The sequence below is a fragment of the Micromonospora sp. NPDC005174 genome, assembly GCF_040608495.1.
GTDB lineage: Bacteria > Actinomycetota > Actinomycetes > Mycobacteriales > Micromonosporaceae > Micromonospora.
Map to the genome: position 1 here is coordinate 56,127 of NZ_JBEXIJ010000009.1, position 57,483 is coordinate 113,609.

Below are 57,483 nucleotides of genomic sequence, written 5' to 3' on the forward strand. Positions count from 1 at the left end.
CCGAAGAGGAACTCGGCGAGCGCCTTGGACAGCTCGGTCTTACCCACACCGGACGGGCCGGCGAAGATGAACGAGCCCGAGGGGCGCTTCGGGTCCTTCAGGCCGGCCCGGGTACGCCGGATCGCCTTCGAGACCGCCTTGACCGCGTCCTCCTGGCCGATGACGCGCTTGTGCAGCTCGTCCTCCATGCGCAGCAGGCGCGAGGTCTCCTCCTCGGTCAGCTTGTAGACCGGGATGCCGGTCCAGTTGCCGAGCACCTCGGCGATCTGCTCGTCGTCGACCTCGCTGACGACGTCCAGGTCACCGGCCTTCCACTCCTTCTCCCGCTGCGCCTTCTGACCGAGGAGCTGCTTCTCCTTGTCGCGCAGCTGGGCGGCGCGCTCGAAGTCCTGCGCGTCGATCGCGGACTCCTTGTCGCGACGCACCTGGGCGATGCGCTCGTCGAAGTCACGCAGGTCTGGCGGCGCGGTCATCCGACGGATCCGCATCCGGGCACCGGCCTCGTCGATCAGGTCGATCGCCTTGTCCGGCAGGAAGCGGTCGGAGATGTACCTGTCGGCCAGGGTCGCGGCGGCCACGAGAGCGGCGTCCGTGATCGAGACCCGGTGGTGCGCCTCGTAACGGTCACGCAGGCCCTTGAGGATCTCGATGGTGTGCGCCAGCGACGGCTCACCCACCTGGATCGGCTGGAAGCGGCGCTCGAGAGCGGCGTCCTTCTCCAGGTGCTTGCGGTACTCGTCGAGCGTGGTGGCACCGATGGTCTGCAGCTCGCCACGGGCCAGCATCGGCTTGAGGATGCTCGCGGCGTCGATCGCGCCCTCGGCGGCACCCGCACCCACCAGGGTGTGGATCTCGTCGATGAACAGGATGATGTCGCCGCGGGTGCGGATCTCCTTGAGCACCTTCTTGAGGCGCTCCTCGAAGTCACCGCGGTAGCGGGATCCGGCGACCAGCGCACCCAGATCGAGCGTGTAGAGCTGCTTGTCCTTCAGAGTCTCGGGCACCTCGCCCTTGATGATCTTCTGGGAAAGCCCCTCCACCACGGCGGTCTTACCGACGCCGGGCTCACCGATCAGGACCGGGTTGTTCTTGGTACGGCGGGACAGCACCTGCATGACCCGCTCGATTTCCTTCTCGCGCCCGATGACCGGGTCGAGCTTGCCCTCGCGGGCGGCCTGGGTCAGGTTGCGGCCGAACTGGTCCAGCACGAGGCTGGTCGACGGCGCGGCCTCACCCGGAGCGGCGCCTGCGGCGGCGGGCTCCTTGCCCTGGTAACCGGAGAGGAGCTGGATCACCTGCTGGCGGACCCGGTTGAGGTCGGCGCCGAGCTTGACCAGCACCTGGGCGGCGACGCCCTCACCCTCGCGGATCAGCCCGAGCAGGATGTGCTCCGTGCCGATGTAGTTGTGGCCGAGCTGCAGCGCCTCGCGCAGCGACAGCTCCAGCACCTTCTTGGCCCGCGGCGTGAACGGGATGTGCCCGCTCGGCGCCTGCTGACCCTGGCCGATGATTTCCTCGACCTGCTGGCGCACGCCCTCCAGGGAGATGCCGAGGCTCTCCAGAGCCTTGGCGGCGACGCCCTCACCCTCGTGGATGAGGCCCAGCAGGATGTGCTCCGTACCGATGTAGTTGTGGTTGAGCATCCGGGCCTCTTCTTGGGCCAGGACGACAACCCGTCGCGCTCGGTCGGTGAACCGCTCGAACATGCCCTCGTGCTCCTCACGTGCCGTGCGCCTTGATGGTCTAGATCTCGGCGGGGCCGGTGCACGAACGTCCAAGACGGGCGTCCGTGCCTCCTTACTCTATCGTCGCTGACCGACTCAGCTGAGGTCGTGTCTCTCTGGTCGGGGTCGGTTCCACGTCGTTTTGCACAACCGTCCGCGCTCAGGAGGTGTTCCGGTAGCCCTGTCGCTACGCGCAGAGCGAAATCCGACGGTCCACGCGGAGGCCTCCAGCCGGTCGTCCACAGGCTGTGGATAGGTACTCCACCGCCTGTGGACAACGCCGGTCGGGCCGCCCGCCATTCCCGCCCGCGCCCGCGCCCGTGGCTCCGATCCGACCCGACGGGTCGGGAATACGGCGACGCCGGCCCGGAGAGTGCTCCGGCCCGGCGTCGGTGTCGCCTGGCGGTGGCGGCTGCCACCGGTCAGCTGAACGGATCAGCGCTTGGCGTGGAACTCGTCGACGATCTCCTGCGGAATACGACCCCGGTCCGAGATGTCCTTGCCGGCCTTCTTGGCCCAGTCCCGGATCGCCTTGTTCTGCTCCCGGTCGGCGGTGGCGCCGCCGCGACCACGAGCAGCCCGTCCACCGATCACCACGCCACCGCGACCGACCTTGGTGCCGGCTCCGACGTACGGCGCGAATACGTCGCGCAATTTCGCGGCGTTGGCGCCGGACAGGTCGATCTCGTACTGAACGCCGTCGAGCGCGAACTTGACGGTCTCGTCCGCGTCCCCGCCGTCCAGGTCATCGACCAGCTTGTGAATGATCTGCTTGGCCACGTCCCACATTCCTTTCGAGCAGGGCGCTCCTGCTAATGAGAGCACAATAGCCCGCGTGCTGCTCGCCCCGTCAATAGGATGCCGTTACGACTCGCTGGGAGTCGGCGGTCGACTACTCCGGGCGGACCAACGGGAAGAGGATCGTTTCCCGAATTCCGAGGCCGGTGAGGGCCATCAAGAGGCGGTCGATTCCCATTCCCATACCCCCGGCCGGAGGCATTCCGTACTCCATGGCCCGGAGAAAGTCCTCGTCGAGACGCATCGCCTCGTCATCACCACGGGCGGCGAGCTGCGCCTGGGCGACCAGCCGTTCCCGCTGCACCACCGGGTCGACCAGCTCGGAGTACCCGGTGCCCAGCTCGAAACCGAGGACGTAGAGGTCCCACTTCTCGGCAAGCCCCGGCTCGCTGCGGTGCGCCCGGGTGAGCGGGCTGGTCTCCTCCGGGTAGTCCCGTACGAAGGTGGGCGCCTGCAGGCCGGGGACGACCAGTTCCTCGAACAGCTCCTCGGCCAGCTTGCCCGGGCCCCACTTCGGGTCCACGGCCAATCCCACCTTGTCCGCGTACTCGACCAGCCGGGAACGTTCGGTACGGACCGTGACCTCCTCGCCGAGCGCCTCGGAAAGGACCCCGAACAGGGGCACCGATCGCCACTCCCCGCCCAGGTCGAACTCCCGCCCGTCGGCGTGGGTCACCACCGTCGAGCCGCTCACCGCGATCGCCGCCTGTTGCACGAGATTGCGGGTCAACTCGCCGATCGTGTCGTAGTCCCCGTACGCCTGGTAGGTCTCCAGCATCGCGAACTCGGGCGAGTGCGAAGAGTCGACACCCTCATTACGGAAGTTGCGGTTGATCTCAAAGACGCGGTCCACGCCACCGACGACGGCACGCTTCAAAAACAGTTCCGGAGCGATTCGCAGATACAGATCGGTGCTCAACGCATTGCTGTGGGTCACGAACGGTCGGGCCGTCGCGCCACCGTGCAACAGTTGCAGCATCGGAGTTTCCACCTCGATGAAACCCTGACCGTGCAGTGCATCGCGCAGGCTGCGTACCGCCGCCGCGCGGGTACGGACCATCTGCCGGGCCTGCGGACGCACGACCAGGTCCACGTAGCGCTGCCGGACCCGCGCCTCCTCGGAGAGCGGCTTGTGCGCCACCGGTAACGGCCGCAGCGCCTTGGCGGTCATCTCCCACCGCTGCGCCAGCACCGACAGCTCGCCCCGGCGGCTCGTGATCACCTCGCCGGTCACGCCGACGTGGTCACCCAGGTCGACCAGGCGCTTCCAGGCCTCCAACCGCTCCGCGCCGACCTTGTCGAGGGACAGCATGGCCTGCAACTCGGTGCCGTCGCCGTCGCGCAGGGTCGCGAAGCAGAGCTTCCCCGTGTTGCGTACGAAGATCACCCGGCCGGTGACCGAGACCTCGTCGCCGGTGGCGGTGTCGGTGGGCAACTCGGCGTAGCGGGTACGGATCTCGGCCAGCGTGGTGGTCCGGGGGAACCCGACCGGGTAGGGCTCGACGCCGTCGGCGAGCATCCGGTCCCGCTTCTCCCGGCGGACCTTCATCTGCTCGGGAAGGTCATCGGCGGGGTCCACTGGCACGGCGTTCTGCTCGCTCACGGCACGCTTCCTCGTCACGGGAGATACAGGGGGTCAGGCCCGAGCGTACTCAAGCGTTCCGGGAGCCGTTAGCGGATACTGCCCGTCATGGTCGATCACACTCACGCCCTGTCCTTCGGTGCTGCGGCGAGCGATTACGACCGGTTCCGACCCACCTATCCCGAAGAGGCGATTCGTTGGGCCCTCGACGGCCTGAGCGACGCCGGACGGGCCGAGCCAGGCGACGGCGGACAGGTTGTCGACCTGGGCGCGGGAACCGGCATCCTGACGCGCGCCGTGCAGGCCCTGGGCTTCCACGTCGTACCCGTCGAGCCTGATCAGGGGATGCGGACGCAACTCGCGGTCTCGACGCCGGGCACGACGGCGCTGGCGGGCAGCGCGGAGGCCGTGCCACTGCCCGACGGCGTGGCGGACGCGGTGCTGGTCGGGACGGCGTACCACTGGTTCGACCGAGAGCCCGCGCACGCCGAGATCGCCCGGGTACTGCGCCCCGGCGGCATCTTCGCCCCCATCTGGAACATTCGCGACGACAGCGTCGAATGGGTGGCGGAGCTGGGCAGGATCGCCCACCTCGACGACAAGTCGGCCGATCTGGTCCAGAAGAACACCGACTTCGGTCCCGGGTTCACGGCGGTCGAGGCGCGCGAGTTCGGCCACCGCACGGTCCTCACGCCGGGCGAGGTGCTGGGCATGATCCGCACCCGTTCGTACTGGCTCACCGCCTCGACCGACGACCAGCGGCGGGTCGAACGCGAGCTGGCCGGCCTGCTGGACACCCACCCCGCCCTGGCCGGCCGGGAAACCGTCGAGCTGCCGTACCGGACGTTGGTCCTGCGCGCCCGACGCCTCTGACCCGGTCAGATGTTGCGCTCGTAGACCATCCGCAGGCCGATCAGGGTGATCATCGGCTCGTGGTGGGTGATGCTGCGGCATTCGTTCATCACCAGGGAGGCGAGGCCGCCGGTGGCGATCACCGCCCGCACCTCGCCCAGCTCCTCGGTCATCCGCTCGACGATCCGGTCCACCTGCCCGGCGAAGCCGAAGTACAGGCCGGCCTGGAGGCACTCCACGGTGTTCTTGCCGATCACCGAGCGGGGCTTGGTGGCCTCGACCTTGCGCAGCTGGGCGGCCCGGGCCGCGAGCGCGTCGAAGGAGATCTCGATGCCCGGCGCGAACGCGCCGCCGAGGAACTCGCCGCGACCGCTGATCACGTCGAAGTTGGTGGTGGTGCCGAAGTCCACGACGATCGACGGCCCACCGTAGAGCGTGTACGCGGCCAGGGTGTTCACCACCCGGTCGGCGCCCACCTCCTTCGGGTTGTCGATCGCCAACTGCACCCCGGTGCGCACGCCGGGCTCGACGATGACACTCGGCAGGTCGGCGTAGTAGCGGTCGAGCATGGTCCGCAGCGAGCGCAGCGCGGCGGGCACCGTGGAGCAGGCCGCCACACCGGTGATCTCGACGTTGTCCCCGGCGAGCAGACCCCGGAACATCAGGCCCAGCTCGTCCGCCGTCGAACGGGCGTCGGTCTTGATCCGCCAGGAGTGCACCAGCTTGTCGCCCTCGAAGGTCGCCAGCACGGTGTTGGTGTTTCCGATGTCGATGCAGAGCAGCACGCTCGCAGCCTAGACAACTAATCGGTGCGCAGGTCCAGCGCGATGTCCAGGATCGGCGACGAGTGCGTCAACGCGCCCACCGAGAGGAAGTCGACGCCGGTGGCCGCGTAGCGGGCCGCCACCTCCAGGGTCAGGCCGCCGGTCGCCTCCAGCTCCGCCCGGTCGCCCACCGCCGCGACCGCCTCGGCCAGCACCTGGGGGGTCATGTTGTCGCAGAGCAGGAAGTCCGCCCCGGCCTCCACCGCCTCCACGGCCTCGGCGACGGTGGTCACCTCGACCTGCACCGGCACCTCCGGAAACGACTCCCGGACCCGCCGGTACGCCGCAGTGATGCCCCCGGCCGCCAGCTTGTGGTTGTCCTTGATCATGGCCACGTCATAGAGGCCCATCCGCTTGTTGGTACCGCCGCCGGCCCGGACCGCGTACTTTTCCAGCGCCCGCAGGCCCGGCGTCGTCTTGCGGGTGTCCAGCACCATCGCCTTCGTGCCGGCCAGGGCGTCCGCCCAGGCCCGGGTGTGGGTGGCCACCCCGGACATCCGGCAGAGCAGGTTGAGCGCCGTCCGCTCGGCCGTCAGCAGCAACCGGGTCGGGCCGGCCACCGTCGCCAGCACGTCGCCGCGGGCCACCCGCTCGCCGTCGTGGACCGACACCGACATCTCGACGGTACGACCGAAGTCCGTCACCTCGCCCACCAGCTCGAACACCGCGGCAGCCACCGCCAGCCCAGCCACCACGCCGTCCGCCCGGGCGATCAGATCGGCGGTGTCGGTCTGCTCGGCCGGGATGGTCGCCACGCTGGTGACATCCAGGAACTCCGGCCCCAGATCCTCGACCAGCGCGTTCTCCACCACCCGGCGTACCTGCTCCGGGTCCAGTCCGGCCGCTCGCAGCGCCGCCCGCGTCGACTCCGTCATCATCATCATCTCCGTTCGCGACTGCGGGGCTCGCAGAACCGGCTCACTCCTCGCGCTCACTGGTCGCTCCCCTCCCACTGCTGCGTCATCCGACCCTGCGTCCCGACCGAACCGACGAGGTGGCCCCGCCACCGCTCGTCCGCCGTCGGGAAGTCCTCCCGCCAGTGGCAACCCCGCGTCTCGCCCCGCGCGTAGGCCGCCCCGACGAGCGTCGCCGCCACCGTGAGCAGGTTCGTCGCCTCCCAGTCGGCGGTCCGGGGTCGACCCCGGGCGGCACCCACCTCGGTCAGCGTCCCGGCCGCCTCGGCCAGCGTCGCCGCCGAGCGCAGCACCCCGGCCCCACGGGTCATCGCCCGCTGCAACGTCGACGTCGCCTCGGCCGGTACGACCCAGCCCGCGCCACCCCGCCAGGCGCCGACGTCGGCCGGTTGGGCCTGCTCGGGCAGGCCGGCCGCGATGTCGTCGGCGATGCGCCGGGAGAACACCAGTCCTTCCAGCAGCGAGTTGCTGGCCAGCCGGTTCGCGCCGTGCACGCCCGTGCAGGCCACCTCGCCGCAGGCGTACAGACCGGGGATCGACGTGCGGCCGCGCAGGTCGGTGCGGACTCCGCCGGAGGCGTAGTGGGCGGCCGGCGCCACCGGGATCAGGTCGGTCGCCGGGTCCACGCCGATCGCCAGGCAGGACGCCACGATGGTCGGGAAACGCGCGGCCAGGAAGTCGCCGCCCAGGTGCCGGGCGTCGAGGAAGACGTGGTCCGCGCCGCTGGCCAGCAGCACCCGGTGGATGCCCTTGGCCACCACGTCCCGGGGGGCCAGCTCGGCCAGCTCGTGCTGGCCCACCATGAACCGCTTGCCGTCGGCGTCCACCAGGTACGCCCCCTCGCCGCGCAGCGCCTCGGAGACCAGCGGCTGCTGCGCGTGCCCGGCGCCGGGCACCCCGGCACGGGACGGGGTGATCAGCGCGGTCGGGTGGAACTGCACGAACTCCACGTCGGTCACCGCCGCGCCGGCCCGCAGCGCCAACGCCACGCCGTCGCCGGTGGAGACCGCCGGATTGGTGGTGGCCGCGAAGATCTGCCCCATCCCGCCGGTGGCCAGCACCACCGCCCGGGCCAGCAGCGCGCCCACGCCGTCCTCGCTGCCCTCACCGAGCACGTGCAGGGTGATCCCGCACGCCGGGCCGAGGCCGTCCGGGCCGTCGCCGGGCGCGCGCAGCAGGTCCAGCACGAGGGCGTGCTCGACCAGCCTGATCCACGGGTCGCGCTGCACCGCCGCGTGCAGGGCCCGCTGCACCTCGGCACCCGTCGCGTCACCGCCGGCGTGCACGATCCGGTCCGCCCGGTGCCCGCCCTCGCGGGTCAGCATCAGCGAGCCGTCCGGGTGGCGGTCGAACTCGGCGCCGATCCGCATCAGCTCCCGCAGCCGCGTCGGCCCCTCCTCGACGAGGACCCGTACCGCCGCCGGGTCGCAGAGCCCCACGCCGGCGATCTCGGTGTCCCGAGCGTGCGCCGCCGGGGTGTCCGCCGGGTCGAGCACCGCGGCGATGCCGCCCTGCGCCCACCGGGTCGAGCCGTCATCGATGTTGACCTTGGTGACGACCGTGACGTGCAGGCCCGCCTCACGCAGGTGCAGCGCGGCGGTCAGTCCGGCCACCCCGGACCCCACCACGATCACGTCGGTGGTCTCCACCCAGCCGGGCTCGGGCGCGGCCAGCAGTCGGGGCAGGGCCGGCAGGTCGACCGTCGGGAGGTCCATCCCACCAGTCAACCCGAAGGAGCCTCGCCGGGGGAGGCGGGGGCTCAACGAGTGGTTTGGGCTACCCCGTCCGGCCGGGAACGAGCAGCTTGTTCACTTCGTCCGCACCGGCAGACCCGCCGAGCCCGCGCCCTTCAACGACGCCGTGACCGTACGGTCGCTCAACCACAGGTAGCAGCGAACCCCACGGTCGCCGACCCGCCAACGCCCCGCACCCGGCGGACGTACCACCACACCGCTGCGGAACCGCAGGTCGGAGTCGTCGGGCACGCCCACGTAGCGGCCGAGGACGCTGCGGCAGCCGGTGTAGAGCGGCGCCCAGTCGGCGTCCTTGGCCGGGTACGGCTTGTCCGGCGCTCGCCACACCCCGACGAACTCGGCATCGTGCCGACCACCGCACTCCACCGGGACCAGCGTCTGCACACCGCGTCCCGCCCCGGCGCGGGTCTGCTGGCAGCCCAACCGCAGCCCGGAGGCCCCCTTCAACGCGTTCCGCAGGCTCCCCGACCGGACCACCACAGTGGCCGCCGCCTCGACAGTTGTCAGTTCGGTCACGTCGCACCGGTACCAGCGGGAGCCGGCCGCCCAGCCCGGCCCGGAGGGCAGCGCCACCGACAGCCGCAGCCGGCCGGCCCGCCAGTCGTCGCCCACGTACGCGGAGGCCCTGGTGTCGCACTCGGCGAACGCCCCGCGCAGCTCCACCGAACCGGTGGCCGGCGCGGCGGGGCGCTCGGGCGGGAACGCCCCCACATGCACGGTCTCCACCAGGTGCGGGCCGGCACAGTCGATCGGCTGGTAGGCGGCCAGCGTGACCACCTCGATGAAGTCGGCGGCCTGGCACACCCCGGCGGCCGGCGTGAAGGCCGTCGCCGCCGGCAGCGCCGCCCAGTCATCGGTCAGATCACCGTCGAGGCCGCCGGACCCGGCACAGCCCACCAGCAACACTGCCGTGGCGGCAGTGGCGAACAGGGTCGTCATGGCACGACGCATCGCGGCCTCCCCCAGCCACCTACCGGCTTCCGCCAGCGTGCCCAGGGTAACCGGAAATGACCTTCCGGTAACAGACCGGAATCGCGTCGCGCGAGATCAGACTCCGGACACCGCGAGTGGATTGGGCATCGGGTCACCGGCCGTTCCCGGCGCCGCCGTGGAGGGGTCCACGCCCAGCTCGACCACCCGGTTGTCGGCGTCCACGTGCACCACCCGTGGCCGGTACGACCGGGCCTCCGCATCGTCCATCTGCCCGTACGAGATGAGGATGACCAGGTCACCCGGGTGCACGAGGTGCGCTGCGGCACCGTTGATGCCGATCACACCGCTGCCCCGCCGACCCGGAATGACGTACGTCTCCAACCGGGCGCCGTTGGTGATGTCCACGATCGCGACCTGCTCGCCGGGGATCAGGTCGGCGGCGTCGAGCAGGTCCTCGTCCACCGTCACCGAACCCACGTAGTGCAGGTCGGCCTGGGTCACCGTGGCGCGGTGGATCTTCGACTTGAGCATGGTCCGCAGCATCGGACTGGCCTTTCGGAAAGGTGGTGGTGGGGTGAGGCCGGAGGTCAGGGGCGAGGAGCGAGATGGATCGCCGCGTTGTCGATGAGCCGGGTGGCGCCCACCCAGGCGGCGATCACCAGCCGGGCCGGCCCGGACACCGGCCCCGGCTCCAGCGCGGGATCGGTGAGCACCAGGTAGTCGAGCTGCGCCCCCGGCGTACCGCCGCCGAACGCGGCGTGCGCGGCGGACAGCACGTCGCCCGCGTCCAGGCCGTCGTCGGCGGCCTGGACCCCCGCCCGCAGCGCGGCGGACAGGCTCAGCGCCGCCGCGCGCTCGGACTCGCTCAGGTAGCGGTTGCGGCTGGACAGCGCCAACCCGTCCGGCTCCCGCACGGTCGGCACGCCGATCACCTCGACCGGGACGTCCAGGTCGCGGGTCATCCGCCGCACCAGAGTGAGCTGCTGGTAGTCCTTCTCACCGAAGAACGCCAGGTCGGGGCGGGTGAGCTGGAGCAGCTTCAGGACCACGGTGAGGACGCCGTGGAAGAAGCCGGGACGGCTTGCGCCCTCCAGCTCCGCCCCGAGCGGACCCGGGTCGAGACGTACCCGGGGCTGACCGTCCGGATACATGTCGGTCACCGAGGGAGCGAAGACGAGGTCGGCACCGGCCCGCCGGCACACCTCCAGGTCGGCGTCGAGCGTGCGCGGATAGCGGTCGAAGTCCTCGTTCGGCCCGAACTGCAACGGGTTCACGAAGATCGTCACGAGGACGTGGTCGGCCTGTTCCCGGGCCGCGCGCAGCAGGGTCTCGTGTCCCTCGTGCAGGGCGCCCATGGTCATCACCACGCCGACGGTGCCCTTCAACGCACCCCGCGCCTCGTCCAGCTCGGCACGGGTGTGCACCACCTGCGTCATGCCGCCACCTCCCGATCGCTTCCGGCGAGCACGCCGAGCAGCGACTGCGCGTCCACCGGTCGCAGCCGGCCGGCGGCGATCGCCCGATCGGCCGTACGCCGGGCCAGCGCCAGATAGGCGGGTACCGACTCCGGCGCGATGGCGGCCAGCCGGGCCAGGTGCCGCTCGACCGTGCCCGCGTCGCCCCGCGACACCGGACCGGTCAGCGCATCGTCGCCGAGGCGCAACGCGTTCTCCAGGGCGGCGCGCAGCAGCGGGGCGAGCACCTTCTCCGGGCGGGCCACCCCGGCGTCGCGCAGCCGGTCGGTCGCCTCGTTCACCAGGGTGACCAGGTGGTTAGCGCCGTGGGCGAGCGCCGCGTGGTACAGCGGGCGGTCCGCCTCGGCCACCCACTCCGGCACGCCGCCGAGGTCGGTGACGAGCCGGGCGGCCAGCGCGCGCAGCTCCGCCGGGGCCGTCACCCCGTACGAGATGCCGTCCAGGCGGGCCAGGTCGTCCGGCGTACCGGTGAAGGTCATGGCGGGGTGCAGGGCCAGCGGCCGGACACCGAGCGCGGCGGCCGGCGTCAACACGGCCAGACCGTGCGCGCCGGAGGTGTGCGCGATCACCTGACCCGGGCGCAGGGCACCCCGCGCGGCGAGGTCGGCGACCACCCCGGCGAGCGCGTCGTCCGGCACCGCGATCAGCAGCAGGTCGGTGGCGGCGTGGGCGACCGCGGTGACCGGCAGGCGAGGCACGTCGGGCAGCAGCAGGGCGAGACGGGCGCGGCTGGCCCCGGAGTCACCGGCGACAGCGGCCACGTGGTGCCCGGCGGCGGCGAGCGCCGCGCCCAGGACCGCCCCGACGCGGCCCGCGCCGACGACACCGACGACGAGCGGGCGGGAGGTGGCGCGGACGCCGGTGTCGGCGCGATCCCACGAACCGGCGGGCCCACGTGGGGCGGCCGGACGCGGGCGCAACGGTGCGCTCATGACGACGATCCAGTCCTCGAGAAGGGGTACCGGTCGATCGCAAGTATGCGCCCGGCCCGCCGAACCGGGACAAGCATGTGTGAAAACCTTCACCACACCCGGACACCAGGCAGATCCTGGACAGTTTCCGTTATTAGCTAACGGAAACTGTCCAGGATCTGCTGACGCGAGCCGGACGGAGCCGTGATCGCCCGTAGCTCGTCGGCCACCTCGGCGATCAGGTCGCTGAGCGGGGCGTCGCTGCCCGGCGCGATCCAGCGGGCGTACGCGACCCGGAAGACCGTGGCACCCGACTCGGTCGCCAGGATGGCCGTGGCCTCGTCGAGACCCTTGGCGCGCAGGGCGGCGGTGATCGCGGCTACCAGCGAACCCGTTTTGCGCAGTTCGCGCTCCCGCAATTCCGGGCTGCTCTCGATGACGGCCTGTCGCGCCCGGACGAGTTCCACCCGGTCGGCGAAGATCTCCTTCGCCACTTGGCGGAAAGCCGCGACAACCACCTCGAAGGGACCGGCGTCCACCTCTGCGACCGCCTTGACCAGCACCTCCTCCAGGTGCCCGCTGCCGCTGAAGAGGGCTTCGCGCTTGTCCCCGAAGAGCCGGTAGAACGTGCGCTTGTCGAGGCCGGCGCGCTCGGCGATGTCGGCGACGGTGGTCTGCTCGAAGCCGCGCTCGCGGAACAACTCGAAGGCGGCCGCCTCCAGGCGGCCGCGCGCGTCCGGTTGCCAGCGAGCCATGCGCCGATCGTATCCGATGTCACATCGCGACATTCCCTCCGCGATGATGTCGCGCGGTGACATCAGGCGAGGTACGGTGATGTCGCAAGGTGACATCGGCACTCACGAAGGAACAAGCATGCGCGTATTCGTCACCGGCGCTTCCGGCCACCTCGGCTCGGCCGTCGTGCCGGAACTGCTCTCCGCCGGACACCACGTCCTCGGCCTGGCCCGCTCGGACACGTCCGCCGCCACGATCGAGAAGCTCGGCGGCGAGGTCCGCCGCGGCGACCTGTCCGACCTCGACGTGCTCCGCGACGAGGCGGCCGCCTCCGACGGGGTGATCCACCTCGCGTTCCGCCACGACCTCATGCTCAACGGCGACCTCGCCGGCGCCGCCTCGGTCGACCTGGACGCCCTCAAGGCACTTGCCGACGGCGTGGCCGACTCCGGCAAGCCCCTGGTGGGCACGAGTGGGACGGCCATGCTCGCGATGGGCGGCATCGTCGGACGCGCCGGGACCGAGCGGGACACCTTCCCCGGCGGCGGCTACCGGATCGACGCGGAGAACCTGGTGGCCGGCTTCGCCTCCCGCGGGGTGCGCTCCTCCGTCGTCCGCCTCGCGCCCACCGTGCACAGCTCACTCGACCACTACGGGTTCGTCAGCGTCATCATCGCGAGTGCCCGACGACACGGGTACGCCGCGTACGTCGGCGAGGGCGCCAACCGGTGGCCGGCCGTCCACACGCTGGACGCGGCCGTGCTGTACCGACTCGCCCTGGAGAAGGCGCCGGCCGGCGTACGGCTGCACGGTGCCGCCGACGAAGGAGTTCCGTTCCGGCAGATCGCCGAGGCGATCGGCCGTAACCTCGACATCCCGGTCCGGAGCATCGGTCCCGACGAGGCGGGCGCGTACTTCGGATTCCTCGAGAGGTTCGCCCAGATGGACAACCCGACCTCGTCCACCGTCACCCGCGAACTGCTGGGCTGGGCACCGACCCACCCCGGCCTGATCGCCGACCTCGACGAGGGCCACTACTTCCGCGCGTGAACCCGCCACGTCCGGCGGCGGGGATCGGGAGTCGTCACCGGGCCGGTGGCCGTAGGGTCGGCACGGTGATGCCTCCCGCACCCCGCACGAGCTGATGCCGATCCCGTGGCGGGATGCGATGAGCCAGGCCCTCTACGGGCCGGACGGTTTCTTCGTGACCGGCGCCGGCCCGGCCGACCACTTCCGGACCAGCGTGCACGCCTCTCCCGCCTTCGCCGCCGCCCTCCTGCGCCTTGTCGCGGAGGTGGACTCTGCCCTGGGCCACCCCCCACGGCTGGACGTGGTCGACGTCGGGGCTGGGCGGGGGGAGCTGCTGCTAGCTCTGCGCCGCCTTGTCGCGTCCGAAGACTCCGCCGAGGTTGCGGTGGGGGTTTCCGGGGAGCCCGCCCACTCCGGGCGGTCAGGCTTGATCCCTGCGTGGTCGGGCTCCCCGGAAACCCTGACTCCCACGGCCTCCACCCGTCCGCTGGGCGAGGAGCCGTCGTCGGGCAATGTCCGTCCGTCGCTCGCGGAGCGGGTGCGTTTCACAGCAGTCGAATACGCCAGCCGCCCCGAGAACCTGCCTGACGAGATCGACTGGGTGTCTGAGATCCCCGACGAGATCACCGGACTGTTGATCGCTACCGAATGGCTGGACAACGTCCCACTCGACATGGCGGTGCACACCGCCGATGGCTGGCGATATGTGCTGGTCGACCCCGACAGCGGTGCCGAATCGATTGGTGAGCTGGTCAGTCCCACCGATCTTGATTGGCTGACCACCTGGTGGCCCGGTCCCGCGAGCCCGCGCGGTGCGGACCGTGACCGGACCGGTGATTCAACCTCTACTGATGCGATCACCGGAAGCGGGTCGGGTTTCGGGGCAGCCCGGCCGGCGCAGGGATCAAGCCTGACCGCCCGGAGCCGGCCGGGCTGCCCCGAAACCCCCCACAGCGACCACCGAGCAGAGATCGGCGGACCAAGGGACGAGGCCTGGGCCAACGCGGTCCGGAAGATCAGCCGAGGGCTGGCCGTGACGGTCGACTACGGGCATCTGCGGAACGAACGACCGGTGGACGGGACGTTGACCGGTTACCGGGCTGGGCGGCAGGTGCCTCCGGTGCCGGACGGGTCGAGTGATGTCACCGCACACGTCGCCATGGACTCCGTCGCCTCCGCCGGCGCGGCGGTCGCCCGGTGTGCGTACTCCCTGGTCTCGCAGCGAGAGGCGCTGCGGGCGCTCGGGGCCGACGGTGGGCGACCGCCGCTCAGCCTGGCCGGCACCGACCCGGCCGGCTACGTGCGGGCGCTGGCCACGGCGTCGGCGGTGGCCGAGCTGACCGACCCGGCCGGACTCGGCGGGCACTGGTGGCTGCGCCAACCGGTCGGCATCCCGCTATCGCCGGCCGTGGCACGATGACGGGCATGAGCACCGACGCCGGGGACCTCCGCGAACTGACCGTCGGCACCGGGGCCGGGCTGGTCGCCGGCACCGGCGGTCAGCAGCTCGGCACCGACATGGTGCTCAACATCGGCCCGCAGCACCCCTCGACGCACGGGGTCCTGCGGCTGAAGCTGGTCCTCGACGGTGAGCGGGTCATCGCCTGCGAGCCGATCGTCGGCTACATGCACCGGGGGGCGGAGAAGCTCTTCGAGGTACGCGACTACCGCCAGATCATCGTGCTGGCCAACCGGCACGACTGGCTGTCGGCGTTCTCGAACGAGCTGGGTGTGGTGCTCGCGGTGGAACGCCTGATGGGCATGGAGGTGCCGGAGCGGGCGACCTGGCTGCGGATGGCCCTCGCCGAGCTGAACCGGGTACTCAACCACCTGATGTTCCTCGGCTCTTACCCGCTGGAGATCGGCGCGATCACCCCGGTCTTCTACGCCTTCCGGGAACGGGAGACCATCCAGGCGGTGATGGAGGAGGTCTCCGGAGGCCGGATCCACTACATGTTCAACCGGGTGGGCGGCCTCAAGGAGGAGGTGCCGTACGGCTGGACCGGGCGGGCCCGCGCGGCGATCGGCGAGGTTCGTCGCCGGCTGCCCGACCTGGACCACCTGATCCGCCGCAACGAGATCTTCCTGGCCCGCACCGTCGGGGTGGGCGTGCTGTCCGCCGCCGACGCCGCCGCGTTCGGCGCGTCCGGGCCGGTGGCCCGCGCCTCCGGCCTCGACCTGGACCTGCGCCGCGACGACCCCTACCTGGCGTACGACGAGCTGGACGTTCCGGTGGTCACCAAGACCGCCGGGGACTGCCACGCCCGCTTCGAGGTGCTCCTCGACCAGGTGTACGTCTCGCTGGATCTCGCCGAGCAGTGCCTCGACCGGGTGGACCGGCTGACCGGGCCGATCAACACCCGCCTGCCGAAGGTGCTCAAGGCGCCGGAGGGGCACACGTACGCCTGGACGGAGAACCCGCTCGGCATCAACGGCTACTACCTGGTGTCCCGGGGCGAGAAGACGCCCTGGCGGTTGAAGCTGCGCACCGCGTCGTACGCCAACGTGCAGGCCCTGGCCACCCTGCTGCCCGGCTGCCTCGTGCCGGACCTGATCGCCATCCTCGGCTCGATGTTCTTCGTGGTCGGCGACATCGACAAGTGACCGGGGTCGGCCCGCCGGTCAGCGCCAGCGGTCGGTGACCGGGGCGCCGCCTGCGCGGGGCGCGTCGTCCTGCGGCGGGTAGCCGTACCGCTCCTCGACCCGGCGGCGGCCGCCCTGCTGCTCGGGGGCGGGTTCCGGCTCGCGGCCGCGCTGGCGCGGCGGACGCCACTCGTCCGGCACGGGCACCCCGCCGACCGGCAACGCCGGCCGGCGCTCGTCCTGCCACCGCGCGTCGTCGTGGCGGCGCGGGTCGTCGTGGCGGCGCGGGTCCTCGTGCCGGCGCGGGTCCTCGTGCCGGCGCGGGTCCTCGTGCCGGCGCGGGTCCTCGTGCCGGCGCGGGTCCTCGTGCCGGCGCGGGTCTTCGCGGCGTGCTTCCTCGTGGCGGACGGAGGCCCAACGGTCCGCCATCCGGTACTCGGTGCCCGTGGCGTCGGCGTGCACCTCGGCCCGACGTTCCCCGACGTGCAGCTCACGGCCGTTCTCGTCGTCGCGGGCCGCCGCCCAGCGGTCGCCGGCCCGCAACTGCGACCAGTACTCGCCGGTGTCGTCCGCCCGCAGCGCGGGACCGGGCTGCGGGGCGGCGGCGCGCTCCGGCTCGACCTGCTCCGACCAGCCACGGCGCTGCGCCCGGCCATCCCAGGCGGGCTCCTCGGCCGGTGCGTACGCGTCGCGCTGGTCGGTCCACTCCGGCTCGTCGCGGGGAGCCGCCCAACGGGGCTCCTCGTCGCCGCGCTCGGGTCCGCCCCAGGCTGAGCCGTCGCGGGGGCCCGTCGGGGCCGACTCGCCCCGCGGGCCGGGCTGCGCACCCCAGGTCCGGTCGTCGGGGCGGCGGTCCCGGTCGTCGGCGTACCCGGACCGGGGCTCCTCCGCGTCACCCCAGGAACGGGCACGCCCCTGGGCGCCACCGCCCCGGGTCCACTCCTGGGCCGGCGGGGTCCACTGGCCGGCGTAGCGTCCGGCCGGCTCCGCCGGACCGCCGCCGTCGACGACCGTGTGCCGGGTGGTGACGTGCACGGTCTCGGTGTGGCGGACCACACCGACCGGTCGGTGCGCCGGCTCGGGACGGTCGTGTTCGCGCGGACGGCCGTACTCGCGCTGAGGGCCGTGCTCGCGCTGAGGGCTGTGCTCGCGCGCACGGTCGTGCTCCGGGGGGCGGGGAGCGCCGCCGTACACGCTGCCGGCGGTGGGCTCGGGGGCGTCCGCAGCACGGTGGCGGTACGCCGGTTCGTCGTCGTCGCGCTCGTCCCGACCCCACCGACCAGCCGTGTCGTCCGGAGCCGGCACCCGCTTCCGGGGGGTCACCTCGTCGGTGCCCGGAGCGGGCACCCGCCCGGCGGCCTCGCCCGGAGCCGGCACCCGCACGCGGGCGGCCGGAGAGTCGCCGGGGACCGGGACCCGGCTGCGGGCGGGCGGGGTGTCGTCCACGGGATCGGCGGCTGGCCCGCGGGCACGGCTGGCAGCCGCCGGCTCGGCCGCCGGGGCACCGCCGGCGAGGGCCGCGCCGGTGGCGTCGAGGCGGCGACGCACCGCGGCGACACCCTCCTGGGCTCGCTGCGCCTGGTCCAGCGCCTGGTTGCCGCGCTGCGCGGCGGCCACGATCTCGGCGCGCAACTCCCGGCGCAGCTCCTCGATCTCGTCCAGCAGCTCGTCGGCGCGCGCCGAGGCGCCGTCACCGTCGGGGCGCAACGCGATGGAGAGGCCGATCAGGACCACCGCCACGATGGCAAGCACCGCCGCGAGACGCAGTGGACCGTTACCGTCCGCCACCAGGAGTATCAGCGCCGCGACGGGCGCCAGAGCCACGCCGCCCCAGAAGAGCACGGTCAGCAGCAGCGGTTGACGCCGGGCGTCGGGGGTGGCCGGGGCTGGCATGGAAGAGCAGCCTACCGACGATCCGCACCGGAGGGAACGGTTCCCGGACGCACGGACGCCCCTGCCCCCTGCGGGGCGGGGGCGTCCGTGACACGCCGTAGCGGAGCGTCAGCTCGTGGCGAACGCGCCGTCCGAGGAGAAGACCAGGCCGACGCTGATCTTGCCCTCACGCAGCCCGTTCTTGGTCAGCGGCCCGCCCTGGTCCAGGGAGGAGAACGAACCCACCGAGAGACCGTAGGTCTTCTCCAGGCCCGGCTTGCAGAACGGCCGCTGCTGGCACTCCGGCGGGCCGCCCAGCACCGTGGCGCTGCCGGAGCACTTCGCGGCCAGCTCGGAGAGGGTCCGCACGCCGTACTTGTCGGCGAACTCCTGGGTCACCGCGAAGGCGTTCTGGTCCTGCGCGGCGGCCGGGGCACCGAAGGTGATGCCCGCCTTGTCGCCCTCGGCCTTGAGCGCGGTCACCGTCTTGTTGATGTCGGGCGAGGAGACGGGCGGCGGGTTCTGGCCGTTGGCCTTGGCGTTGAGGAACTCGGCCATGGTCGACGCGTACTCCGGGACGACCTGGATCTCGCCCTTCTCCAGCGCCGGCTCGTACAGCTCCCGGTTGCCGATCTGCTGCACCTTGACCTGGTAACCAGCCGCGGTGAGCGCGATGCGGTACAGCTCGGCCAGCGTCTGGCTCTCGCTGAAGTTGCCGGCGCCGACCACGATCTCACCGCCCGGGCCCTTGGCGATGCCCGCGGTGACGTTGTTGGCGCTGCTGAACTCCTCGGCGGCCACCTTGGGGGTCTTACGGTCGGCGTCGACGGCCTTGTTGAGCTGGACCAGCTTCGGCGTGTCGAGCGCCGCGGAGACCTTGTCGAGCGCGGCGATCAGCTGCGGGTTGGCCACCTTGCTGTTGACCGCCGGGAGGACGTTGTCGGAATTCTGGAGCTTCTTGTCGTCGGTCAGCGCGATGAGCTGCTTGCCGGCGACCGGTGCGCACCCAGCGCCGGAGGCGTTGGTCTGGGGGGCGTCGGTGCCGGACGAGCCGGCGTCGCCACACCCGGTGAGAAGTGCTGCCCCGGCCACGACGCCGATGGCGCCGATCGCGAGACGTGTACGTGCGCGCATGTGCCGCCCGCCTTCCGTGTCCCGGCGCGACCCGTCCCGGGCCGGCCGCGTGTCCGACGGGCGATCCTGGATGTCGGTCGCCCGCGACTCTCCACCCAACATGGTCCGCGACCGACCGACAACCTGGGATGGGCTTCGTCACCGCATCGTCACCGACCGGCCCACTGCTGGCCGCCGCTTCGGCGTCCGCTCACCCGGACGGGCCACGGCCCGCCACCACGTCAGGCCCGGCCGGTGGCGTCCGCGGGTCGCGGACGGCCCACACGCTGCCGGCCCCGACGCAGTGGACGCGGGGTCACCACGCGTTCGACGAGCCCGAGTAGCAGCTCGGCCAGCAGCGCCAGCCCGGCCACCAGTACGCCGCCGGCCACGATCTGTCCGCCACCGGCGGCGATGCTCAGACCGAACCCGGTGCGGATGATCTCGCCGAGCCCGCCGCCGTTGACGAACGAAGCCAGCGCGGCCGTGGCGATGACCTGCACGGCCGCCGTCCGGAATCCGGCGGCCAGGTAGGGCACCGCCAACGGCAACTCCACCCGCCGCAGCAACTGCCCGCCGGACAGGCCCATCCCACGGGCCGCGTCGCGTGCCTCCGGGTCGACCTGGCGTACGCCGGTGTAGGCGTTGGCCAGCAGCGGCGGTACGGCGAAGACGGCGAGCGCCACCACCACCGGCGTACGTCCGAAGCCGAGGAACGTCAGCGGCAGGATGGTCAGCAGCGCCAGGGTGGGGATGGCGAGGGTGGCGTTGGACACGAGCACCACCAGGCCGCCGCCCCGACCAACGTGCCCGAGCCAGAGCCCGACCGGCCAGGCCACCAGGCAGCCGAGCGCCACGGCCAGGGCGGAGATCGTCAGGTGCTCGCCGAGGCGGTCCAGGATGCCCCCCGGATTGGTCCAGTTCAGCGGGTCGTTGAGCCAGAGCACCCCCTGCTGCAGGGGGTTCGCGGCGGCGCTCATCGAACGCCCCGGGCGGCCCAGGGGGTGACCAGCCGGCCCGCGAGCACCAGCAGCAGGTCCAGCAGCACAGCCAGCGCCACGCAGAGCACCGTCCCGGTCATGATCTCGGCCTTGTAGAGGTTGTTCTGGAAGCCCGCGAAGATCAGTTGACCGAGGCCGCCGTGGCCCACCAGCACTCCGACGGTGACCAGCGCGACCGTCGACACGGTGGCCAACCGCAGCCCAGTCAGGATGCCGGGGATGGCGAGCGGGAGGTCGATCCGGAACAGCCGCCGCCACCGGCCGTAACCCATGCCCTCGGCGGCCTCGCCCACCTCCGGCGGCACCTGATTGAGCCCAGCCACCACGTTGCGGACGATCAGCAGCAGCGCGTACAGGACCAGCCCGACCAGTACGGTGGTGGCGCCGGTGCCCAGGTACGGCGCGATGAACGCGAACAACGCCAGCGACGGGATGGTGTAGAACACGCCGGTGATACCGAGGATCGGGCCGGCCAACGGGCGGACCCAGTACGCGAGCACGGACAACGGCAGGGCGATCAACACCGCGATCAGCACCGCGCGCCCGGTCAGGGAGGCGTGTTCACGCAAGGCGGCGAGGATCGTGTCAGAGTTGTCCCGCACGTACTGCCAGGAGAACCAGGGGTTACCCGGGTCGGCCCGGTAGCTCAGGCGGAAGGACATACGTGGACGTTACCCCGGAGACCCCCGGCGCGGTCGGGTCCCCTCGCGCGGCATCGATCTCTCTGCAGGGCATCCATAAGCGCTACCCGAACGGCACCGAGGCCGTGCGGGAGCTGAGCCTGGACGTCAAGGCCGGCGAGTTGGTGGTGCTCATCGGCCCGTCCGGCTGCGGCAAGTCGACGGTGCTCCGCATGATCAACCGCTTGATCGAGCCCACGGCCGGACGGATCATGCTCGGCGACGAGGACGTCACGGACACCGACCCGGTGCGGCTACGCCGCCGGATCGGCTACGTGATCCAGAACGTCGGCCTCTTCCCACACCAGACGGTCCGGGCGAACGTGGCCACCGTGCCGGGTCTGCTCGGCTGGTCCCGCGACCGGACCCGCGCCCGGGTCGACGAGCTGCTCGACCTGGTGGGTCTGGACCCGGCCCAGTTCGGCCGCCGCTATCCGCACGAGCTGTCGGGCGGTCAACGGCAGCGTGTCGGTGTCGCGCGTGCGCTCGCCGCCGACCCGGTGGTGCTGCTGATGGACGAGCCGTTCTCCGCCGTGGACCCGATCGTCCGGGCCCGCCTGCAGGAGGAGTTCCTCCGCCTCCAGGCCGAGGTCCGCAAGACGATCGTGCTGGTCACCCACGACCTCGACGAGGCCGTCCGGCTCGGTGACCGGATCGCGGTGCTGTCCGAGGGTGGGCATCTCGAGCAGTACGACACTCCGGCCGCTCTGCTCGGCGCGCCGGCCACCGCGTTCGTCCGTGAGTTCGTCGGCGCCGACCGGGGAATCCGCCGGTTGGCGGTCACTCCGCTCGACCGCGAGTCACTGGAGCCTGTGCCCGCCGACGCCCCTGCCGACCTGCCCAGCGTGACGCTGGACGGCACGGCGTACGACGCTCTGGCGGCACTGCTGACGTCGGGACAGGACCGGCTCCTGGTGACCGACGACGGCCGCCCGGTGGGCGCACTGAGCCGCCAGCGCCTGCTCGGGCTGGGCGGCTAGGCCCGTTCGCCGAGGCTCGCGGTGCCGATGATCCAGCCGGTGAGGAAGCCGTAGCCGGCGCCGCTGCTGGCATCGGAGAGCGCCTTCAGCAGTGACGGGTCCGGGCCGAGCAGCGCCGCCACCACGGCGGCGAGGCCGCCGGCCAGCACGTACGCGGCCCAGCCGGAGAAGAACTGGCTGACCGAGCCGGGCACCCGGGCCACCTGCGCGGCGGGCAGCAGATAGAGCAGGGCCACCGCGAGGAGGACCAGCGCGACGGCCCGCAGGTCGGCGGCGAACAGGCCGCCGGCCTGCCCATCCGCGTCCAGTCGCCAGGCCGGCCAGGCGAGCAGGCGCAGGTAGAAGCCGCCCGCCGAGTCCGGGTCGGTAAGCGTCGCGGCGGCCCAACCGGTGTACGCCGGGCTGCCGCAGATGCCGACCAGCAGCAGTACGGCGAGCGCACCGGTACCCGCGGCCGTCCCGTAGCGGCTGACCGGGCCCGTACGGACCAGTCCCATGATCCGCCCAGGGCCCGTGCCGGCCGGCCGGGCGGACCTGGGCTGCCCCGGGCGGCTCAGTGCTTCAGCAGGTAGTCGATGAAGGCGGCCCGCAGCAGCGGCGCCGACTCCTCGTAGCCGTGCCCGGTCAGCTCCCGCCACAGGGCGTTCGCCTCGTCGATGGTCGGGCCGATGGAGTTCGGCGCGCCGTCCAGCACCGTGGCCTCGTCCGCGTTCGGCAGGTGCCGGAGCACCGACCAGTAGAACCCCACGTCGCGGCGCTCCCGGGCCCGGGCGAACGCCCGCTCCCGCAGCTCCTCCGTGGACAGCGCGTCGAGTTCCTCGAACGAGGTTCCGCCGGGGGCGGCGGCTGGTGTGTCGGTCATGCGGCGAGCCTAACGGTCGAGATCAGCGCCGGCTCGACGGACGGGGCACGGCTCACCGCTCGCCGGCGTCCCAGCGACGCGGGCCGTCCTCCCAGCGGGGGTCACGCCACGGGTCGGCCGGTTCCGGCGCGGGCGGCGTCGGCAGGGTCGGAGGCCAGTTGTCGGCCGGCTGGGGCCGGGGGACGCTCCACCCCGAGCTGATCGTGCCATCGCGGACCGGCTCCGGCTTCTCCACACCACCCGGCCGGGGTCGTCCGAGCGTCTCGACCAACCGGGTCACCAGCAGCCCGACGCCGAGCGCCACCCCGCCCACCGCCCAGCGGCTCACCGACCAGTCGCGCTCCGGCGCGTACGCCTCGAAGACGGTGACCAGGCCGACCGCCAGCACCGTGCCGAACACCCCACCCCGCCGGCCGTACGCGCTGGTGCCCCCGAGCAGGGACACACCGATGGCCAGCACGGTCCAGTCCAGCCCGGAGGTGGGTGTGACGACTCCGGGACCGTTGGCGGTGAGCAGGACCCCGCCGAGCGCCGCCAGCACGGTGGATCCGACCAGCGCCAGCGCGGTGATCACGGCAGCCAGGGTGCCCCGGCGGCGCGCCGGATCGGCGACCGGCCGGTACCGACCCACCAGCCGGCGGATCGCCCGGATCGCGCCGAACAGACCGCCGAGCACCGCGACGGCGGCGAACCCGGCGAAGAGGAAACCGGCCGTACGTCCCGGGTCGTAGTCGCCCTGCACCAGCACCGGCCCCGACCGGCGTTCGATGTACACCACCACCCCGGCCGCGGCGGCCAGGCTCGCCGCCCAGGCGGGCACCTGCAGCGCCACCACGGCCAGTGCCAGCACGAGACCGCCCAGCGCGGCCACCACGACGGCCGACCCCACGGACACGGCCAGCCCCCGGTCGCCCTGCTCCGCGTAGTGCAGCGCGGCGGCGACCGCCACCGGCCCGATAGCCAGGTGGGGGGCGGCGGTACGCAGGCTCAGCCCGGCGGCGAGGGCGAGCAGCCCGAGGCCGACGGCGTCGACCAGCAACGTGCGCAGGTCGGCCCCTCGCAGCGCGGCCGGGTCGGCGCGCCAGAGCAGCCAGCCCAGAGCGGCCAGACCGGCCAGCAGCAGGAGTTCCCAGATCACGTGCACGCCGACCCGGTCCCGGCCGGGCTCACCGTGGGTGGGATCGTCGAAGACGTTCTCCAGGACGGCGGCAGGCACCCCGGACGAAGGGTCGACCGATCGGTCCCGGCCCGTGTCCTCGTACCCCATGGCACCGCCTCCCCAGTGGCCGGCCGCTCCCGTGCCGGCACACGCACGGATCGGGGGCGGCCGTTGCTCTCCGATCGGAGGCACCGTACCCGCGCCCGGAGCCGGACGTAACCCCCTGCTCAACGCTGGCCGGGGCGGCTCTCCCGCTGGTCCTGCTCGTGCTCGTCGTCCGGACGCTCCGGGACCCGGCAGGAGCGTTCCAGCCACAACGCGGCGCCCACCAGCGCCAGCGACGCCAGCAACCCGCCCCCGGCGGCCGGCCGGTCCTCGGTGGCGGCACGGGTGGTCTCCACGAAGAGCCACCCGCTGAGCCCGGCGTAGAAACCGGCGAAGATGGACCCCGCCAGCGCCGACGCCTTGGCCAGCACCACGAACCGCGCGACCAGCAACGGGTTGACCGGATCGCGGCCGGGTTTACGGTCGATGCGGCCGCGCGTGTTGACGGCCGCGTACGCCTCCAGCACCGCGAGCGCGGCCAGCGTCACCACCGGCAACCACGGCAGATGGGGAATGCCGCTGTAGTAGAACGTGCTGATCAGCAGCCAGGCCACCGCCGCCGCAGCCAGGGCGGCCACGACCAGCGTCGAGATCCGGGTGGGACCCATCCGCGACCCGTCCGGGCCCGGCGGTGGGGACTTCGCCTGGGTCATGCCGGCCGGCTCCACTGGGTCATGCCGTCGACTCTAACGCCAGTTCCGGCCGTGGACGCAGTTCCAACGCGTCGTCGGCGGCCGGACCGGTGGTGAGCAGGTCGGTCAACCAACCGTGGCCGGGCAACCGTCCGTACGGTTGGATGTCGATCCACGGTCGCAGCACGAACGCGCGCAGGTGCGCCCGGGGGTGCGGCAGGGTCAGCTCCTCCTCGTCGCTGAGCACCGGCTCGTCGTCGTCGCCCCAGACCGCGATCACGTCCACGTCGAGGGTGCGCGGCCCGAACCGCCGCTGCGGGTCACGGACCCGACCGGCCGCGCGCTCCGCGCCGCGGGCCCGCTCCAGCCAGTCGCGCGGAGTCGCGCTCGCGTCGTGGGCGAGCACCACCGCGTTGAGGTACGCGGGCTGGTCGGCGTCTCCCCACGGTGGAGTCTCGTACACCCCGGAGACCACCAGCACGGCGTCGCCGAGCGTCGCGACGGCCGTGCGGAGGTGCTCCAGGCGGTCGCCCAGGTTGCTGCCGAGCGACAGCACGGCCCGGGTCATCGGGTACGCGTCCGGGTCATCGTGACGGCCACGTCGGTGAACGTGTGCGGCACCGGCGCCTCCGGCTTGTGCACGGTGACCGTCGCGGCGACGACCCGATCGTCGGCCAGGCAGACCGCGAGCAGCCGGTCCGCCAGGGTCTCGATCAGGTTGACCGGCTCGCCGGTCACCACCGCCACCAGCCGCTCGGCCAGCTCGCCGTAGTGGACCGTGGCGGTCACGTCGTCGCTGGCGGCGGCCGGGGCGAGGTCCAGCTCCAGGACGGCGTCGACCACGAAGTCCTGCCCCTGCGCCCGCTCGAAGTCGTACACCCCGTGCCGGCCGCGCGCCCGCAGGCCGGTCAACTGGATCCGGTCGCTCATCGGTCCGCCTCCCGCTGGCCGGCCCACTCCTTGGCGGATGTGAGGCGCGGGCTGCCGGTGGCGGCCCAGACGGCGAGCGCGTCCACGGTGGCCCGCACGTCGTGGACGCGTACACCCCAGGCGCCCGCCGCGACGGCCAGCACGCTCGTGGCCACGGTGGCGGCCTCCCGCTCGGCGGTGGGTCGCGGCGTGCCGTCCGCGTCGGCGAGCAGGCGGCCGAGGTAGGACTTGCGGCTGGCTCCGAAGAGCAGCGGGTATCCGAGGTCCAGCAGCTCCGGGAGGCGGGCGCTGAGTTCCCAGTTGTGGGCGGCCGTCTTGGCGAAACCGAGGCCGGGGTCGACGACGATGCGGTCCGCGGCCACTCCCGAGGCCAACGCCGCGTCGACCCGTAGCCCGAGTTCCTCGCGTACGTCGGTCACCACGTCGGTGTAGCTGGCCAGGTCGCGCATCTGCCGGGAATGGCCACGCCAGTGCATCAGCACCCAGGGACAGCCGGCGTCCCGCACGACCCGGGCCATGTCGGGGTCGGCCAGGCCGCCGGAGACGTCGTTGACCACCTGGGCGCCGGCGTCCAGAGCCGCCTCGGCCACCCGCGCACGGCTGGTGTCGATGCTGACCGGCACCCCGGCGGCGCTCAGCTCGCGGATGACCGGCAGGACGCGCTCGGCCTCGGTCGCCGCGTCGATCCGGTCGGCGCCCGGGCGGGTCGACTCGCCGCCGATGTCCACCAGGTGCGCACCGGCCTCGCGGAGACGGACGCCGTGTCCGACGGCCGCGTCGAGGTCGGCGTACCGTCCGCCGTCGGAGAAGGAGTCCGGCGTGACGTTGAGGACGCCCATCACCACCGGGCCCGGGGCCCGTACCAGATAGGTCACGACTAGACGGTACCGGTCGTGACGACGGCCCCCGGCGACCCGGGTCGACCATCACTGACGTGCGCGTTAGAACAGGTGTACGATCGGTCGTCCGGGCAGTAACGGGCAGCCTCTTCGCGGCTTGTCGCAATCCGGGGCGGCCCGTACGCTTTGGAATTGGCCAGCATTGAGATGGCGAAGCTTGGAGGGAGGGCCGAAGCGGGGAAAAACCGCCCAAAGCTCGCCACCCTCCGTGGTGAGTAACGAACGCAGGGTCGAGATCGCTGCGCCCTGTCAGCAGATTTCCCGCCAGGCTTTGCCTACTGCACCGCCGCGGCACCGCCGGCCGCGCTATGGGGAGGTTCCAGTGATCGCCTTCGAGCTCATGGAGACGGCGTCGTCCGGCGTCGCCCACGCGCTCTCCACCCTGGCGTCGGCTCCGCTCGCCGAGCCGGCCCCGAAGGGGATCGACACCAACAGCGTCGTCACCTTCTTCGCCAGCAAGATCGCACCGATCCTGCTGGCAGTCCTGGGCGTCATCTTCATCGGTCGCGCCAGCCGGGGCGAGATTTCCAAGGTCCTGACGAGCTCCGCGATCGCCATCGTCGGGCTGGCCTTCATCGCCGGCGCGGCAACACTCTTCTTCGTCGGCGATTACCTGATCGACCTGATCTTCGAATAGGCGCGGTCACCAGATGCGGCTGCGCACCGACGACGACATCTACCGGGCCCGCCTGGTCTACCTCGGGCCGCCCGGCTACACCCTTCCGGTCCACCTGCCCTACGCCCAGTACGGGCTCTTCATGCTGCTCGTTCCCCTCTACATGTTCATCCACTGGCTGTTCACGTTGACGGTCGACCTCTTCCCAGCCTGGGAGATCGCGCTCGCCATCGTGACCACGTCGTTCATCTTCCGGCACGTCGACCCCGACCGGCCGGCGCGGGTGGTCATCCGCACCGCGCTGACCGACTGGCGACGTACCCGGGAGCCGGCGGTCGAGCAGCGCGACCCGCGCCTGGTCGGCAGCCGGATCAGGATTCGGGAGGAGCTGGCATGACCGGGCGTACGCCGATCGGTCTCCTGCACGACGCGGGTGAGGCGGTCGCATGAGTCGCTCTTCCACGCCGGGTTCCCCGGCCGGCCGCCCGGCCGTGCCGGCCGGTCACCGTGCGCAGTCGTACGACTACCCCGACGCCGAGGACGAGGTCGCGCTCGACCCCGCGTTGGTGACCTCGCCCGGCCACGGCGCGGTCGGCGTCTTCCAGGCACCCCGACCGGTCACCCGCCGGACACCTCCCGCCGAGCCCAGCGCGGTCTCGGCCGGCGAGAACGCCGACATCGACTCGCCCTTCCTGGACCTGTTCGGTGGCGCCCGGCCCGGTGGCCCCCGTGCCGTGACAGCGGCTCCCGCCAGCCGGCAGCAGCCGGCGATCCCGCAGCAACCGCCGACGCCGGCCCGGCCGGCTCCGGAGGTGGAGCCACCGTGGACACCCGGCGAATCCTCCAGCCACCGGGGAGACGCCTCTCCGGGCGGCGAAACCCGGGTGCCGCACCAGGCGGGCGACCGACGGCCGACACTGCACCCGACGGCGGAGATCGAGCAGACCGTCGCGCCCGTGTCCGCGTCGACGGCCCCCGCGCCGGCACCCCGGGCGTCCAGCGCCACGTCCGTCGGGCAACCGCCGGCGCCGGTCGAGCGCCCCGGCGCTCCGGCCGAGCAACCGAGCGCGCCGGCGGCACGGCCGCTCGGCGCCGTTCCCGGCGACCGGCCGGCTCTGGAACGCGGGCCACGGCGCGCCACGCGGTCGGAGCGGCCCACGGACGCCGGCAGAGAGGTGGCCACGCCACGCCAGCGGGCCGCGAGCCAGCAGGACCGGCCGATCAAGCCGGTCCGGGTACGTGCCCCGAAGATCAAGTTCGGTGACCGTGACCCGTCGGTCGAGCTGGCGATCACCGAGATCGCCGGTCACCTGACCTTCACCCCGAACACGGTCACCGCCTGGTACTGGCTACCCGAGGTGCGCTGGGCCTTCCGCCCGGACGCCGAACGCGAGGCGCTGCTGTCGGCGATCTCCGAGCAGTACGCGGGCCTCGCCGGCTTCCGGCTGCACCTGCGCCGGACCACCCGGCCTTTCCCCGCCGACGAGTGGGCCCGCACCATCGACACGCACACGGCGGCGCCGCTGCCCGACGTCCCCGGCACCACCGGCTGGGCGGACCATCTGGTCGCCGCCCAGCGCCACCTGATGGCCGTCAACCACGCCGAGGGCCAGACCTACCTGGGCGTCACCTTCGCCCGACGCTCCCTCGGCGACTCCATGACCGAACGGTTGCTCCGCACCTTCGGCCGGGGCACCGCCGAGGGCGAACGTCGCAAGCTGGGCCGCACCGTGGAGCAGTTCGACGAGGTGCTCGGCGCGTTCGGCATGCGTGGCCGACGGGTCACCGCACAGGAACTGGAGTGGCTGCTCTACCGCTCGGTCGCGCTGTGCATGGCGCCGCCGGGACGGCTCTCGCCGGTGACCGACGGGCAGTGGGAACGCGGTGACCTGCTCGCTCTGACCGAACAGGTCGAGCGCTACCGCACCCCGTACGGGTCGACGGTCAAACTGGTCAACCGGATGACCGGCGAGGAACGGCACGTGGCGGTACTCGCCGTCGGCCGGATGGAACCGCTGGAGATCCCGGAGCGGCACGAGCCCTGGTTGCACTTCCACGAGCGACTGCCCTGGCCGATGGAAATCTCCACCCGGGTCGACATCCTCGGTTCCGGCGACTCGTTCCGCAACCTCGAACACCGGCTCCGGATGATCCGCTCCCAGCAGCTCGACTACGCCGAGCACGGCATCGACGCGCCCCCGGAGCTCGAACGCCTCGCCAAGCGGGCGCTGGTGATCGGCGACGAGATGACCACCGGCCTACCCGTCGACTCGGCGCGCGCACACGGCTGGCACCGGATCGCGGTCGGCGGCCGAACCAGGGAGGAATGCCTGGAGCGGGCCCGGCGGCTCATCCAGCTCTACTCCCGGGAGCTGCGCATCTCGCTGCAGCACCCCAAGAACCAGGACTGGCTGGCCCGCGAGTTCATCCCCGGCGAGCCCATCGCCAACACCGGCTACGTCCGGCGGATGCCGGTCCCCCTGCTCGCCGCCGCACTCCCCCAGGCCGCCTCCACCGTCGGCGACCGGCGGGGCGACCTGATCGGACGTACCGCCGGCACCTGCCGCCGACCCGTCTTCCTCGACCTGCACTTCCCCATGGAGGTACGCGAACGCTCCGGGCTCGCGGTGTTCGTGGCCGAGCCGGGCGGCGGCAAGTCGACCCTGCTCGGCGCGCTGGGCTACCTCGCCGCCCGGCGGGGTGTGCAGGTGACCCTCCTCGACCCGTCCGGGCCGCTGGCCCGGCTCTGCGCCATGCCCGAACTGCGGCCGTACTCCCGGGTGTTGAACCTGACCGGGTCCGAGCACGGCACCCTGGCGCCCTACTCCCTCATCCCCACGCCCCTGCGCAGCGAGTTCGCCACCGGAGCCGGCGGTGACCGCGAGTTCGAGATCGCCGTCTCCAACGCACGGGCCGAGCGGCGGATGCTGGTCCAGGACATCTGCATGATGCTCGTGCCGCCACAGGTGGCCCGGGAGGCGTCCACCGCCACCCTGTTCCGGCATGCCGTACGGCAGGTCCCCGCCGAGGAGACGTCCACCCTGGACGACGTGGTGAGCTGCCTCGGGCGGCTCGACGACGACGCTGGCAAGGAGCTGGCGAACCTTCTCCTGGACACCGCCGAGATGCCACTGGCCATGCTGTTCTTCGGCCGGCCACCCGAAGGGCTGCTCGGTGCCGACGCGGCGCTCACCGTGATCACCATGGCGGGGCTCCGGCTGCCCGACCTCAAGATCGAACGCGAGTACTGGTCGGCCGAGGAGGCCCTCGCCCTGCCGATGCTGCACACCGCGCACCGGCTCGCCGTCCGCCGCTGCTACGGCGGGTCGATGTCGTCCCGCAAGCTCGTCGGCCTCGACGAGGCCCACTTCATGGAGGGCTGGCGGTCCGGGCGGTCGTTCCTGGTCCGGCTCGCCCGGGACTCCCGCAAGTGGAACCTCGCCGCGCTTGTCGCCTCGCAGAACCCCCGCGACATCCTCGGCCTCGACGTGCAGAACCTGGTCTCCACCGTCTTCGTCGGCCGGATCGCCGAGGACGCCGAGATCGCCTCCGAAGCGCTGCGCCTGCTGCGGGTACCGGTCAACGACGGGTACGAGGCCACTCTGGCCTCGCTCTCCGCCGCCGACAGCAACTCGGCCTCCCGCCTCGGCTTCCGGGAGTTCGTGATGCGTGACGTCGACGGCCGGGTGCAGAAGGTCCGGGTCGACGTCTCGTACGTCGACGGCCTGCTGGACCACCTCGACACGACACCCGCCGCGATCGCCGCGGCAGCCGGAGTCCTACCGAGCATCTCCCTGCCCGATCTGGAGGCGTGACATGGCTGGGGCCCGGGTTCGGATCGCGTCGTTCCTGCTCGCGCTCGGCGTACTGGCCGGGGCCACCCTCAGCTGGCCGCTGCTCGGCGCGGAAGCTGCCGCAGCCGCCCCACCGGTCACCCAGGCCCGAGCCGACCTCTGCACCACGGCCGAGTGGCAGGCCGACTTCCGCGCCTGCGTGGGAAAGCTCCAGGAGGTCAGCGAGGACGAGGTCAAGTGTCGCAACGCGCCGACCCCGGGCACGCCCGACTCCGGCCTCGCCGGCTGGTTCGCTGCGGCGCCACCAGCTGAGGCGGCGAACGGGATAGCCGGTCGGTACAGCCTCTATGGCTACGCGGGTTACAGCTACAACACCTACGACATCGACGGCGGGTGCGCGTCGAGCGTGCTGCACCCGGACTACAAGTTCACCACCACGGTGGCGAACGGTGAATTCATGGCGGCCACGGCGATCATCGGTGCCTCGAACGCGCTCAGAGAGCGTGCCTGGGACCCGGGCTCGATGTGGGGCTGGGCCGATCCGCTGGTCGAGAAGGCGACCAAGGCCGTCTACGAGAAGGTATTCAGCGTCTTCGGGATCGTCACGCTGTGTGTCGTGGGGCTCTACCTGCTCTGGCGATCCCGCCAATCGGACATGAGCAACGCGATGACCACCGCGGGCTGGGCCCTCCTCGTGATGGTCGCGGTCACGGCGCTGGCCGCGTGGCCGGTGAAGTCGGCGAACATCGCGGACGGTGCGTTGGTCACCAGCCTCGGTGTGGTCCATGACGCGGTAGGCCCGCAGGCGAAGGAACCTGCACCGGGACGATGCATCGATCCCGAACGCTGCAAGGATCTGCGAACGCCGGCCGTACGCGCGAGCGACACCGCCACCGAGACGATGCTCTACCGGAACTGGGTCCGAGGCGTCCTCGGATCGGCGGACAGCGAGACGGCGCGCAAGTACGGGCCGGCGCTGTACGACGCACGATCTCTAACGTGGGGCGAAGCCCAATCAATGCGCGCCAACCCGGCCACCCGGGAGGCGACGATCAAGGCGAAGCAACAGCAGTGGGCGCGGGTGGCTCAGCAGATCCAGACCGAGGACCCGGAGGCGTACGAGTACCTCCAGGGCGTCCGGGACATGGACCGGGTCGGGGCGGGGTTCATCGCCGTGCTGGCCTCGGTGCTGTTCGCCATGTTCGACCTGACGGCATCACTCCTGGTCCTGCTGGGCTTCCTCATCTTCAGATGGGCGGTGATCGCGGCACCGATCCTGGGCACGGTCGGACTGCTCCGACCGGCCAGTGCCGGCCTGCGGCGGCTGGCGAACGCCGTCGTCGCCGCGATCTTCAACATCGCCATCTTCGGCACCGGGGCTGCCATCTACCTGTTCGCGGTCGATCTGATCATGAGTACGCCCACGCTGCCCGGTTGGCTCCAGGTGGTGCTGGTGTGGTTGTGCGGAGTGGTCGGTTGGCTGCTGCTGCGGCCGTACCGGCGAATCACCCAGCTCGGGGGTAAGGACAGCAGCGAGGCGGTCAGCTCGGCCGGCTCCTGGCACCGCCGGTTCTTCCGCGACATGCGAGTCGCGGCGCGACTCGACGTCGTCGAGCCCGGAGGCACCGTGGAACCGGTGGGCGGACGCCGCCGGTCGCCCGACGCCGAGCAGACCCGACTGCGCCCGGAGGCACGCCGGGAAGACCCGGCCCCGACGCCGCCGCCCACTCCGGCGGGAGGCAGACGCACCGACGACGGCCGACCGGATGGTCGGGAACGCGCCGACGAGGCACCGATTGGGGAGACCGGCAGCCGGGCTCGTCCCGTGCCGCCGCAGCCTCGGCGCCGCCAGCCGGCGACGTGGACCGAACCGGACGTGCCGGCGGAGAACCCGTCGTTCGTGGTCTACCGGCCCGGCTCCACCGAACGTGCGCCGGACCGCACCGGACCGCGGGTGCGTTCCGAGGCTCGGTGACAGCGATGCGACGGGCCCTGGAATTCCTCTTCAGCCGGGCGCTGCGGTCCCGGCTGGGGGTGGCCGCGGTGATCGCGGTACTCGTCCTCGGGGTGATCGGGGCGGCCCGCCTGACGTCCGGTTCGACCGACTCGGCGGACGGGTTGAGCAACCGCCCCAACCGGCCGATCACCACCGTCGACCCAACGGCCGGTGACGACGGTCTGACCGCCAGCGAGGCCCCGCCGTCACCGGTTACTCCGTCCGGTGCCCGCACGCCTGAGCAGGTCGCGGACCGATTCGCCTCGGCCTGGCTCGGCCGGCCCGGCATGACAGCCGAGCAGTGGCAGGCTGGCCTGCGGCCGATGTCGACGCCGGCCCTGACCGAGAAGTTGGCCGGCGCCGAGCCCGGCGGGGTACCGGCCGAGCAGGTGACCGGCCCACCGGCAGTGCGGTCGCGCACCGAGACCTTCGTGGAGGTGCTGCTACCGCTCGACACCGGGCGGCTCCGGCTGGAGCTGGTGTTGGCGGACAAGAGTTGGCTGGTCGACGTGGTCGACTGGGAGCGACAGTGACCGCCGGCCGAGCGGGCCGCGTCCTCCGTCGGCCGATCCGGGCCGGCGTGGTCGCCTCCGTGCTCACCGGCATCCTGCTCCTGCTCTGCTGCACCGGCGGGACCGCTGCGTTCTTTCTCAGTGGCCTCGGCGGTGACGCGGAGGACGGGGACGCCCTGGCCGGCTGGGGCTGCGGGCCGGTACGTCCCGTCGACATCACCGGCGAACTACCCCGGTTCACCGAGTACGGCGACGCGCAGGTCCGCAATGCCGCGATCATCATCAAGGTCGGTCAGGACCTGGGCGTGCCCTCGCGCGGCTGGGTCATCGCCCTGGCCACCGCGATGCAGGAGTCAGCCCTGCGTAACCTGGCCAACAGTGACGTGCCGGAGTCCCTGGCTCTGCCGCACGAGGGCGTCGGTGCCGACCACGACTCGCTCGGCCTCTTCCAACAGCGTCCGGGATGGGGCTCGATCGCCGAACGGATGACACCCGCGTACACGGCCCGGAAGTTCTACGAAAAGCTCGTCAAGGTCCGCAGCTGGCAGCGCCGGCCGCTGACGGTCGTGGCACAGCAGGTCCAGGTCAGCGCCTATCCAGACGCATACGCCAAGCACGAGGAGCTGGCCAGCAACATCGTGGACGCATTGGCCGGTGGTGCAGCACGCACCGTCCAGATCAACGGCAAGGCCGTGTGCGACGCGGCCGAGCGCGGCCAGATCGCCGCCTCCGGCTGGACTGCGCCGATCTCCGGCGACGTCGGCTCCGGCTTCCAGACCGCCGATCGACCCAGCCACAACGGCGTCGACATCGGGGCGTCGAAGGGCACCGAGATCCGTGCCGCGGCCGCTGGCCGCGTACTGGTCGCCCGCTGCGACCCGGACAACCGAGGACGCCGGAGCTGCGACGTGGACGGGTATCCGGGCAAGGGCGGCTGCGGCTGGTTCGTCGACATCCTGCACGCCGGTGGCTACATCACGCGGTACTGCCACATGGTGGTCCAGCCCCGGGTGTCGCCGGACCAGATCGTCCAGGCCGGACAGGTGATCGGCCAGGTCGGCAGCAGCGGCAATTCGTCAGGTCCGCACCTGCACTTCGAGGTGCACCTGCGCAGCGACCGGTCCAGCCGGGGTGCGACCGACCCGATTCCCTTCATGCGTGTGCGGGGCGCTCCGCTGCGCGCTGCGGAGTGAGGCCGTCACTGGCATGACCGGACCACTGCCGGACCCGTTCGCCGACCAACCCGACTGGGCGCCTCGGCCACCCCGTCCCCTGACCATCGTGCCCGCCACCGAACGCGTGGAGTTGCGCGGGCAGCGGGTGCTCGTGGGTCTGCCAGGGCTGGGCTGGCGAGGTGACCTGCGGGCGGACGACCGGGTCGTGCAGGGTGCCCGGACCTATGTGCCGGTCATACCCGAGCACGATTGGTACCGGGCCGAGGCCGACCAGGTCGAGGTGTTCGCACCCCTGGTTCCCGTGGAGCGGGTCTGGGTGGAGACGGTCGGTGAACGGCCCACGTCGGATGGCGCCCGGGACACCGGTATCCGGTTGGTCTCGCTGGACGGCCCGTCCCACCGCTCTCCCACACCCGTGTTCGAAGCGGACGCGGTCACCGGCCGCCGAGTGGTACACGTCGAGGACGGACGCGAACACCGGGACATGCGGGCAGTGACCGAGACCTACTCGGGAGCCGAGGGCGACATCTGCGTACGGATCACGCCCGAGGTGGAGTGGTACCGCTGGGCCTGGCGCGGCCAGTCACCCACCACCCTGGAGGTGCCCGTCCACCTGCTGTGGATCGAGTAACCGTCAGCTGACCTTCGTCCCAGTGCAAACCCGCCAACCGTCGCGGTCCTGAACATCGAACTGCCAAGTGTCAGTCAGGCTCTGCTGGATTCCATCGATCGACGCACTTCGGCGAATTACGGCAACAACCGAGGCAGCATCGAAACTGGCATTGGAGACTGCAATACCTTCGATATTGATCGAGAACGAGACGCCCAGTTCTTGTTCACGCCGGATTACTTGCGCACGGAACTCATCCAGCGCCGGCACCGGACCATCGCAAGTGAACAGGTTGGCCCTGTTGGGATCACGAGACACCAGGGCCGCCTGCAGGTAGTTGACAACGACCACGTCGGGGGCGCTGCGGTCCGGTGCGGCGGCGCGGTTGTACAGCACGAAACCCGTCGCCACCCCGCCGAGCAGGAGCAGGCCGAGCACCCCACCGACCACGATGAGCACGGTTCGCAGGCGTCGGCGTCGTGGCTGTGGTGCCGGCGCTGGTGGGGCCGGCGGCAGCTGCTCGGACGGAGTCCGTTGCGCCGGTACGCGGGAGACCTGGGAACCGGCGGGGGGCTGCACTGATTCCACCTCCTGACGTTAACGGCTGGACGGCTCGGAGCCAATGCCCCGGATCCAGCGGATCGTGACGGACCCCTCCCCACCGGTGAGATCCACGACAACACCGGCGCACCGCCGTGGTACCTCCCGGAGGAGGAGCTCCGGCTGGGATACCGTCACTGCTCGGGGAGGGGTTGCCGACCTCGGGTGAGGGGGTGGACACGGTGGCCGGTCCGAAGGCACGCACGAACCGCGCCGCGGCGCTGCACCGCCGGGCTGCCGCTGTCGTGACCGCCGCCGCCGGGATCCTCGACGAGATTCGGCCGGCCCCTGCTGATCAGCGTCGCCAGTACGAGTTGGCCGACCGGCTGCGGTTGGTTGCCGCGCGGCTGGCCCCGGGCTGGTCGGGTGCCACTCTGGATTCGCTCGACGTGAACTCTCCGGCAGGCGACGGCCCGCCACCCTTCGTTCGGGTGGGTACGGCGGCACCGTTGGATGACGCCCGTTTCCCCGCTCTGGTGCCGCTGATCGGTGCCGGCCATCTGAGCGTTGACGCCGATGGGCGCGAGCCGCGGGTGGCGGGGCTGTTGCGTGCCGTGCTGTTGCGCCTGCTGGGTGCGACGCCCGCTGGTGCGCTGTTGGTACGGGCGGTGGACGCCACGGGTGCCGTGCTCACGCCGTTCGGCGCGCTTGCCGATGCCGGGCTGCTGCCCCCGCCGGCGGTGGACGTGGCGGGTCTGCGCGCGGTGTTGACCGAGGCCGAGCAGTGGGTTACTCCGGGTGCGAGCGGGCGACGTCGTCATGACCGGACGCTGCTGCTGGTGGTCGCCGCGTTGCCGGAGTTGACCGGTCCGACCGACCTGGCGCGGATCGAGGCGCTGGCTGAGCAGGGGCCGGCGGCGGGGCTGCACCTGATGGTGGCCGGCTGGCCGCCACCCGGCCCGTACTCGTCCCGGGCACCCTTGCCGCAGGCCACCTCGTTGGTGCTGCGCAACGCGTACGCGCTGCTCGGCGACCCGCCGGGGGCGTCGTTCGCGAGCCCTGGGGCCGAGCCGCCGAGCGGGTTGAATTCGCCGATCTTCGTGGAGACGGACCCTCCGGCGGAGCTCGTCGAGGCGGTCTGTCGGCGGCTCGCCGCCCAGGTGGAGGCGGGTTCCCGGTTGGCGTTGGCGGATCTGCTGCCGGAGACGGGCGATGACCTCTGGGCTGCGGATTCCGCGGACAGCCTCACCACGATGGTGGGTGACGCGGGCGGTCGGCCGGTGCCGCTGGGCTTCACCGAGCTGACCCCGCACTGGCTGGTGAGTGGCCGGTCCGGGGCAGGTCGTGCGGCGTTCCTGACCACTGCCCTGCTGGGCCTGGCCGCCCGGTACGGCCCGGACGATCTGGCGCTCTACCTGGTGGACCTGGGCGACGGTGAGTCGTTCGTGGAGTTTCTGCAGACCGAGCGGGACCGCTCCTGGATTCCGCAGGTGCGGGCTGCGGCCATCGCGGCCGACCGGGAGTACGTCCGGGACCTGTTCGACCAGTTGACAGCCGAGGTGCAGCGCCGCGCGGAGGCGGCGGGGCGGGCCGGTGGGCAGCGCTTCGCCGAGTTGCGCCAGCACCGCCCGCTGCCGCGCATCGTCTGCGTGGTCGACAACGTGCCGCTGCTCTTCGCCGAGCGGGATCGGCTGGCCACCGAGGTGGCCGCGCAGGTCGACGGGCTGGCCCGGTCCGGTCGGGCGTACGGCGTGCACCTGGTCCTGGCCGGTGCGGGTGAGCTGGGGCTGAGTGCGCGCGCGGACGCCGGACACCGGGATTCGGTGCTGGGGCAGTTCCCGGTGCGGGTGGCATTGCCGGGCGGCGGCCCGGTGCTGGAGCCGACCAACGACTCGGCCGCCGGACTGCCGGTGGGCAGCGCGGTGGTGAACACCGCCGGCGGGCTCGGCGGCCCCCGGGGCGCGATCCGTGGTCACGAGCGGTTGATTCGCCACCCCGACCCGTTGGACGACCCGGAGGTGGTCGAGCGGCTGCGGCACGAGCTGTGGGCGGCCCGACCGTCCGACGCGACGCCACCGGTGGTGTTCGCCGGGTACGCCCGTCCGCTGCTGGCCAACGACCCCCGTCACCGGGCGGCCCTGGCAGGGCAGGCACGCGGGTCGGCGGCTCTGCTGGGCCGAGCGGTGGACGTGGCCCGTACGACGGTTGCCGTTCCGATGGGGCCGGCGCCCGGACGTAACCTCGCGGTGCTGGGCTCGGGCGCGGCGGCGGGTGGTCTGCTGGCGACGGCCGCTCGCAGCACCGCCGCCCATCACGCGCCGGGCACCGCCCGGTTCCTCGTGTCCGCGCCGGACCAGGGAGCACGCGCGCTGGCAGAGGCGTTGACGGCCGAGCTGGCCGCCCGCCATCCGGCCCGGCTGGTGGACCTGTCGACGCTGGTCGCGGACGCCCATGGCGGAACCGACATCGACACCAACGCCGGCAGCACCGCCGACCCTGACGAGGCACTGCCGACGTACCTGGTGATCTTCGGGTTGGATCGGCCCGGGCCGCGGGAGCTGCCGGCGGATCGGCTGCGCGCGCTGCTGCGGGACGGTCCCCCGGCGGGCCGGCACCTCCTGGGCTGGTGGCGGGCGGTGCCGCCGTTCGCCGCGCTGCTGGAGCCGGACGGCGACGTCGACAAGCTGGCCGCCGTCGTGGTGCTGGACGTGCCGGCGGCGCAGCTCGCCGCGGTGTTCGGCCGGCCGATCCAGTGGCGGGCGCACCCGGACCGGGCGACGCTGTGGGACGGTCCGGACGAGCGGGGCACGGTCCTGATCCCGTTCGCCGACGAGGCGGGGTGAGCTGACGATGCGTACGGGAGACGTCGAGGTGGACGCGACGGTGACCGGTCCGGGGCGGCAGCGGACCGCTGGCACGGACGGCGATGTCGCGGCGCCGGCGGACGCCTGGGCCGAGTACCTGGCGGCAGCGCGTCAACTGGACGCGGTCCGGCGTGGCGCGGCCACCGCCGCCGGTGAGCAGGCCCGCTCGGCGGAAGCCGCCCGGGAGGAGCTGACGGTGGTGCGCGCCGGGCTGGCGACTCAGCAGGAGCGGTTGCGGGAGCGGGGCGTACCGGCGATCTCGCTGGTGCCGTCGCCGCCGGAGCTGACGGAGGCCGCCCGGTCGATGGCTGGCGGCCCGGCCGCCGTGCTGGCGGCGCTGCGGACCGCGCGGGGTCGGGCCGAGGCGGCGGACGCGGCGTTGGCCGCGCGGCGCGGCCTCCGACCGACCTCCTGGCCCGCACGGGCCCGCAACGTCCTGGTGTACGGGCCGCTGGCACTGCTGGTGCCGCTGATTCAGGTCATCGTGTACGCGACGACAGGGAGTGGGCCGGCCAGCGTGACGGCCCTGGTCGGCGGCCTGCCGATGCCGGCGGTCGCGTTCGTCGTCGGCTGGGTGGGTGTCGGCCGGGTCTTCCGCGCCGGCGTCGAGACGCCGGTGGACCGCACGGTGCGCTTCGGTGTGCTGGTCTGCCTGGTGCCCGCGGTGCTGGTCACGGCCGGTCTGCTGCTGGCCCTGCTCGCCTGACGACCCACCCGGTGACGGGCGGCCGGCCGTCCCCGAGGGGCGGCCGGGTGAGTCAACGGGGAAGGATCAGGGCCATCGCCTCGGCCCGCGACTTCGAGTCGGTCTGCAGGATGCCGCGCACCGCGGAGGTGATCGTCTTGGCCCCGGACTTCTGGATGCCCCGCATGGCCATGCACATGTGCTCGCATTCCAGCACGACCACGACGCCACGCGGGGCCAGCTTGCTCATCAGCAGGTCGGCGACCTGGGAGGTGAGCCGCTCCTGCACCTGGGGTCGGCGGGCGAAGACCTCGACGAGGCGGGCCAGCTTGGACAGGCCGGTGATCCGTCCGTCCGGGCCGGGGATGTAGCCGATGTGTGCGCTGCCCCGGAACGGCAGCAGGTGGTGCTCGCAGAGGCTCATCACGTCGATGTCGCGGACGATCACCAGCTCTTCGTGGTTGGCCTCGAAGGTGGTGCTGAGCACCTGCGCGGGGTCGACGCGCAGACCGGCGAAGAGTTCGGCGTACGCGCGGGCGACGCGGGCCGGCGTCTGCTGGAGGCCGTCCCGGTCCGGGTCCTCGCCGACCGCGATCAGGATCTCGCGGACCGCCTTCTCGATCCGCCCGAGGTCGACGGCGTCCTCGACGGGACGGCCGGTCAGCCTGCCGCTGATCAGCCGCGCGGCGACGTAGTCCAGCTCGTCGTCGCCGTCGGGTTCGGTCGCGGAAACGGCCAGCTCCCGGTGAGGGGAGCTGGCCGTCGGCTCGTTGCTCAGTGCGTACCGTCCGAGTTGTTGCTGGACGGCGACCCGCCGCCGACGGACGCCTGCGCGCCGTCGGCCTGGGCCTGCGCCTTGAGCTTGTCCTTCTCCGCAGGGGTGAGCACGGGCGGCTCGGTGGACGGCTGGCGCTTGCCGAAGCCGTTGTACGGCGCCAGCGGCGGCCGCTTCACCACCCGGGAGCAGATCCGCGCCATGTCGGCCGTGGAGAGGGTCTCCTTCTCCATCAGCTCGAGCACGATGTTGTCCAGGACGTCCCGGTATTCCACCAGGATCTCCCAGGCCTCGTCGTGCGCCAGCTCGACCAGTGCCCGCATCTCGCCGTCGATCTCGGCGGCCACCGAGTCCGAGTAGTCCCGCTCGTGGCCCATGTTGCGGCCGAGGAACGGCTCGTCCCCGCTGGTGCCGTACTTGATCGCGCCGAGCTTGGAGCTCATGCCGTACTGGGTGATCATCGCGCGGGCCAACTGGGTGGCCTTCTCGATGTCGTTGCCTGCGCCGGTGGTCGGCTCGTGGAAGACCAGTTCCTCGGCGGCGCGGCCGCCCAGCGCGTACGCCAGGGTGTCGATCATCTCGGCGCGCGTCTGGGTGTACTTGTCCTCGGTCGGGAGCACCAGGGTGTGGCCCAGCGAGCGGCCACGGGACAGGATCGTCACCTTGTGCACCGGCGCGGCGTGCGGCAGCGCCCAGGCGACCAACGCGTGGCCACCCTCGTGGTACGCGGTGATCTTCTTTTCGTTGTCGCTCATCACGCGGGTCCGTCGCTGCGGACCGGCGACCACCCGGTCGATCGACTCTTCCAGCGAGTCGTTGGAGATCGCGCGCTGCTCCTTGCGGGCGGTGAGCAGGGCCGACTCGTTGATCACGTTGGCCAGGTCGGCGCCGCTGAAGCCCGGCGTACGACGGGCCACCGCGTCGAGGTCGACGTCGGGCGTGAACGGCTTGCCCTTGGCGTGCACCCGAAGGATGGCCTTGCGGCCCTCCATGTCGGGGGCGTCTACCGGGATCTGCCGGTCGAACCGGCCCGGGCGCAGCAGCGCCGGGTCGAGGATGTCCGGCCGGTTGGTGGCCGCGATCAGGATGACCCCGCCCTTGGTGTCGAAGCCGTCCATCTCGACGAGCAGCTGGTTGAGCGTCTGCTCCCGCTCGTCGTGGCCGCCGCCCATGCCGGCGCCGCGGTGCCGGCCGACGGCGTCGATCTCGTCGACGAAGACGATCGCCGGGGCGTTCGTCTTGGCCTGCTCGAACAGGTCACGGACCCGGCTGGCGCCGACGCCGACGAACATCTCCACGAAGTCGGAGCCGGAGATGGAGTAGAAGGGCACCCCGGCCTCGCCGGCGACCGCGCGGGCCAGCAGCGTCTTGCCGGTTCCGGGCGGGCCGAACAGCAGCACGCCCTTCGGGATCTTGGCACCCAGGGCCTGGTACTTGGCCGGGTTCTGGAGGAAGTCCTTGATCTCGTACAGCTCTTCGACGGCCTCCTCGGCACCCGCGACGTCCGCGAAGGTCGTCTTCGGGGTGTCCTTGGTGATCATCTTCGCCTTGGACTTGCCGAAGTTGAGCACCCGGGAGCCGCCGCCCTGCATCTGCGACATGAAGAACAGCAGCAGGAGCACGAGCAGCGCGATCGGCAGCAGGTTGACCAGCAGGCTCACCCAGATGCTGTCCGAGGAGACCTTGGCGTCGGCCGGCCCGGTGACCCGGTTGGCCGCCTTGGCCGCCAGCACCTCGTTCCAGACCTCGTCGCCCACCTGGTACGGGAACTGGGCCTCGATGCGGTCGGTGGTGGTACCACCGAACTTGGTCTTGTTCTTCAGGTCCAGCTGGAGCGTCTGCTCCTTGTCCTGGAACACGACCTTGTTGATCTGCGCGGTGTGGAGCTGGTCGAGCGCAACGGAAGTGTCCACGCGGTGGTAGCTGGGACCAGCGGTGAACAGCTGACTGAGCACAACGGCGCCGAGGATGACCAGGATGATCCAGACCACCGGTCGGCGGAAGAAACGCGTACGTTCCATACTGTTGTCGAGCGCCGGAGCGCCCGCATCCTCCTGATCGACGTCCTGACCGTCTGATGGTGTCGCCGCACTGGGCGGCGGCCGGAGCCGCCGTGCGGGCCGGCCTCGACCCCGAGGCGCCGAAACTGCCGCGCCGCGGTCATTCGACGGTACACCGTGTACGCGAGGAGTGAGCTTGCGAGCCCCGCAGTCGTGCACCATCAAATCCGCGTGAACGCGAGGAGTGAGCTCGCGGGCCCCCGCACCCGGTGCACATTGAGTATCGACGGCACGCGTGTTGGGTAGCCCACCAGCCCGAATCCAACGCACGGCGGGTCCGGGGAGGAACCGGCGTGGCGGGGAGTCCGGCCCGGCCACCCCGAACGCCCGGTCGCGCGGTCGAGGGGTCGAACGCGGAGCAACCTCCACGCCACCGGGCTCCACGTTAGCCGCTACAGCTGAGAGCCCGCTGAACGTCGGCTTGACGAATACCGATGCGAGTCGCCCTCGGGCTTTGGCGGCGCGACCCGGCGGGCAGGCTCAGGAGCGGGCGTAGACCTCGGGCTTGAGCACCCCGACGTAGGGCAGCTCCCGGTAGCGCTCAGCGAAGTCGAGGCCGTACCCGACCACGAACTCGGTGGGGATGTCGAAGCCGACGTACTTCACCGGCACCGGCACCTTGACCGCCTCGGGCTTACGGAAGAGCGCGACGACCTCGACGCTCGCCGCCGAGCGCGACTCGAGGTAGCGCAGCAGCCAGGAGAGCGTCAGGCCGGAGTCGACGATGTCCTCGACGACCATGACGTGCCGACCGGCGATGTCCCGGTCGAGATCCTTGAGGATGCGGACCACCCCGGAGGAGGTGGTGCCCTGGCCGTACGAGGAGATGGCCATGAAGTCGAGTTCGGCCGGGGGGCCGTTGCGGCCCAACGCTCGGGCGAAGTCCGCCATGAACATCACCGCGCCCTTGAGCACGCAGACCAGCAACAGTCCGTCGCCCACGTGGGCGTAGTCGGCGGACACTTGCTTGGCCAGTTCCGCTGTCTTCTCGCGGATCTGCGCCTCGGAGATGATCACGTGGTCGATGTCGGCGTCGTACCAGGAGCCGTCAGCCATGACTCCTAGCCTGCCGTACGTCCGATGGCCTCCGTCGGCGGGGCCGCACCTTTTGGCGCGGTCCCGCCCGGGATTTTCGGCGCAAAGGGCATCAAAGGCATCAGCTGGTACGGGACCGCCAGCGGCGGCCGTCCTCGCTGGGCTTCCAGTCGGCCGAGTCGTGGGTGTCCACGGTGAGGCCGGCCGCGGAGGCGGCGACGAGCAGGACGAGGAACAGGAGGAAGAGCAGGAACTCCATGGCGGCGCTCACTTTCGCATGGTTGCTGTCGGTTTCGCCGCCGGTGCGCACCGGACTGAGACCAGTCTGCGCCGACTCCCACCGCCCGGACAGTGGCAGAGATGCCACTGGGCATCGATTTACTGCCACCTCTCGGGTTACCCTCGTCACATGCTCCGATCCGTCGCCGTTCTCGCCCTGGACCAGGTCGCTCCCTTCGAGCTCGGTGTCCTCGCGGAGGTCTTCGGCACCGACCGGACGGCCGACGGCTTCCCCGCGTACCGCTTCGACGTGTGCAGCCCCGACGGCGCTGCCGTGCGCACCTCCGCCGGCTTCCACCTCACCCCGAACGCCGACCTCGCCCCGCTCGAAGAGGCGGATCTGGTGGCCGTCCCCGCACACGGGCAGGGCACCGTCGTCCCCGAGCCGGTGCTCGACGCGCTGCGCCGCGCCGACGCGCGCGGAGCACACCTGATCAGCGTCTGCTCCGGGGCCTTCCTGCTCGGCGAGGCCGGGCTGCTCGACGACCGGGAGTGCACCACCCACTGGCGGTACACCGACGAGCTGCAACGCCGGCACCCCCGGGCCCGGGTCCGCTGCAACTCGCTGTACGTCCAGGACGGTCGGCTGCTCACCAGCGCCGGCACGGCGGCCGGCATCGACGCTTGCCTGCACCTGGTACGCCAGGAACACGGCTCGGCCACCGCGACCCGGCTGGCCCGGCGGATGGTGGTCCCGCCGCACCGCGACGGCGGCCAGTCCCAGTACATCGAGGCGCCGATCCCGAAGGCGCCCGAGGCACCCACCCTCGAACCGGTGCTGGAGTGGCTGATGGGGCACCTGGACCGGACGATCACGGTGGAGGAGTTGGCCGCTCGCGCCGGCATGGCGCCACGGACGTTCGCCCGGCGTTTCCGGGCCGAGACCGGCACCACGCCCCACGACTGGCTCACCAACCAGCGGGTGCTGCTCGCCCGACGCCTGCTGGAGGAGACCCCGTTGAGCGTGGAGGCCGTCGCCGACCAGGCCGGCTTCGGTGACGCGGCGGCGCTGCGCCACCACTTCAGCCGCCGGGTCGGCGCCACCCCGCACAGCTACCGGACCACCTTCCGGGACCGGGCGGACGGCGCGGCAGCTCTCAGCCCGGGCTGAGGGCCGCCAGTCGGTCGCCCCGCCGCAGGACGCGGGCACCCCCGGGCAGGTCGGTCGGGCCCTGACCGTGCCAGTCGGTTACCAGGGCGTCCAGGGCGTCGACGTGCCGGTGCGACAGCGCGCCGGCCACCGCGCCCAGCTCCCGCGCCCAGGCGTGCAGCACCCGGCCGCGTACGGCGACGGCCAGATTGACCAGCTCCGCCACCGCGAGGCCACCGGCGGGGTGCCGCGCCGCCACGAGCGCCGTGGCCGCGATCTCGTCGAGAGCGGCATTGTCCGCCGCCACCAGCCGGGCGGTACGCGCCAGGTTGTCCACCACCCCCGGCCCGAGCGTCCGCACCAACGCCGGCAGCACGTCGGCCCGCACCCGGGAGCGGGCGTACGACGGGTCGGTGTTGTGCGGGTCCTGCCACGGGTCGAGCCCGAGGGCGGCACAGGCGGCGCGGGTCTGCTCCCGGCCGATCCCCAGCAACGGCCGCAGCAGCGGCACCCCGGAGAGATCCCGCCGGCCCGGCATTCCGGCCAGTCCGCGTGGGCCGGCCCCACGGGCGAGCGCGAGCAGCACCGTCTCCGCCTGGTCGTCGCGCGTGTGCCCGGTGAGCACCGCGACCGCCGCGTACCGCCGGGCCGCCTCCGTCAACGCCTCGTAGCGGGCCTCCCGGGCGGCCGCCTCCGGTCCACCCGGTCGCCCGGCCACCTCCACCGGCACCGCCACCACCGGGGCGAATCCGGCTTCCCGGGCCCACGCGGCCACCACCTCCGCGCGCTGCGCCGAACCGTCCTGCAGGCCGTGGTCCACGGTTACCAGGCCGGCGGGCCGAGCCAGCCGGGGTGCCACGAACACCGTCGCCGCCGCCAGGGCCAGCGAATCGGCGCCGCCGGAGCAGGCCACCAGCACCGGACCACCGGACGGCAGGTCAGTCAGCGCGCGACGGACCGCCACCCGGATCGCGGCCACCGAAGGGGCGAGCGCGGCCACCGACGGACGGTCAGCCGGCGGACGGGACGGTGCCGGCCGGGCCGTGCACGCGTGCCACCCAGGCGTCCGGATCGCCCAACTCCGACAGCCGGGGCAGGGTGAGCGGTGAGTTGAAGATCGAGTTGAAGCCCTCCATGCCGACCCGCTCGACCACGCCGTGGACGAACTTGCGGCCCTCGGCGTACTGACGCATCTTGACGTCCACCCCGAGCAGCCGGCGGATCGCCTTCTCCAACGGGTTGCCCGCCTCGCGCCGACGGTTGAACGACGCCCGGATGCGCTCCACGCTCGGGATCACCTGCGGGCCGACGCCGTCCATCACGAACTCGGCGTGCCCCTCCAGCAGGGTCATCAGCGCGGTGAGCCGGTCGAGGACGGCACGCTGCGCCGGGGTCTGCACGATGTCCAGGACGCTCGTGCGGCTCTCCGGGTCGCGGACCGCCTCGGACAGCGTCGCGACACCGCGTCGCAGCCGCTCGACGAGATGTTCACCGCCGTTGGACGACGCGTCGACGAACGCCTGCACCTCCCCCAGGAAGTACGCCCGCATCCAGGGCACGGCGGTGAACTGGGTGCGGTGGGTGACCTCGTGCAGGCAGACCCACAGCCGGAAGTCCCGGGAGTCGGCGTTCAACTTGCGCTCCACCTCGACGATGTTCGGCGCCACCAGCAGCAGTTGCCCCGGGTCGGCGGAGAAGACCTCGTACTGGCCGAGCACCCGACCGGACAGGTAGGCCAGGACCGTGCCGGCCTGCACCCCGGTCAGCCGCGACCCGATCGCCTCGGTGAGCGCGCCGGGCTGCTTGTCGCCGGACAGCCGGCTGACCAGCGGAGTGATCACCTCACGCAGCCCGGCGATGTTGGCGGCCGCCCAGTCGCGGCGGTCGACGACCCGCACCGGCGGGTGCGACACCTGCGCCCGCAGCCCGGTGTAGTCGGCCACGTGCCCGGCCGCCTCGTCGGTCAGCCGACGCAGGTCGCCGACCACGTCGGTGGCCTCGGCGTACGACACCCGAGGCCCCGACTTGCTCAACGCCCCCGCGGTGGCGGCGGCCAGATCCCAGTCCACGAACTGCGCCATGAACCCACCGTACCCGCGTCGCGACACCCCGGCCCGGGCTCGCGTCGGCGATCGACGCCGGTCGCCGCCCGTACGACGCCTCGCGAGCCCGCCCCGACGGCGGTCAGCGGCAGCCGCAGCCGGCCAGCGCGGCGGCGATACGGTCCAGCGCCGGCTGGGCCGTGTCCGTCCCACCGGGCACCTTGTCGGTGAGCACCGCGAAGGTGAGGAGCCGACCGTCGGCCGTGGTGACCAGGCCGGCGATGGCGTGCACCCCGGTCAGCGTGCCGGTCTTGGCGCGTACGGCGCCGGCGCCGGCGGCGGTTCCGGGGGCACCCCGGTAACGCTCGCCCAGCGTGCCGGACCAGCCGCCCACCGGCAGGCCGCCGAAGACGCCGGCCAGCTCCGGATGGTCCGTGCTCGCGGCCAGCCTGATCAGGTCGGTGAGCAGGGACGGGCTGATCCGGTTGCGGCGCGACAGCCCGCTGCCGTCGGAGAGGGTGATCTCCTCGGCGGGCAGGCCCAGCGCCGCCACCTCGGCGTCCATCGCGGCGGCCGCGCCATCGAACGACGCCTTCTGGCTGCGGGCCAGCGCCACCTGCCGGGCCAGCGCCTCGGCCAGCAGGTTGTCGCTCTCGCTGATCATGATGTCGACCAGCCGGATCAGCGGCGGCGACTGCACCACGCCCAGCTCCGTGCCGGCCGGCGGGGTGCCACCGGCGGCGGTGGCCAGGGCCGGGGCCGTACCCCGCTTGACGGCGCTGGTCGGTACGCCGAGCAGCCGGGCGAACGACTTGCCGGCGGCCAGGTCGGGCTCGGCGACGCGCTCGGCGCCCCCGGGCGCGGCGCCCGGGTCCGTGCGTGCGCCGTCGGTCATCAGCGCGGTCACCGCGCCGCCGTACCCCCCGGTGGGGATGTCGTCGTCCCAGCCGGGGCCGTACCGCGGACCGGAGTAGAGGGAGCCGTCGATGGTGACGCTGGTCGGGGCGGTGCCGCCGAGGGCGGCACGCACCTGCGCGGCCAGGTCGTCCAGGCGTGCCGCGCCCGGGTAGTAACCCTTCTTGTTCACCGCGAGGGTGGGGTCGCCGCCACCGACGATCACCACCTCGCCGGGCTTGGCACCGGCCACCGCCCGGGTCGGGATACGGAATCCGGGGCCACGGGCGGCCAGCACGGTCACCGCGGTCGCCAGCTTGGTCACCGAGGCGGGCACCGTGCCGTCGTCCGCCCCCCTGGCGTACAGCGTCTGGCCGGTGGTCACGTCGGCAACCGAGACGTTCACCCGGTCACCCAAAGCAGGCACGCCGACCAGCGGGTCGAGCGCGGCGCGTACCCCGTCGGCAGAGGGCAGCGGAGCGTTCGGGTCGGGGCCGCCCAACACGTCCGAGGGGTCGGGTTCGGAGGCGGGGGCGGCACCGGCCGGACCGGATGCCGCGTCCTCGCCCAGCCAGGCGGCGACCGGGCCGGGACGGGTCACGACGACACCCACGCCGGCCAGCACCAACAGCACCACCACGGCCAGCACGGTCACCAGTCGACCTCGACGGCGCGGCGAGCTCGACGGCGCTACCGGCGGTTCGGCACCGGCCGGGGCCGGCAACGCGGAGATCGGCGGACCGAGCGGTGGCACGCCGGTCGGGAAGCGGACGGTGGGTCCGTCACCGGACACCCGTCCGCCCCGAGCCGGGCTGGTCGGGGCCGGTCGGACAGGTGCGGCACCCGTGGGTCGCGGGCCGCTCGTGGGGTGGTTCGCGCCGAGGACCGGGAAGCGCCCGTTGTTGGGTCCTCCGGCCGGCGTCGAACCTGACGGACGCCACGGCAGCGGCGGCGGCCGCTCGGGAACCGACTCCTCCGGCGGCCGGGGAAGGTGCGCGTCGGGCACCGGAACCCGCCCGCTCGCCCCACCGGCACCGGATCGTCCGGTACCACGCGCGGCGCCCCCGTCCGGGCGGTAGTGTGAATCTTCCCTCCCCACGACCCCCTCCTCCCCCAGCGAAAATCGGCTTGGGTGACACTACTTCGGTCCGAAGACTATGCGGCGGCCGGAGTCGGCGGGTGGGCATTCACCCGTCCGGAGGGCGCCAGTGGTTCCGTTAGCCAGCGTGGGCAGACGAGGGAGCGTGCAGATGGATTTCGACGTGACGGTTGAGATCCCCAAGGGTCACCGAAACAAGTACGAGGTGGACCACAAGACCGGCCGGATCCGGCTGGACCGCACCCTGTTCACGTCCACCCAGTACCCGGCCGACTACGGGTTCATCGAGGACACGCTGGGCGAGGACGGCGACCCGCTGGACGCGCTGGTGCTGGTCCCCGAACCCACCTTCCCGGGCTGCCTCATCCGCTGCCGGACCATCGGCATGTTCCGGATGACCGACGAGAAGGGCGGGGACGACAAGGTCCTCTGCGTGCCCTACGAGGACCCCCGCCAGGAGCACCTGCGCGACATCCACCACCTGGGCGAGTTCGACCGCCTGGAGATCCAGCACTTCTTCGAGGTGTACAAGGACCTGGAGCCCGGCAAGTCGGTCGAGGGCGCGACCTGGGTCGGCCGCACCGAGGCCGAGGCCGAGATCCACGCCTCCTACCAGCGTGCGCGGGACGCCGAGGCGCGCGGCGAGTCCAACCACTGACGTACGACCACCGACAGGGCCCGGGAGCAGCTCATCCGAGCAGCCCCCGGGCCCTGTCGTACAGGTCGAGCACCGCGCAGGCGACCGGCACCACGGCGACCACCAGGGCCGTGTCGGTGAGGTCCGCGACCCGCCCGAGGTACGGCGAGACAGGTCGCCGGGCGTACCCGGTGCCGGCGGCCACGGTCACCAGGCCCAGCGCCGCCCCACCGAGGACCAGCGCCAGGCGGCCCGCGTCGTCGGTCCGCTCGACCAGCACCGCGCCGAGCACCGCGTAGCCGGCCAGCCCGGCCAGCACCGTCGGCACCCGGTGCCGCAGCGCCACGAACAGCCGCGACCGCAGCAGCAGCACGGACGCGACCACCGCCACCAGCACCGGCCCGGCCAGCCCACCGGCGACCCCGAGTACGACCGCGGCGCCGACCGCCAGCACGGCGTGCCCGAGCAGCATTCCGGTGAGCATCTCCTCGGTACGGGTGACGGCAGCGTTCACCTTGCCCCGGTCCGGTAGGTCCCCGGGCCGTTCCGACTCGGCACCCGAGGCGGTGGTCGGCAGGGTGATCGGCGGCAGCGGCAGCTTGCCCAGCCGGATGGCCAACAGCGGAATCGCCCCGATGGCGAAGACCAGCGCGCTGAGCACCACCGCCGCCGTGCCGGCGGGGGTCAGCAGCAGCGCCCCGAGCGCCGCGCTGGCACCGAGCAGGCCGACCGTGACACCGGCCACGAAGACGCGCAGTCGGCTCGCCACTGTCAGCAGACCGGTCAGCGCAACGAGCAGCAGCGCCACCGAACCGGCCAGCAGTTCGGGCGCGCCGACCCAGCGCACCGGCCCGAGCGGGCCGACCGGGTCGCCCGAGCCGACCGCGAGGGCACCGGCCACGAAGGCGTACGGCAGGGCGTACCCGCCGAGCGTCGCTCCGGCCGCGCCGTCGCCGTTGGCGCGGGAGGCGACGGTGCCGCCCACGGTGAGCAGCAGCGCCACGGCCGCCGCCGCGACCCAGCGGCTCCCCGAGGTCGGGCCACTGGCGAACAGGGCGAGCAGCCCGACTGCGAGCGGCACGCCGGCACCGGCCAGAGCGGCGATCCGGGTGGCGGCGGGCGACCAGGCGCCGCCCCGTCGACGGGCCCCGTCGGCGATCGCCTCCACGACGTCGTCGTACTCCAACTCGGGCCAGTGGGCGCGGGCCGGCACCAGGTGCAGCACCTCACCGTCGCGGACCCCCTGCGGCAGCAGCGCCTGAGCGCTCGCCAGCACCGCCCCGTCGGTACGGCGCAACACCCAGCCGCCGTGCCGCTCGCCATCGTCGGCCAGCCCCTCACCGGCGTGCCGCAGTACGTCGGGCAGCAGCTCGGCCAGGGGCACCTGCTCCGGCAGGGCGACGTCCACCCGCCGTTGGGGCGCGCTGATGGTGACGCGGGCCAGTCCGGTTGTCATCGACCGGTCTCCATATCGAGCGGTGTCGGAGGCTGCGGGGACGACAGGACTTTACCTACCATGAGCCAGGCTCGGGTTACCCAGCGCAGTCAGGAGGCCGAGTGTCCACCGTCGTCATCAAGCGCCCACCGCGGCGGCCAGCGCCGGAGATCCCCGTCGGCGAGCTGCCCGTCGAGGCACCGCCGGAGATCCCGGCGGTGGCCGGCGGGCGGTGGCAGCAGATGTTGATGGTCCTGCCCATGCTCGGCGGCACGGTGGCGATGGCGATGATGTTCGGCCGCGGTGGCGGGGCGTACTCGTACGTGGTGGGCGGGATGTTCGGGCTCTCGTCGCTGGCGATGCTCGTCACCACGTGGGGCAGCGCGTCGGGCACCCCGAAGAAGTCCGAGATGATGGCGGCCCGCCGCGAGTACCTGCGCCATCTGGCGACGCTGCGCCGCCGGGTCCGGCAGACCGCCGGGCAGCAGCGGGCCGGGCTCTACTACCGGCACCCCGACCCCGCCCGCCTGTGGTCCACCGTGGACAGCCGTCGGGTCTGGGAACGCCGCCCCGCCGACCCCGACTTCGCGGTGGTACGCGTCGCCGTCGGCCCGCAGACGCTGGCCACCCCGCTCGTGCCGCCGGTCACCCGGCCGTTGGAGGAGCTGGAGCCGATGACCGCCGGCGCGCTGCGCCGCTTCCTGGACGCGTACTCCGTGGTGCCGGAGCTGCCGGTGGCCCTGTCCCTGCGCAGCTTCGCCCGCGTGCACGTGCGGACCGCCACCGGCGGCCCGTCCACCGGCGGCCCGTCCACCGGCGGCCCGTCCACCGGTGACCCGGCGGCGCAGGCCCTGGTCCGGGCCGCGCTGACCCAGCTGGCCGTGTTCCACGCCCCCGACGAGCTGCTGATCGCGGTCTGCGCCGGGCCGGAGCGTCGAGCCGTCTGGGAGTGGGTGAAGTGGCTGCCGCACGCCCACCACCCCGGGCGTACGGACGCGCTCGGGCCGGTACGGCTGGTGACCTCGTCGGCTGCGGAGCTGGAACTGCTGCTCGGGGACGTGTTCGGCAGCCGGCCCCGGTTCAGTCCGGCCGGGCCGGCCACCGACGGTCCACACGTGGTGGTGGTCCTCGACGGCGGCGACCTGACCGGTGCGACCGACCTGACCGGCGACGGCGGCATCGACGCGGTCACCGTGCTGGATCTGGACACACCGCCGCCCCGCCTGCTCGACCGGTACGTGCTGCTGCTGGAACTGCGCGGCCGGCGGCTGCACTCGTGGTCGGTCGAGGGGCACGCCGAGGTGGGCCGCGCCGACCACCTCGACATCGCCGACGCGGAGGCGGTCGCCCGGCGGTTGGCGCCGCTGCGGCTGGCCGGTACGGCCCGCGGCCCGGACGCCCCACTCGACGTCGAGCTGGGCCTGCCGGAGCTGCTCGGCCTCGGCGATCCGGAGAGCTTCACCGCCGAGCAGGGTTGGGCGCCGCGCTCGGCCCGGGACCGGCTGCGGGTCCCGATCGGGGTGGGTGTCGACGGAGGGGCCATCGAGTTGGACCTGAAGGAGTCCGCCCAGGACGGGATGGGCCCGCACGGTCTGCTGATCGGGGCCACCGGCTCGGGCAAGTCCGAACTGCTCCGCACGCTGGTGCTGGGGCTGGCCGCGACGCACAGCTCCGAGCAGCTCAACTTCGTCCTGGTCGACTTCAAGGGAGGCGCCACCTTCGCGCCGTTCGACCGGCTGCCGCACACCGCCGCCGTGATCACCAACCTGGCCGACGCACTGCCCCTGGTCGACCGGATGGTGGACGCGATCAACGGGGAGCTGGTCCGCCGGCAGGAGCTGCTGCGCCGGGCCGGCAACTTCGCCAGCGTGCGGGACTACGAGCGGGCGCGGGCCGCCGGCAGTCCACTCGCCCCGCTACCGTCGCTGCTGCTGATCTGCGACGAGTTCTCCGAACTGCTCTCCGCCAAGCCCGACTTCATCGACCTGTTCGTGCAGATCGGCCGGCTGGGTCGGTCGCTCGGCGTGCACCTGCTGCTCGCCAGCCAGCGCCTCGAGGAGGGCCGGCTGCGCGGGCTGGACACGCACCTGTCGTACCGGATCGGGTTGCGCACCTTCTCCGCCCTGGAGTCCCGCACGGTGCTCGGGGTGCCGGACGCGCACGAGCTGCCCCGCTCGCCGGGCCACGGCTACCTGCGCGCCGGCACCGATCCGCTGGCGCGGTTCAAGGCGGCGTACGTCTCCGGGGTCGTACGCCGCCGGGCCGACACGAGCGGCGTCACGGCTGGCGAGGGGGCCCGCCTGCTCACGTTCACCACTCACGTCGTACCGCTGCCGGAGCCGGCGACCCCGGCCCTGCCCATGGTGGCCGAGGACGAGAGCAGCCGCGAGACCCTGCTGGACCTGCTGGTCGACCGGCTCGTCGGGCAGGGCCCGCCCGCACACCAGGTATGGCTCGCGCCGCTCGGTGACCCTCCGGCCCTGGACGAGCTGGTCGGCACGGTCGAGGTGGATCCGGCGCGCGGGCTCACCGTGGGCAACCCGGAGCTGCACGGGGCGCTGAGTGTGCCGGTGGCCGTGGTGGACCGGCCGTTGGAACAGCGGCGGGACCTGCTCTGGCTGGCCCTGGATGGCGCGTCCGGGCACGTGGCGGTGGTCGGCGCGCCGCAGAGCGGCAAGTCCACCGCGCTACGCACGCTGATCTGCGCGTTGGCGCTCACCCACACCCCGGCCGAGGTGCAGGTCTACTGTCTCGACTTCGGCGGTGGCGGTCTCGCGGCGCTGCGCGACCTGCCGCACGTGGGCGGAGTGACCGGTCGTGCCGACCCGACCGCCCTACGCCGCAGCGTCGGCGAGGTCACGACTCTGTTGGCCGAGCGGGAGCGCCGCTTCGCCGAGCTGGGCGTGGAGTCGATGGCCACGTACCGGCAGCGGCGGGCCGCGACGGCGACCACCGACCAGCCGGACGTCGACCCGTTCGGCGACGTCTTCCTGGTGGTCGACGGGTGGAGCACGCTGCGCAACGAGTACGACGACCTGGAACCACTGGTCACCGACCTGGCCACCCGCGGCCTGTCATACGGGTTGCACGTGGTCGCCACGGCGTTGCGTTGGTTGGATTTCCGGCCGGCGATCCGGGACCTGTTCGGCTCCCGGCTGGAGCTGCGCCTCGGCGACCCGTCCGACTCCCTGGTGGCCCGGCGGGCAGCGGCGAACGTGCCGGAGCACCCCGGCCGGGGTGTGACGGCCCAGAGCCTGCACTTCCTCACCGCGCTCCCACGGCTCGCCGGTTCGAGCGATGGCACCGCCGAGCTGGTCGGACGAATCGCCGACGCCTGGGCCGGACCGGCCGCGCCTCGGGTCCGGCTCCTCCCACCGGTGCTGCCGTACGCCGATCTGGATCTCACCGCGACGACGGGGCTGCGGCTGCCGATCGGAGTCGCCGAGGCCGATCTGCGGCCGGTGCAGCTCGACTTCGCCGCCGAGCCGCACTTCGTGGTCTTCGGGGACGCCGAGTGCGGCAAGTCGTCGTTCCTGCGGGCGCTGGCCGCCTCGATCACCACCCGGTTCACGCCCGAGGAGGCCCGGGTCATCCTCGTCGACTACCGGCGCAGCCTGCTGGGCGCCATCGAGACGCCGCACCTCATCGGGTACGGCACCGCCGCCGCGCACACCGCCGACCTGGTCGAGTCGGCCGCCGGTTACCTGGAGCGGCGGGCTCCCGGGCCGGAGGTCACCCCGCAGCAGTTACGTGACCGCTCGTGGTGGTCGGGGCCGGAACTGTTCGTGCTGGTCGACGACTACGACCTGGTGGCCACCGGGCCGGCGAACCCGTTGCGGGCGCTGGAGGAGCACCTGCCGCACGCCCGCGATGTCGGCCTGCACCTGGTGCTGGCCCGCCGTTCCGGAGGCGCGGGCCGGTCCCAGTACGAGTCCATCGTGCAGCGGCTACGGGAACTCTCCACGGCCGGACTGGTGATGGCGGGCAGCCCCGAGGAGGGCGCGCTCGTCGGGCCGGTGCGGCCCGGGCCGCTGCCACCGGGCCGTGGTCGGCTCGTCACCCGACGGGAGGGCGTACGCCTCGTGCAGCTCGCACATCTGCCGTCACCGTGACCTGTCTTCGCGGTTCCTCCCGTGACGGGTGGGGAAACCGGTAATCTCCGATCGTCGAGGTTCCGTCGGGATGAATGGCAGAGGATGTGACTGGGGTTCGGCACAGCGGTCCGGCAGTGGCCAGACGGGCCGGCCGGGCGCTGCTCGGTGCGGCGGCGCTGGTCGCTGTCGCGGTCCCGAGCACCGCACCTGTCACCGCGCCAAGCAGCGGCGGGCAGCTCGCCGGCGCGCCGGCCGCGTTCGCGCCCGCTGACAGCATCGCCCGCACCGACCAGGTACGTGACGAGCAGTGGCAGCTCGACGAGTTGCGTGCCGACTCGGCCTGGCGCACCTCGACCGGCCGCGGTGTGGTCGTCGCCGTGGTCGACTCCGGTGTGGACGCCAACCATCCCGACCTGGCCGGTCAGGTGCTCCCCGGCCTCGACCTGGTCGGGCCGGCCGGCGGCGCCGGTCCGGACCCGGTGGGCCACGGCACCACGGTCGCCGGGCTGATCGCCGGGCGCAACGACGACAAGCGGGGCGTGGTCGGCCTGGCGCCGGACTCGCGGATCCTTCCGGTCCGCGTGCTGGACGAGCGCAACAAGTACGACGACGCGTTGATCGTCGCGAAGGGTGTCCGGTGGGCGGTCGACCACGGCGCCCGGGTGATCAACCTGTCGCTGGGCGGCAGCGGCGACAGCCCTGCCCTGGCGGCGGCCCTGGACTACGCGTTCGCCCGCGACGTGGTGGTGGTCGCCTGCACCGGCAACCTGGCCACGTCGCCCGACTCCAAGCCCTGGTACCCGGCCCGTGAACCGGGCGTGATCGCGGTCGCCGGGTTGGAGCGCAACAGCGACAACCTGTGGTCCGGGTCGATCACCGGTCGGGCGACGGTGCTCACCGCCCCCGCGACCAACCTGGTCGGCGCCCGTCCGACCGACGGGTACTGGCGGGTGCAGGGCACCAGCTTCGCCGCACCGCTGGTGGCCGCCACGGCCGCGCTGGTCCGGTCCCGCTACCCGGACATGCCCGCGGGGCAGGTGGTCAACCGGCTCGTGGCCACCGCCCGGGACATCGGCCCGACCGGCCGGGACGACCGTTTCGGGTACGGGGTGGTCGACCCGGTGGCCGCGCTGACGGCGGATGTCGCCCCCGTCAGCGCCAACCCGCTGGACGATCTGACCTCGCCGGGGGTGGTCGGCTTCGGTGCGGCCCCCGGCTCGGGCGACGACGACCCGGTGAGCGGTGCGGGCAGTGACCTCGGTTTCACCGCTCCCCGGCAGCAGACGGGGTGGAAGGCCCGACCGGCGGGCGTACCGGCCGATTCCGCGCCGGAGCGACTCTGGACAGGCGCCGTGCTCTTCGCCGCTCTGGTCACCGGCGCGGCGCTGATGGTGCGCCGGTTCCGCCAGCGCACTCGCTGAACGGCTGACGACAGGCCTGATTGCCCCGCCGGCGGGGTAGAACCGACCTCATGAGCACGCCGGCCGCACGTACCCTCGACCCCACCCGCCACCCGTCCTGGCGGCGACGTCGCCTCGACCCGGACCACTCGCTGGGCTTGCGGCTGACCCTGGCGGCGACGGCGGCGTTCCTGGTGCTGGTGCCGTTCGCCCTGCTCGCGCTGTTGGTGCTCGGGGCGTGGGCGCCGCTGCACCGGCTGGACACGACGATCACCGACGCGCTGCACGACCACGCGGTGAACCACCCGGCCTGGGTCATGCTCATGCGGGTCTGGAGCGAGGTGTTCGCGCCGATGCCGCTGCGGGTCGTCGTGCTGCTGGCGGTGATCTGGCTGGTGCGCCGGCACGCCCGGCGACTGGCCCTCTGGGCGACCACCACGATGGTGGTCGGCGGGTTGATGGGTCCGCTGCTCAAGTTGCTCGTCGGCCGGCACCGTCCGGAACTGCTCGACCCGGTGGCCCGGGCCGCCGGCTACTCGTTCCCCTCCGGGCACGCGCTGAACGCCACCCTGGCCGCGGGCGTGCTGCTGCTGGTGTTCCTGCCGTACGTCCGACGCGGGGCGGCGCGGGTCACGCTCTGGGTCGCCGCGCTGCTGCTCGCGCTGGTCACCGGGCTCAGCAGGGTCGTGCTCGGCGTGCACTTCACCAGCGACGTGCTCGGTGGCTGGCTGCTCGGCGTGGCGGTGGTCGCGGCGACCACTGCCGCGTTCACCAGTTGGCGAGCGCACACGGGTCTCCGGCCGGTCCGGCCGACCCGTGACGGTGTTGCGCCCGAGGTCGAGCGGCAGCCCGAAGCGACCTGAGGCGTGACGGGGACGCCGACCGGGTATTGGCCGGCTCATGTCCGACACCGTGGTCCAGATCGTCCGGCGGGTGCTGCTGCCGGTTTCCCTCCTTTTCGGCGTCATGGTGCTGCTCGGGGTGCTTGTCACTCGGGTGTTGAACCGAACCTGGCCGTTCACCGTCGAGGACGCGGTCAATCGGGAGTTCGCCGGTGACCGCACCGGCGGCTGGAACAACGTCTCGTTGGTGTTCAGCACGCTCGCCAGCACTCAGATGATCGTCGTGGTCACCGTGCTGGTGGCGCTGGCGCTGCGACTCTGGCTGAAGCGCTGGCGGGAGCCCCTGTTCCTGTGCGCGGCCGTCACCGCCCAGGCGCTGGTGTTCCTGCTGACCACTCTGGTGATCGACCGGCAGCGACCCGCGGTGGAGCACATGGACGTCTCACCGCCCACGTCGAGCTTCCCGTCCGGGCACACGTCGGCAGCGGTCGCCCTCTACGTCGGCATCGCGGTGCTGATGGCCCTGCGGGCGCGCAGCACCGGCGCGAAGGTCGCCTGGTGGACGCTGCTGCTGATGGTGCCGGTGGGTGTGGCGCTGACCCGCATGTACCGGGGGATGCACCACCCGAGCGACGTGACGGCGTCCTTCCTCAACGGCGGCA

Annotated in this window: 51 protein-coding genes (2 of these 51 running past the window's edge); 20 read left to right on the forward strand and 31 right to left on the reverse strand. The window is 72.5% G+C overall.

Going from position 1 to position 57,483, the window contains the following annotated elements; genetic code table 11:
• The 3 genes from ABZU91_RS13005 to lysS all read right to left on the reverse strand — a co-directional run.
• A protein-coding gene (locus ABZU91_RS13005; RefSeq protein WP_355238464.1) for an ATP-dependent Clp protease ATP-binding subunit crosses the window boundary here: on the reverse strand, positions 1-1,706 show its 5' portion. The gene continues 844 nt to the left of window position 1, outside the view; 1,706 of the gene's 2,550 nt are visible here — the first part of the coding sequence; its start codon is at positions 1,704-1,706; the stop codon falls past the left edge of the window.
• Positions 1,707-2,159: 453 nt separating this feature from the next.
• Positions 2,160-2,504, reverse strand: a complete 345-nt coding sequence (locus tag ABZU91_RS13010; protein WP_355051005.1) for an Lsr2 family protein — start codon at positions 2,502-2,504, stop codon at positions 2,160-2,162.
• A 112-nt stretch (positions 2,505-2,616) separates the two neighbouring features.
• Complete coding sequence (gene lysS, locus ABZU91_RS13015; protein ID WP_355238468.1) at positions 2,617-4,125, reverse strand: lysine--tRNA ligase; 1,509 nt, start codon at positions 4,123-4,125, stop codon at positions 2,617-2,619.
• Positions 4,126-4,212: 87 nt separating this feature from the next.
• Between lysS and ABZU91_RS13020 the strand changes: the two genes are divergently transcribed.
• On the forward strand, positions 4,213-4,977 hold the full coding sequence (locus ABZU91_RS13020) for a class I SAM-dependent methyltransferase (RefSeq protein WP_355238471.1): 765 nt from the start codon (positions 4,213-4,215) through the stop codon (positions 4,975-4,977).
• A gap of 5 nt (positions 4,978-4,982) precedes the next feature.
• On the opposite strand, the gene ABZU91_RS13025 is transcribed toward ABZU91_RS13020, so the two are convergent.
• The 8 genes from ABZU91_RS13025 to ABZU91_RS13060 form a co-directional block, all read right to left on the reverse strand.
• A complete protein-coding gene (locus tag ABZU91_RS13025) occupies positions 4,983-5,741 on the reverse strand; it encodes a type III pantothenate kinase (protein WP_355238474.1) in 759 nt (252 codons plus the stop codon).
• Positions 5,742-5,758: 17 nt separating this feature from the next.
• Positions 5,759-6,655: a carboxylating nicotinate-nucleotide diphosphorylase gene (gene nadC / locus ABZU91_RS13030; protein ID WP_355238477.1), complete on the reverse strand. Its 897-nt coding sequence runs from the start codon at positions 6,653-6,655 to the stop codon at positions 5,759-5,761.
• 56 nt (positions 6,656-6,711) lie between these two features.
• Positions 6,712-8,409 carry an L-aspartate oxidase gene (locus ABZU91_RS13035; protein ID WP_355238480.1) on the reverse strand — a complete coding sequence of 566 codons (1,698 nt, stop codon included), beginning with the start codon at positions 8,407-8,409 and terminating at the stop codon, positions 6,712-6,714.
• 93 nt (positions 8,410-8,502) lie between these two features.
• Complete coding sequence (locus ABZU91_RS13040) at positions 8,503-9,399, reverse strand: septum formation family protein (RefSeq protein WP_355238483.1); 897 nt, start codon at positions 9,397-9,399, stop codon at positions 8,503-8,505.
• Positions 9,400-9,495: 96 nt separating this feature from the next.
• Positions 9,496-9,924 (reverse strand): aspartate 1-decarboxylase, encoded by a 429-nt coding sequence (gene panD / locus ABZU91_RS13045; RefSeq protein WP_355238486.1) that lies wholly within the window; start codon positions 9,922-9,924, stop codon positions 9,496-9,498.
• A 44-nt stretch (positions 9,925-9,968) separates the two neighbouring features.
• The gene (panC, locus tag ABZU91_RS13050; RefSeq protein WP_355238489.1) at positions 9,969-10,817 is read right to left on the reverse strand and encodes a pantoate--beta-alanine ligase; all 849 of its coding nucleotides are present in this window, start codon (positions 10,815-10,817) and stop codon (positions 9,969-9,971) included.
• Entirely contained in the window at positions 10,814-11,788 is a 975-nt protein-coding gene (locus ABZU91_RS13055) for a Rossmann-like and DUF2520 domain-containing protein (RefSeq protein WP_355238492.1), read from the reverse strand. The genes panC and ABZU91_RS13055 overlap by 4 nt, the downstream gene beginning before the upstream one ends.
• A gap of 137 nt (positions 11,789-11,925) precedes the next feature.
• Positions 11,926-12,522: a TetR family transcriptional regulator gene (locus ABZU91_RS13060; RefSeq protein ID WP_355238495.1), complete on the reverse strand. Its 597-nt coding sequence runs from the start codon at positions 12,520-12,522 to the stop codon at positions 11,926-11,928.
• Between the two features lie 118 nt (positions 12,523-12,640).
• Here ABZU91_RS13060 and ABZU91_RS13065 point away from each other — a divergent pair, with 118 nt between their 5' ends.
• From ABZU91_RS13065 to ABZU91_RS13075, 3 genes are all read left to right on the forward strand, one after another.
• Positions 12,641-13,552 carry an SDR family oxidoreductase gene (locus tag ABZU91_RS13065; protein WP_355238497.1) on the forward strand — a complete coding sequence of 304 codons (912 nt, stop codon included), beginning with the start codon at positions 12,641-12,643 and terminating at the stop codon, positions 13,550-13,552.
• Between the two features lie 94 nt (positions 13,553-13,646).
• Positions 13,647-14,951 carry an SAM-dependent methyltransferase gene (locus tag ABZU91_RS13070; RefSeq protein WP_355238500.1) on the forward strand — a complete coding sequence of 435 codons (1,305 nt, stop codon included), beginning with the start codon at positions 13,647-13,649 and terminating at the stop codon, positions 14,949-14,951.
• Positions 14,948-16,135, forward strand: coding sequence for an NADH-quinone oxidoreductase subunit D (locus ABZU91_RS13075; RefSeq protein ID WP_355238502.1), 1,188 nt, complete (start codon positions 14,948-14,950; stop codon positions 16,133-16,135). The genes ABZU91_RS13070 and ABZU91_RS13075 overlap by 4 nt, the downstream gene beginning before the upstream one ends.
• Positions 16,136-16,153: 18 nt before the next feature.
• Here ABZU91_RS13075 and ABZU91_RS13080 read toward each other — a convergent pair whose 3' ends face one another.
• The 4 genes from ABZU91_RS13080 to ABZU91_RS13095 all read right to left on the reverse strand — a co-directional run bounded on the left by ABZU91_RS13080 (position 16,154) and on the right by ABZU91_RS13095 (position 20,762).
• Positions 16,154-18,007: a hypothetical protein gene (locus ABZU91_RS13080; RefSeq protein WP_355238505.1), complete on the reverse strand. Its 1,854-nt coding sequence runs from the start codon at positions 18,005-18,007 to the stop codon at positions 16,154-16,156.
• 108 nt (positions 18,008-18,115) lie between these two features.
• On the reverse strand, positions 18,116-19,120 hold the full coding sequence (locus ABZU91_RS13085) for a glycine betaine ABC transporter substrate-binding protein (RefSeq protein ID WP_355238508.1): 1,005 nt from the start codon (positions 19,118-19,120) through the stop codon (positions 18,116-18,118).
• Positions 19,121-19,341: 221 nt separating this feature from the next.
• Complete coding sequence (locus tag ABZU91_RS13090; RefSeq protein ID WP_355238511.1) at positions 19,342-20,079, reverse strand: ABC transporter permease; 738 nt, start codon at positions 20,077-20,079, stop codon at positions 19,342-19,344.
• Positions 20,076-20,762 (reverse strand): ABC transporter permease, encoded by a 687-nt coding sequence (locus ABZU91_RS13095; protein WP_355238514.1) that lies wholly within the window; start codon positions 20,760-20,762, stop codon positions 20,076-20,078. Before ABZU91_RS13095 ends, ABZU91_RS13090 begins: the two co-directional genes overlap by 4 nt.
• Positions 20,763-20,764: 2 nt before the next feature.
• On the opposite strand from ABZU91_RS13095, the gene ABZU91_RS13100 reads away from it, so the two are divergent.
• Positions 20,765-21,760: an ATP-binding cassette domain-containing protein gene (locus ABZU91_RS13100; RefSeq protein ID WP_355238517.1), complete on the forward strand. Its 996-nt coding sequence runs from the start codon at positions 20,765-20,767 to the stop codon at positions 21,758-21,760.
• Here ABZU91_RS13100 and ABZU91_RS13105 read toward each other — a convergent pair.
• The 7 genes from ABZU91_RS13105 to folP form a co-directional block, all read right to left on the reverse strand.
• Positions 21,757-22,257: a hypothetical protein gene (locus tag ABZU91_RS13105; RefSeq protein WP_355238520.1), complete on the reverse strand. Its 501-nt coding sequence runs from the start codon at positions 22,255-22,257 to the stop codon at positions 21,757-21,759. The two genes, ABZU91_RS13100 and ABZU91_RS13105, sit on opposite strands and share 4 nt — an antisense overlap.
• A 56-nt stretch (positions 22,258-22,313) precedes the next feature.
• Positions 22,314-22,622, reverse strand: a complete 309-nt coding sequence (locus ABZU91_RS13110; protein WP_355238523.1) for a hypothetical protein — start codon at positions 22,620-22,622, stop codon at positions 22,314-22,316.
• A 52-nt stretch (positions 22,623-22,674) separates the two neighbouring features.
• A complete protein-coding gene (locus ABZU91_RS13115) occupies positions 22,675-23,889 on the reverse strand; it encodes an ABC transporter permease (RefSeq protein ID WP_355238526.1) in 1,215 nt (404 codons plus the stop codon).
• A gap of 119 nt (positions 23,890-24,008) precedes the next feature.
• Positions 24,009-24,539: a DUF3180 domain-containing protein gene (locus tag ABZU91_RS13120; RefSeq protein ID WP_355238529.1), complete on the reverse strand. Its 531-nt coding sequence runs from the start codon at positions 24,537-24,539 to the stop codon at positions 24,009-24,011.
• A 19-nt stretch (positions 24,540-24,558) separates the two neighbouring features.
• Entirely contained in the window at positions 24,559-25,086 is a 528-nt protein-coding gene (folK, locus tag ABZU91_RS13125) for a 2-amino-4-hydroxy-6-hydroxymethyldihydropteridine diphosphokinase (protein ID WP_355238532.1), read from the reverse strand.
• Complete coding sequence (folB, locus tag ABZU91_RS13130) at positions 25,083-25,448, reverse strand: dihydroneopterin aldolase (protein WP_355238535.1); 366 nt, start codon at positions 25,446-25,448, stop codon at positions 25,083-25,085. The genes folK and folB overlap by 4 nt, the downstream gene beginning before the upstream one ends.
• The gene (gene folP / locus ABZU91_RS13135) at positions 25,445-26,323 is read right to left on the reverse strand and encodes a dihydropteroate synthase (RefSeq protein WP_355238538.1); all 879 of its coding nucleotides are present in this window, start codon (positions 26,321-26,323) and stop codon (positions 25,445-25,447) included. The genes folB and folP overlap by 4 nt, the downstream gene beginning before the upstream one ends.
• Before the next feature lie 346 nt (positions 26,324-26,669).
• Here folP and ABZU91_RS13140 point away from each other — a divergent pair, with 346 nt between their 5' ends.
• From ABZU91_RS13140 to ABZU91_RS13170, 7 genes are read left to right on the forward strand one after another with little or no spacing between them, the layout of a single operon-like run.
• Positions 26,670-26,984, forward strand: a complete 315-nt coding sequence (locus tag ABZU91_RS13140; protein ID WP_030327982.1) for a hypothetical protein — start codon at positions 26,670-26,672, stop codon at positions 26,982-26,984.
• Positions 26,985-26,997: 13 nt separating this feature from the next.
• Entirely contained in the window at positions 26,998-27,360 is a 363-nt protein-coding gene (locus ABZU91_RS13145; protein WP_355238541.1) for a hypothetical protein, read from the forward strand.
• 49 nt (positions 27,361-27,409) lie between these two features.
• Positions 27,410-30,778 (forward strand): ATP-binding protein, encoded by a 3,369-nt coding sequence (locus tag ABZU91_RS13150; protein ID WP_355238544.1) that lies wholly within the window; start codon positions 27,410-27,412, stop codon positions 30,776-30,778.
• A gap of 1 nt (position 30,779) precedes the next feature.
• Positions 30,780-32,732 (forward strand): MFS transporter, encoded by a 1,953-nt coding sequence (locus ABZU91_RS13155; protein ID WP_355238547.1) that lies wholly within the window; start codon positions 30,780-30,782, stop codon positions 32,730-32,732.
• Positions 32,729-33,286, forward strand: a complete 558-nt coding sequence (locus tag ABZU91_RS13160; protein ID WP_355238550.1) for a hypothetical protein — start codon at positions 32,729-32,731, stop codon at positions 33,284-33,286. The genes ABZU91_RS13155 and ABZU91_RS13160 overlap by 4 nt, the downstream gene beginning before the upstream one ends.
• The gene (locus tag ABZU91_RS13165) at positions 33,283-34,458 is read left to right on the forward strand and encodes a M23 family metallopeptidase (RefSeq protein WP_355238553.1); all 1,176 of its coding nucleotides are present in this window, start codon (positions 33,283-33,285) and stop codon (positions 34,456-34,458) included. The genes ABZU91_RS13160 and ABZU91_RS13165 overlap by 4 nt, the downstream gene beginning before the upstream one ends.
• 13 nt (positions 34,459-34,471) lie before the next feature.
• Positions 34,472-35,071, forward strand: coding sequence for a hypothetical protein (locus ABZU91_RS13170; RefSeq protein WP_355238556.1), 600 nt, complete (start codon positions 34,472-34,474; stop codon positions 35,069-35,071).
• 3 nt (positions 35,072-35,074) lie between these two features.
• Here the strand turns inward: ABZU91_RS13170 and ABZU91_RS13175 are convergent, their stop codons facing one another.
• Complete coding sequence (locus ABZU91_RS13175; protein ID WP_355238835.1) at positions 35,075-35,629, reverse strand: hypothetical protein; 555 nt, start codon at positions 35,627-35,629, stop codon at positions 35,075-35,077.
• Positions 35,630-35,823: 194 nt separating this feature from the next.
• Between ABZU91_RS13175 and ABZU91_RS13180 the strand changes: the two genes are divergently transcribed.
• Both ABZU91_RS13180 and ABZU91_RS13185 read left to right on the forward strand, forming a co-directional pair.
• Positions 35,824-38,433: an FtsK/SpoIIIE domain-containing protein gene (locus tag ABZU91_RS13180; protein ID WP_355238558.1), complete on the forward strand. Its 2,610-nt coding sequence runs from the start codon at positions 35,824-35,826 to the stop codon at positions 38,431-38,433.
• A 7-nt stretch (positions 38,434-38,440) separates the two neighbouring features.
• A complete protein-coding gene (locus ABZU91_RS13185; protein ID WP_355238560.1) occupies positions 38,441-39,160 on the forward strand; it encodes a hypothetical protein in 720 nt (239 codons plus the stop codon).
• Between the two features lie 52 nt (positions 39,161-39,212).
• On the opposite strand, the gene folE is transcribed toward ABZU91_RS13185, so the two are convergent.
• From folE to ABZU91_RS13205, 4 genes are all read right to left on the reverse strand, one after another.
• A complete protein-coding gene (folE, locus tag ABZU91_RS13190) occupies positions 39,213-39,878 on the reverse strand; it encodes a GTP cyclohydrolase I FolE (protein ID WP_355238838.1) in 666 nt (221 codons plus the stop codon).
• Between the two features lie 35 nt (positions 39,879-39,913).
• Entirely contained in the window at positions 39,914-41,935 is a 2,022-nt protein-coding gene (ftsH, locus tag ABZU91_RS13195) for an ATP-dependent zinc metalloprotease FtsH (protein WP_355238563.1), read from the reverse strand.
• 519 nt (positions 41,936-42,454) lie between these two features.
• A complete protein-coding gene (gene hpt / locus ABZU91_RS13200; RefSeq protein ID WP_355238566.1) occupies positions 42,455-43,030 on the reverse strand; it encodes a hypoxanthine phosphoribosyltransferase in 576 nt (191 codons plus the stop codon).
• Positions 43,031-43,130: 100 nt separating this feature from the next.
• On the reverse strand, positions 43,131-43,280 hold the full coding sequence (locus ABZU91_RS13205) for a hypothetical protein (RefSeq protein WP_355238867.1): 150 nt from the start codon (positions 43,278-43,280) through the stop codon (positions 43,131-43,133).
• 138 nt (positions 43,281-43,418) lie between these two features.
• Between ABZU91_RS13205 and ABZU91_RS13210 the strand changes: the two genes are divergently transcribed.
• Positions 43,419-44,399 (forward strand): helix-turn-helix domain-containing protein, encoded by a 981-nt coding sequence (locus tag ABZU91_RS13210; RefSeq protein ID WP_355238569.1) that lies wholly within the window; start codon positions 43,419-43,421, stop codon positions 44,397-44,399.
• On the opposite strand, the gene tilS is transcribed toward ABZU91_RS13210, so the two are convergent.
• The 3 genes from tilS to dacB form a co-directional block, all read right to left on the reverse strand.
• Positions 44,386-45,378: a tRNA lysidine(34) synthetase TilS gene (gene tilS / locus ABZU91_RS13215; RefSeq protein WP_355238572.1), complete on the reverse strand. Its 993-nt coding sequence runs from the start codon at positions 45,376-45,378 to the stop codon at positions 44,386-44,388. The genes ABZU91_RS13210 and tilS overlap by 14 nt on opposite strands.
• Positions 45,379-45,388: 10 nt before the next feature.
• A complete protein-coding gene (locus ABZU91_RS13220; RefSeq protein WP_355238575.1) occupies positions 45,389-46,459 on the reverse strand; it encodes a zinc-dependent metalloprotease in 1,071 nt (356 codons plus the stop codon).
• Positions 46,460-46,562: 103 nt separating this feature from the next.
• Positions 46,563-47,969: a D-alanyl-D-alanine carboxypeptidase/D-alanyl-D-alanine-endopeptidase gene (gene dacB / locus ABZU91_RS13225; RefSeq protein WP_355238841.1), complete on the reverse strand. Its 1,407-nt coding sequence runs from the start codon at positions 47,967-47,969 to the stop codon at positions 46,563-46,565.
• Positions 47,970-48,564: 595 nt separating this feature from the next.
• On the opposite strand from dacB, the gene ABZU91_RS13230 reads away from it, so the two are divergent.
• Positions 48,565-49,071 (forward strand): inorganic diphosphatase, encoded by a 507-nt coding sequence (locus ABZU91_RS13230; protein ID WP_355238578.1) that lies wholly within the window; start codon positions 48,565-48,567, stop codon positions 49,069-49,071.
• Between the two features lie 31 nt (positions 49,072-49,102).
• Here the strand turns inward: ABZU91_RS13230 and eccD are convergent, their stop codons facing one another.
• Positions 49,103-50,506, reverse strand: a complete 1,404-nt coding sequence (eccD, locus tag ABZU91_RS13235) for a type VII secretion integral membrane protein EccD (RefSeq protein WP_355238581.1) — start codon at positions 50,504-50,506, stop codon at positions 49,103-49,105.
• 101 nt (positions 50,507-50,607) lie between these two features.
• Here eccD and eccCa point away from each other — a divergent pair, with 101 nt between their 5' ends.
• The 4 genes from eccCa to ABZU91_RS13255 all read left to right on the forward strand — a co-directional run.
• The gene (gene eccCa, locus ABZU91_RS13240; RefSeq protein ID WP_355238584.1) at positions 50,608-54,597 is read left to right on the forward strand and encodes a type VII secretion protein EccCa; all 3,990 of its coding nucleotides are present in this window, start codon (positions 50,608-50,610) and stop codon (positions 54,595-54,597) included.
• 74 nt (positions 54,598-54,671) lie between these two features.
• Entirely contained in the window at positions 54,672-56,000 is a 1,329-nt protein-coding gene (gene mycP, locus ABZU91_RS13245; protein ID WP_355238587.1) for a type VII secretion-associated serine protease mycosin, read from the forward strand.
• 50 nt (positions 56,001-56,050) lie between these two features.
• Complete coding sequence (locus ABZU91_RS13250; RefSeq protein WP_355238590.1) at positions 56,051-56,842, forward strand: phosphatase PAP2 family protein; 792 nt, start codon at positions 56,051-56,053, stop codon at positions 56,840-56,842.
• Between the two features lie 37 nt (positions 56,843-56,879).
• On the forward strand, positions 56,880-57,483 hold the 5' portion of the coding sequence (locus ABZU91_RS13255; RefSeq protein WP_355238593.1) for a phosphatase PAP2 family protein. Its footprint extends 92 nt past the window's final position; 604 of the gene's 696 nt are visible here — the first part of the coding sequence; it begins with the start codon at positions 56,880-56,882; its stop codon lies beyond the right edge, outside the window.

Bases quoted from the DNA above. Each gene is read 5' to 3' on its own strand.
- ABZU91_RS13020 (WP_355238471.1), top strand. From the start codon at position 4,213: ATGGTCGATCACACTCACGCCCTGTCCTTCGGTGCTGCGGCGAGCGAT.
- nadC (WP_355238477.1), bottom strand. From the start codon at position 6,655: ATGACGGAGTCGACGCGGGCGGCGCTGCGAGCGGCCGGACTGGACCCG.
- ABZU91_RS13035 (WP_355238480.1), bottom strand. From the start codon at position 8,409: ATGGACCTCCCGACGGTCGACCTGCCGGCCCTGCCCCGACTGCTGGCC.
- ABZU91_RS13040 (WP_355238483.1), bottom strand. From the start codon at position 9,399: ATGCGTCGTGCCATGACGACCCTGTTCGCCACTGCCGCCACGGCAGTG.
- panD (WP_355238486.1), bottom strand. From the start codon at position 9,924: ATGCTGCGGACCATGCTCAAGTCGAAGATCCACCGCGCCACGGTGACC.
- panC (WP_355238489.1), bottom strand. From the start codon at position 10,817: ATGACGCAGGTGGTGCACACCCGTGCCGAGCTGGACGAGGCGCGGGGT.
- ABZU91_RS13055 (WP_355238492.1), bottom strand. From the start codon at position 11,788: ATGAGCGCACCGTTGCGCCCGCGTCCGGCCGCCCCACGTGGGCCCGCC.
- ABZU91_RS13060 (WP_355238495.1), bottom strand. From the start codon at position 12,522: ATGGCTCGCTGGCAACCGGACGCGCGCGGCCGCCTGGAGGCGGCCGCC.
- ABZU91_RS13065 (WP_355238497.1), top strand. From the start codon at position 12,641: ATGCGCGTATTCGTCACCGGCGCTTCCGGCCACCTCGGCTCGGCCGTC.
- ABZU91_RS13070 (WP_355238500.1), top strand. From the start codon at position 13,647: ATGCCGATCCCGTGGCGGGATGCGATGAGCCAGGCCCTCTACGGGCCG.
- ABZU91_RS13075 (WP_355238502.1), top strand. From the start codon at position 14,948: ATGACGGGCATGAGCACCGACGCCGGGGACCTCCGCGAACTGACCGTC.
- ABZU91_RS13080 (WP_355238505.1), bottom strand. From the start codon at position 18,007: ATGCCAGCCCCGGCCACCCCCGACGCCCGGCGTCAACCGCTGCTGCTG.
- ABZU91_RS13085 (WP_355238508.1), bottom strand. From the start codon at position 19,120: ATGCGCGCACGTACACGTCTCGCGATCGGCGCCATCGGCGTCGTGGCC.
- ABZU91_RS13090 (WP_355238511.1), bottom strand. From the start codon at position 20,079: ATGAGCGCCGCCGCGAACCCCCTGCAGCAGGGGGTGCTCTGGCTCAAC.
- ABZU91_RS13095 (WP_355238514.1), bottom strand. From the start codon at position 20,762: ATGTCCTTCCGCCTGAGCTACCGGGCCGACCCGGGTAACCCCTGGTTC.
- ABZU91_RS13105 (WP_355238520.1), bottom strand. From the start codon at position 22,257: ATGGGACTGGTCCGTACGGGCCCGGTCAGCCGCTACGGGACGGCCGCG.
- ABZU91_RS13110 (WP_355238523.1), bottom strand. From the start codon at position 22,622: ATGACCGACACACCAGCCGCCGCCCCCGGCGGAACCTCGTTCGAGGAA.
- ABZU91_RS13115 (WP_355238526.1), bottom strand. From the start codon at position 23,889: ATGGGGTACGAGGACACGGGCCGGGACCGATCGGTCGACCCTTCGTCC.
- ABZU91_RS13120 (WP_355238529.1), bottom strand. From the start codon at position 24,539: ATGACCCAGGCGAAGTCCCCACCGCCGGGCCCGGACGGGTCGCGGATG.
- folK (WP_355238532.1), bottom strand. From the start codon at position 25,086: ATGACCCGGGCCGTGCTGTCGCTCGGCAGCAACCTGGGCGACCGCCTG.
- folB (WP_355238535.1), bottom strand. From the start codon at position 25,448: ATGAGCGACCGGATCCAGTTGACCGGCCTGCGGGCGCGCGGCCGGCAC.
- ABZU91_RS13145 (WP_355238541.1), top strand. From the start codon at position 26,998: ATGCGGCTGCGCACCGACGACGACATCTACCGGGCCCGCCTGGTCTAC.
- ABZU91_RS13150 (WP_355238544.1), top strand. From the start codon at position 27,410: ATGAGTCGCTCTTCCACGCCGGGTTCCCCGGCCGGCCGCCCGGCCGTG.
- ABZU91_RS13155 (WP_355238547.1), top strand. From the start codon at position 30,780: ATGGCTGGGGCCCGGGTTCGGATCGCGTCGTTCCTGCTCGCGCTCGGC.
- ABZU91_RS13170 (WP_355238556.1), top strand. From the start codon at position 34,472: ATGACCGGACCACTGCCGGACCCGTTCGCCGACCAACCCGACTGGGCG.
- ABZU91_RS13185 (WP_355238560.1), top strand. From the start codon at position 38,441: ATGCGTACGGGAGACGTCGAGGTGGACGCGACGGTGACCGGTCCGGGG.
- ftsH (WP_355238563.1), bottom strand. From the start codon at position 41,935: ATGGAACGTACGCGTTTCTTCCGCCGACCGGTGGTCTGGATCATCCTG.
- hpt (WP_355238566.1), bottom strand. From the start codon at position 43,030: ATGGCTGACGGCTCCTGGTACGACGCCGACATCGACCACGTGATCATC.
- ABZU91_RS13210 (WP_355238569.1), top strand. From the start codon at position 43,419: ATGCTCCGATCCGTCGCCGTTCTCGCCCTGGACCAGGTCGCTCCCTTC.
- ABZU91_RS13220 (WP_355238575.1), bottom strand. From the start codon at position 46,459: ATGGCGCAGTTCGTGGACTGGGATCTGGCCGCCGCCACCGCGGGGGCG.
- ABZU91_RS13230 (WP_355238578.1), top strand. From the start codon at position 48,565: ATGGATTTCGACGTGACGGTTGAGATCCCCAAGGGTCACCGAAACAAG.
- eccD (WP_355238581.1), bottom strand. From the start codon at position 50,506: ATGACAACCGGACTGGCCCGCGTCACCATCAGCGCGCCCCAACGGCGG.
- mycP (WP_355238587.1), top strand. From the start codon at position 54,672: ATGGCAGAGGATGTGACTGGGGTTCGGCACAGCGGTCCGGCAGTGGCC.
- ABZU91_RS13250 (WP_355238590.1), top strand. From the start codon at position 56,051: ATGAGCACGCCGGCCGCACGTACCCTCGACCCCACCCGCCACCCGTCC.